Annotated in this window: 52 protein-coding genes (2 of these 52 running past the window's edge); 22 read left to right on the forward strand and 30 right to left on the reverse strand. The window is 74.6% G+C overall.

Annotated features, from left to right (window positions below):
* Nucleotides 1-454, reverse strand: the beginning of a protein-coding gene (locus ACIBPC_RS11355; RefSeq protein ID WP_398843135.1) for a PQQ-dependent sugar dehydrogenase. The gene continues 1,058 nt to the left of window position 1, outside the view; 454 of the gene's 1,512 nt are visible here — the first part of the coding sequence; the start codon lies at nucleotides 452-454; the stop codon falls past the left edge of the window.
* A gap of 739 nt (nucleotides 455-1,193) precedes the next feature.
* Here ACIBPC_RS11355 and ACIBPC_RS11360 point away from each other — a divergent pair.
* On the forward strand, nucleotides 1,194-3,032 hold the full coding sequence (locus ACIBPC_RS11360; RefSeq protein ID WP_398844335.1) for a ricin-type beta-trefoil lectin domain protein: 1,839 nt from the start codon (nucleotides 1,194-1,196) through the stop codon (nucleotides 3,030-3,032).
* A 243-nt stretch (nucleotides 3,033-3,275) separates the two neighbouring features.
* Complete coding sequence (locus ACIBPC_RS11365) at nucleotides 3,276-4,454, forward strand: glycerophosphodiester phosphodiesterase (protein ID WP_398843136.1); 1,179 nt, start codon at nucleotides 3,276-3,278, stop codon at nucleotides 4,452-4,454.
* A 32-nt stretch (nucleotides 4,455-4,486) separates the two neighbouring features.
* Here the strand turns inward: ACIBPC_RS11365 and ACIBPC_RS11370 are convergent, their stop codons facing one another.
* Both ACIBPC_RS11370 and ACIBPC_RS11375 read right to left on the reverse strand, forming a co-directional pair.
* Nucleotides 4,487-5,893 (reverse strand): oxygenase MpaB family protein, encoded by a 1,407-nt coding sequence (locus ACIBPC_RS11370; protein WP_398843140.1) that lies wholly within the window; start codon nucleotides 5,891-5,893, stop codon nucleotides 4,487-4,489.
* A gap of 150 nt (nucleotides 5,894-6,043) precedes the next feature.
* Nucleotides 6,044-6,646 carry a TetR family transcriptional regulator gene (locus tag ACIBPC_RS11375; RefSeq protein ID WP_362959323.1) on the reverse strand — a complete coding sequence of 201 codons (603 nt, stop codon included), beginning with the start codon at nucleotides 6,644-6,646 and terminating at the stop codon, nucleotides 6,044-6,046.
* Nucleotides 6,647-6,800: 154 nt separating this feature from the next.
* On the opposite strand from ACIBPC_RS11375, the gene ACIBPC_RS11380 reads away from it, so the two are divergent.
* Nucleotides 6,801-8,426: an MDR family MFS transporter gene (locus ACIBPC_RS11380; protein ID WP_398844338.1), complete on the forward strand. Its 1,626-nt coding sequence runs from the start codon at nucleotides 6,801-6,803 to the stop codon at nucleotides 8,424-8,426.
* 99 nt (nucleotides 8,427-8,525) lie between these two features.
* On the opposite strand, the gene ACIBPC_RS11385 is transcribed toward ACIBPC_RS11380, so the two are convergent.
* A complete protein-coding gene (locus ACIBPC_RS11385) occupies nucleotides 8,526-8,756 on the reverse strand; it encodes a DUF5133 domain-containing protein (RefSeq protein ID WP_362959320.1) in 231 nt (76 codons plus the stop codon).
* Between the two features lie 250 nt (nucleotides 8,757-9,006).
* Between ACIBPC_RS11385 and ACIBPC_RS11390 the strand changes: the two genes are divergently transcribed.
* Nucleotides 9,007-9,561: an AAA family ATPase gene (locus tag ACIBPC_RS11390; protein ID WP_398843143.1), complete on the forward strand. Its 555-nt coding sequence runs from the start codon at nucleotides 9,007-9,009 to the stop codon at nucleotides 9,559-9,561.
* A 495-nt stretch (nucleotides 9,562-10,056) separates the two neighbouring features.
* Here ACIBPC_RS11390 and ACIBPC_RS11395 read toward each other — a convergent pair whose 3' ends face one another.
* On the reverse strand, nucleotides 10,057-11,007 hold the full coding sequence (locus ACIBPC_RS11395) for a sugar kinase (RefSeq protein WP_398843146.1): 951 nt from the start codon (nucleotides 11,005-11,007) through the stop codon (nucleotides 10,057-10,059).
* Nucleotides 11,007-11,600, reverse strand: coding sequence for a bifunctional 4-hydroxy-2-oxoglutarate aldolase/2-dehydro-3-deoxy-phosphogluconate aldolase (locus tag ACIBPC_RS11400; protein ID WP_398843149.1), 594 nt, complete (start codon nucleotides 11,598-11,600; stop codon nucleotides 11,007-11,009). Before ACIBPC_RS11400 ends, ACIBPC_RS11395 begins: the two co-directional genes overlap by 1 nt.
* Nucleotides 11,601-11,675: 75 nt before the next feature.
* On the opposite strand from ACIBPC_RS11400, the gene ACIBPC_RS11405 reads away from it, so the two are divergent.
* Nucleotides 11,676-12,467: an IclR family transcriptional regulator gene (locus ACIBPC_RS11405; RefSeq protein WP_362959309.1), complete on the forward strand. Its 792-nt coding sequence runs from the start codon at nucleotides 11,676-11,678 to the stop codon at nucleotides 12,465-12,467.
* Nucleotides 12,468-12,501: 34 nt separating this feature from the next.
* Here the strand turns inward: ACIBPC_RS11405 and manD are convergent, their stop codons facing one another.
* From manD to ACIBPC_RS11445, 8 genes are all read right to left on the reverse strand, one after another.
* Entirely contained in the window at nucleotides 12,502-13,719 is a 1,218-nt protein-coding gene (gene manD, locus ACIBPC_RS11410) for a D-mannonate dehydratase ManD (RefSeq protein ID WP_362959306.1), read from the reverse strand.
* A 60-nt stretch (nucleotides 13,720-13,779) separates the two neighbouring features.
* Complete coding sequence (locus ACIBPC_RS11415) at nucleotides 13,780-14,673, reverse strand: carbohydrate ABC transporter permease (RefSeq protein ID WP_398843153.1); 894 nt, start codon at nucleotides 14,671-14,673, stop codon at nucleotides 13,780-13,782.
* A complete protein-coding gene (locus tag ACIBPC_RS11420) occupies nucleotides 14,670-15,623 on the reverse strand; it encodes a sugar ABC transporter permease (protein ID WP_362959300.1) in 954 nt (317 codons plus the stop codon). The genes ACIBPC_RS11415 and ACIBPC_RS11420 overlap by 4 nt, the downstream gene beginning before the upstream one ends.
* The gene (locus ACIBPC_RS11425; protein WP_362959297.1) at nucleotides 15,623-16,945 is read right to left on the reverse strand and encodes an extracellular solute-binding protein; all 1,323 of its coding nucleotides are present in this window, start codon (nucleotides 16,943-16,945) and stop codon (nucleotides 15,623-15,625) included. The genes ACIBPC_RS11420 and ACIBPC_RS11425 overlap by 1 nt, the downstream gene beginning before the upstream one ends.
* Before the next feature lie 186 nt (nucleotides 16,946-17,131).
* The gene (locus tag ACIBPC_RS11430) at nucleotides 17,132-17,917 is read right to left on the reverse strand and encodes a FadR/GntR family transcriptional regulator (protein WP_398843156.1); all 786 of its coding nucleotides are present in this window, start codon (nucleotides 17,915-17,917) and stop codon (nucleotides 17,132-17,134) included.
* 40 nt (nucleotides 17,918-17,957) lie between these two features.
* Nucleotides 17,958-18,884: a cytochrome c oxidase assembly protein gene (locus ACIBPC_RS11435; RefSeq protein WP_398843158.1), complete on the reverse strand. Its 927-nt coding sequence runs from the start codon at nucleotides 18,882-18,884 to the stop codon at nucleotides 17,958-17,960.
* Nucleotides 18,885-19,007: 123 nt separating this feature from the next.
* Entirely contained in the window at nucleotides 19,008-19,739 is a 732-nt protein-coding gene (locus ACIBPC_RS11440; protein WP_362959288.1) for a glutamine amidotransferase, read from the reverse strand.
* 49 nt (nucleotides 19,740-19,788) lie between these two features.
* Nucleotides 19,789-21,027, reverse strand: a complete 1,239-nt coding sequence (locus ACIBPC_RS11445) for a MurT ligase domain-containing protein (protein WP_362959285.1) — start codon at nucleotides 21,025-21,027, stop codon at nucleotides 19,789-19,791.
* A gap of 262 nt (nucleotides 21,028-21,289) precedes the next feature.
* Here ACIBPC_RS11445 and ACIBPC_RS11450 point away from each other — a divergent pair, with 262 nt between their 5' ends.
* Together ACIBPC_RS11450 and ACIBPC_RS11455 are read left to right on the forward strand one after the other, a co-directional pair.
* Entirely contained in the window at nucleotides 21,290-21,484 is a 195-nt protein-coding gene (locus ACIBPC_RS11450) for a hypothetical protein (protein WP_362959282.1), read from the forward strand.
* A gap of 2 nt (nucleotides 21,485-21,486) precedes the next feature.
* The gene (locus ACIBPC_RS11455) at nucleotides 21,487-22,932 is read left to right on the forward strand and encodes a hypothetical protein (RefSeq protein WP_398843162.1); all 1,446 of its coding nucleotides are present in this window, start codon (nucleotides 21,487-21,489) and stop codon (nucleotides 22,930-22,932) included.
* Between the two features lie 33 nt (nucleotides 22,933-22,965).
* On the opposite strand, the gene ACIBPC_RS11460 is transcribed toward ACIBPC_RS11455, so the two are convergent.
* Nucleotides 22,966-24,180 carry an ROK family protein gene (locus ACIBPC_RS11460; RefSeq protein WP_398843165.1) on the reverse strand — a complete coding sequence of 405 codons (1,215 nt, stop codon included), beginning with the start codon at nucleotides 24,178-24,180 and terminating at the stop codon, nucleotides 22,966-22,968.
* Between the two features lie 17 nt (nucleotides 24,181-24,197).
* On the opposite strand from ACIBPC_RS11460, the gene ACIBPC_RS11465 reads away from it, so the two are divergent.
* Together ACIBPC_RS11465 and ACIBPC_RS11470 are read left to right on the forward strand one after the other, a co-directional pair.
* Nucleotides 24,198-25,472: an MFS transporter gene (locus ACIBPC_RS11465; protein ID WP_398843167.1), complete on the forward strand. Its 1,275-nt coding sequence runs from the start codon at nucleotides 24,198-24,200 to the stop codon at nucleotides 25,470-25,472.
* A gap of 58 nt (nucleotides 25,473-25,530) precedes the next feature.
* The gene (locus ACIBPC_RS11470; RefSeq protein ID WP_398843168.1) at nucleotides 25,531-26,034 is read left to right on the forward strand and encodes a DUF4442 domain-containing protein; all 504 of its coding nucleotides are present in this window, start codon (nucleotides 25,531-25,533) and stop codon (nucleotides 26,032-26,034) included.
* A gap of 909 nt (nucleotides 26,035-26,943) precedes the next feature.
* Here the strand turns inward: ACIBPC_RS11470 and ACIBPC_RS11475 are convergent.
* Nucleotides 26,944-28,254, reverse strand: a complete 1,311-nt coding sequence (locus ACIBPC_RS11475; protein ID WP_398843171.1) for a geranylgeranyl reductase family protein — start codon at nucleotides 28,252-28,254, stop codon at nucleotides 26,944-26,946.
* A 119-nt stretch (nucleotides 28,255-28,373) separates the two neighbouring features.
* Here ACIBPC_RS11475 and ACIBPC_RS11480 point away from each other — a divergent pair, with 119 nt between their 5' ends.
* Nucleotides 28,374-29,750 (forward strand): dipeptidase, encoded by a 1,377-nt coding sequence (locus tag ACIBPC_RS11480; RefSeq protein WP_398843173.1) that lies wholly within the window; start codon nucleotides 28,374-28,376, stop codon nucleotides 29,748-29,750.
* Nucleotides 29,751-30,033: 283 nt separating this feature from the next.
* Here ACIBPC_RS11480 and ACIBPC_RS11485 read toward each other — a convergent pair whose 3' ends face one another.
* The 8 genes from ACIBPC_RS11485 to ACIBPC_RS11520 all read right to left on the reverse strand — a co-directional run bounded on the left by ACIBPC_RS11485 (nucleotide 30,034) and on the right by ACIBPC_RS11520 (nucleotide 37,279).
* A complete protein-coding gene (locus ACIBPC_RS11485; RefSeq protein ID WP_398843175.1) occupies nucleotides 30,034-30,618 on the reverse strand; it encodes a hypothetical protein in 585 nt (194 codons plus the stop codon).
* Between the two features lie 134 nt (nucleotides 30,619-30,752).
* On the reverse strand, nucleotides 30,753-31,421 hold the full coding sequence (locus tag ACIBPC_RS11490) for a class F sortase (protein WP_362959261.1): 669 nt from the start codon (nucleotides 31,419-31,421) through the stop codon (nucleotides 30,753-30,755).
* 95 nt (nucleotides 31,422-31,516) lie between these two features.
* The gene (locus ACIBPC_RS11495; RefSeq protein ID WP_362959258.1) at nucleotides 31,517-32,539 is read right to left on the reverse strand and encodes an NUDIX domain-containing protein; all 1,023 of its coding nucleotides are present in this window, start codon (nucleotides 32,537-32,539) and stop codon (nucleotides 31,517-31,519) included.
* A 27-nt stretch (nucleotides 32,540-32,566) separates the two neighbouring features.
* Complete coding sequence (locus ACIBPC_RS11500) at nucleotides 32,567-33,529, reverse strand: ROK family protein (RefSeq protein ID WP_398843178.1); 963 nt, start codon at nucleotides 33,527-33,529, stop codon at nucleotides 32,567-32,569.
* Nucleotides 33,526-34,866, reverse strand: coding sequence for a DUF6986 family protein (locus ACIBPC_RS11505; protein ID WP_398843180.1), 1,341 nt, complete (start codon nucleotides 34,864-34,866; stop codon nucleotides 33,526-33,528). Before ACIBPC_RS11505 ends, ACIBPC_RS11500 begins: the two co-directional genes overlap by 4 nt.
* 79 nt (nucleotides 34,867-34,945) lie before the next feature.
* Entirely contained in the window at nucleotides 34,946-35,908 is a 963-nt protein-coding gene (locus ACIBPC_RS11510; protein ID WP_362959250.1) for an electron transfer flavoprotein subunit alpha/FixB family protein, read from the reverse strand.
* An 86-nt stretch (nucleotides 35,909-35,994) separates the two neighbouring features.
* Nucleotides 35,995-36,780: an electron transfer flavoprotein subunit beta/FixA family protein gene (locus ACIBPC_RS11515; RefSeq protein ID WP_362959248.1), complete on the reverse strand. Its 786-nt coding sequence runs from the start codon at nucleotides 36,778-36,780 to the stop codon at nucleotides 35,995-35,997.
* 175 nt (nucleotides 36,781-36,955) lie between these two features.
* Nucleotides 36,956-37,279 (reverse strand): TlpA family protein disulfide reductase, encoded by a 324-nt coding sequence (locus ACIBPC_RS11520; protein WP_398843183.1) that lies wholly within the window; start codon nucleotides 37,277-37,279, stop codon nucleotides 36,956-36,958.
* Between the two features lie 258 nt (nucleotides 37,280-37,537).
* Here ACIBPC_RS11520 and ACIBPC_RS11525 point away from each other — a divergent pair, with 258 nt between their 5' ends.
* Nucleotides 37,538-38,254: a lysophospholipid acyltransferase family protein gene (locus ACIBPC_RS11525; RefSeq protein ID WP_362959242.1), complete on the forward strand. Its 717-nt coding sequence runs from the start codon at nucleotides 37,538-37,540 to the stop codon at nucleotides 38,252-38,254.
* 28 nt (nucleotides 38,255-38,282) lie between these two features.
* Here ACIBPC_RS11525 and ACIBPC_RS11530 read toward each other — a convergent pair whose 3' ends face one another.
* Genes ACIBPC_RS11530 through ACIBPC_RS11540 form a run of 3 tightly spaced genes read right to left on the reverse strand, consistent with a single transcriptional unit; the run spans nucleotide 38,283 to nucleotide 41,589 of the window.
* Nucleotides 38,283-39,362 (reverse strand): low specificity L-threonine aldolase, encoded by a 1,080-nt coding sequence (locus ACIBPC_RS11530; protein WP_362959239.1) that lies wholly within the window; start codon nucleotides 39,360-39,362, stop codon nucleotides 38,283-38,285.
* A complete protein-coding gene (locus ACIBPC_RS11535) occupies nucleotides 39,341-40,117 on the reverse strand; it encodes an SDR family NAD(P)-dependent oxidoreductase (protein ID WP_398844340.1) in 777 nt (258 codons plus the stop codon). The genes ACIBPC_RS11530 and ACIBPC_RS11535 overlap by 22 nt, the downstream gene beginning before the upstream one ends.
* Before the next feature lie 50 nt (nucleotides 40,118-40,167).
* A complete protein-coding gene (locus tag ACIBPC_RS11540; protein WP_398843186.1) occupies nucleotides 40,168-41,589 on the reverse strand; it encodes a DUF6421 family protein in 1,422 nt (473 codons plus the stop codon).
* Between the two features lie 129 nt (nucleotides 41,590-41,718).
* On the opposite strand from ACIBPC_RS11540, the gene ACIBPC_RS11545 reads away from it, so the two are divergent.
* A complete protein-coding gene (locus tag ACIBPC_RS11545; protein ID WP_398843188.1) occupies nucleotides 41,719-42,402 on the forward strand; it encodes a glycerophosphodiester phosphodiesterase in 684 nt (227 codons plus the stop codon).
* Here the strand turns inward: ACIBPC_RS11545 and ACIBPC_RS11550 are convergent.
* A complete protein-coding gene (locus ACIBPC_RS11550) occupies nucleotides 42,386-42,940 on the reverse strand; it encodes a GNAT family N-acetyltransferase (RefSeq protein WP_398843190.1) in 555 nt (184 codons plus the stop codon). The genes ACIBPC_RS11545 and ACIBPC_RS11550 overlap by 17 nt on opposite strands.
* A gap of 116 nt (nucleotides 42,941-43,056) precedes the next feature.
* On the opposite strand from ACIBPC_RS11550, the gene ACIBPC_RS11555 reads away from it, so the two are divergent.
* From ACIBPC_RS11555 to ACIBPC_RS11570, 4 genes are all read left to right on the forward strand, one after another.
* Nucleotides 43,057-43,596: a DUF5134 domain-containing protein gene (locus tag ACIBPC_RS11555; protein WP_398843193.1), complete on the forward strand. Its 540-nt coding sequence runs from the start codon at nucleotides 43,057-43,059 to the stop codon at nucleotides 43,594-43,596.
* A 147-nt stretch (nucleotides 43,597-43,743) separates the two neighbouring features.
* Entirely contained in the window at nucleotides 43,744-44,685 is a 942-nt protein-coding gene (locus tag ACIBPC_RS11560; RefSeq protein ID WP_398843196.1) for a M56 family metallopeptidase, read from the forward strand.
* A complete protein-coding gene (locus ACIBPC_RS11565; RefSeq protein ID WP_398843199.1) occupies nucleotides 44,678-45,403 on the forward strand; it encodes an HAD family hydrolase in 726 nt (241 codons plus the stop codon). Before ACIBPC_RS11560 ends, ACIBPC_RS11565 begins: the two co-directional genes overlap by 8 nt.
* Nucleotides 45,404-45,558: 155 nt before the next feature.
* Entirely contained in the window at nucleotides 45,559-46,209 is a 651-nt protein-coding gene (locus ACIBPC_RS11570) for a TetR/AcrR family transcriptional regulator (RefSeq protein WP_362959219.1), read from the forward strand.
* Nucleotides 46,210-46,212: 3 nt separating this feature from the next.
* Here the strand turns inward: ACIBPC_RS11570 and ACIBPC_RS11575 are convergent, their stop codons facing one another.
* On the reverse strand, nucleotides 46,213-47,661 hold the full coding sequence (locus tag ACIBPC_RS11575) for an LVIVD repeat-containing protein (RefSeq protein ID WP_398843202.1): 1,449 nt from the start codon (nucleotides 47,659-47,661) through the stop codon (nucleotides 46,213-46,215).
* Nucleotides 47,662-47,806: 145 nt separating this feature from the next.
* Between ACIBPC_RS11575 and ACIBPC_RS11580 the strand changes: the two genes are divergently transcribed.
* Nucleotides 47,807-48,496: a DUF305 domain-containing protein gene (locus ACIBPC_RS11580; protein WP_398843205.1), complete on the forward strand. Its 690-nt coding sequence runs from the start codon at nucleotides 47,807-47,809 to the stop codon at nucleotides 48,494-48,496.
* A 15-nt stretch (nucleotides 48,497-48,511) separates the two neighbouring features.
* Here ACIBPC_RS11580 and ACIBPC_RS11585 read toward each other — a convergent pair whose 3' ends face one another.
* The gene (locus tag ACIBPC_RS11585; protein ID WP_398843207.1) at nucleotides 48,512-48,895 is read right to left on the reverse strand and encodes an ArsR/SmtB family transcription factor; all 384 of its coding nucleotides are present in this window, start codon (nucleotides 48,893-48,895) and stop codon (nucleotides 48,512-48,514) included.
* A 99-nt stretch (nucleotides 48,896-48,994) separates the two neighbouring features.
* Between ACIBPC_RS11585 and ACIBPC_RS11590 the strand changes: the two genes are divergently transcribed.
* The 5 genes from ACIBPC_RS11590 to ACIBPC_RS11610 form a co-directional block, all read left to right on the forward strand.
* The gene (locus ACIBPC_RS11590) at nucleotides 48,995-50,077 is read left to right on the forward strand and encodes an NADH:flavin oxidoreductase/NADH oxidase (protein ID WP_398843209.1); all 1,083 of its coding nucleotides are present in this window, start codon (nucleotides 48,995-48,997) and stop codon (nucleotides 50,075-50,077) included.
* A gap of 50 nt (nucleotides 50,078-50,127) precedes the next feature.
* On the forward strand, nucleotides 50,128-50,805 hold the full coding sequence (locus ACIBPC_RS11595; RefSeq protein WP_362959205.1) for a uracil-DNA glycosylase: 678 nt from the start codon (nucleotides 50,128-50,130) through the stop codon (nucleotides 50,803-50,805).
* On the forward strand, nucleotides 50,802-51,845 hold the full coding sequence (locus ACIBPC_RS11600) for a BadF/BadG/BcrA/BcrD ATPase family protein (RefSeq protein WP_398843212.1): 1,044 nt from the start codon (nucleotides 50,802-50,804) through the stop codon (nucleotides 51,843-51,845). Before ACIBPC_RS11595 ends, ACIBPC_RS11600 begins: the two co-directional genes overlap by 4 nt.
* Nucleotides 51,846-51,970: 125 nt before the next feature.
* Nucleotides 51,971-52,879, forward strand: a complete 909-nt coding sequence (locus ACIBPC_RS11605; RefSeq protein ID WP_398843215.1) for a hypothetical protein — start codon at nucleotides 51,971-51,973, stop codon at nucleotides 52,877-52,879.
* A 760-nt stretch (nucleotides 52,880-53,639) separates the two neighbouring features.
* Nucleotides 53,640-55,170, forward strand: partial view of an amino acid adenylation domain-containing protein gene (locus tag ACIBPC_RS11610; RefSeq protein ID WP_398843218.1) — the 5' end (the start) only. 7,787 nt of this gene lie beyond the right edge of the window; the window shows 1,531 of its 9,318 coding nt (coding positions 1-1,531); its start codon is at nucleotides 53,640-53,642; its stop codon lies off the right edge, out of view.

The raw sequence follows: 55,170 nt of genomic DNA on the forward strand, positions 1-55,170 counted from the left end.
TCAGGATCACGTCGAGCGAGTCGTCCGCGAGGCTGTAGCGGGCGACGGTGACGGCGCCGTCGGGCAGGGCGGTGTACGCGAGGTACAGCTCCTGGCTGTCGGCGAAGTCGGGGTCGAGGGCGATGCCGAGGAGGCCGCGTTCGTTGCCCGAGATGTCCACGGCGTCGCTGATGTCGAGCAGCGGGGCCGCCGCGAGGCCGGTGTCCGGGTGGTAGACGCGGACGGTGCCGGGCTTCTCGGTGATGAACAGCCGGTCGGTGCCGTCGTCGGGGGCGGCGATCGCCGTGGGGCGGCGCAGCCCGAACGCGACCTGGGTGGTGGTCGCGGTGACGTTCTCCAGCGGCACGTCGGCGACGGCCGGCGCGGGGGTGGCGGTGTCGGCCGACGCGGACACGGGTGCCACCAGGGCCAGGGTCAGTACGAGGAGGAGTAAACCGGTCAAGTGACGTGACATGGCGGCTCCAGCGCGGAGGGAAGGTGCGGGGGGTGTACGGGGTCGTGCGGGGCCGGCGCGCCGGGGGCAGGTGCGGTCCCTCGGCGGCACGATGCGCCGACTTCGCCCGCGAGCAGGCGAGTTGATGACCCGGACCGGTCGTTCCCGTGCCCCGGCGGGTCTCACCGGACGGTATCGACTTCCCCTGCCGCCACACCAGACCCCGGGAGGCGCGACCGTGCGGCGGAGGCGGGCGGCCTGGGCTGCCAGATCCCACAAGAGTCGTCGCTATCGCGAATTGCCCGGCACGCGGCAGCGCACCGCGCCACGGGAGGAGACGACCGGGCACCCTGCCGCGCGATGGTCTGGACCTTTCCTCCCCAGGAGGCTAGAGCCCTGCGACAGGGGCGTCAAGGGAACGGACAGAGCCCCTTGTCCGCAGACAGTAAGCCCTTGTTCCGGCGCTCCCGGAGGGTTGACGCGGGTCTGCGCCGCCCCTTAAATCGCGTATCAAGGAAAGCGGCGGGGGCCGGACGCGTCCCCGCGTCCCGGCCTTCCGTCCTCCTCCACCGCTCCCCGGTCGATGCTTCGCGAACGCGTACGCACGCGTTCGCCGTCCGGGGCGCGCCGTGCCGCGCGCGGTCACGGGGAGAAGGGGCGGGAGACACCAGAGAGGCAGGACGCCTTGAGACCGGCCCCCACGTCCCTCCCCCGGCGGCATCCGCTCGCCGTCCTCGCAGCCGTGCTGCTGGCCACGGCCATGCTGCTGATCGCCCCGGGCATGGCGCCGACCGCCGCAGCCGCGGGGGAACGCGTCGACGTCTGGCTGACCACCACGTCCGACGCGGGCGGGCGCAACGTCACCCGCGGTCTCCAGCAGCAGGCGCCGATCGCCTTCGGCCCGGCGGGCGGCTCGGCGAACCACACGATCACGGTGGACGAGAACACCCGCTACCAGACCTTCGAGGGCGGCGGCGCGTCCATCACGGACACGACCGCGCACCTCCTGCGCGGCGGCGCCGTGAGCGCGGCGACGCGCGACGAGGTGATGCGCAGGCTGTTCTCGCCGACCGACGGCATCGGCCTGTCGTTCGTGCGCAACCCGATCGGCGCCTCGGACCTGTCGCGGCCGGGGCACGTGTCACTGGACGACACCTGCTGCGACCTGAACGACTTCGGCGCCAACGGCTACGACACCAACGTCCGGCTGCTCACCGGTCAGGCCAGGCAGTTGAACCCGGCGCTGCGCGTGAAGGGCGTGCCGTGGAGCGCGCCCGGCTGGATGAAGGACAACGGCCGGATGGACCAGATGGGCTGGCTGCGCTGGGAGTACTACCCGATGTACGCCCAGTACCTGGTCCGTTACGTGCAGAGCTACCAGGCCGCTGGTATCCCCATGAACTACGTCTCCGTGCAGAACGAGCCCAACTGCTGCCAGGCGGGCAACCCCACGGCGATGAACTACCCCGGCATGAGCTGGAACGCGTCCGGTCTCGCCGAGTTCACGAAGAACCACCTCTACCCGGCGTTCCGCGCGGCGGGGATCACCACCAAGGTCCTCATCCACGACTGGAACTACGGGGACTGGGGCCAGATCGGCCAGGCCATCCTCGCCGACCCCGCCGTCCGCAACGACCCGCTGTTCGGCGGCGTCGCCTGGCACGGGTACGGCGGCAGCCCGACGGTGGGCACGCAGGTCCACAACCAGTACCCGGACGTCCCGCAGTTCAGCACGGAGCACTCCGGCGGCACGTGGGTGGGCAACCAGCACAACGAGGACCTGAACGACATCGTCAACTACGCCCGCAACTGGAGCGGCAGCCTGGTCAAGTGGAGCCTGGCGCTCAACCAGAACATGGGCCCGCACAACGGCGGCTGCGGCACCTGCACCGGCCTGATCACCGTGCAGGAGGGCGGTGCGCGCGCCGGCCAGGTGGACTACACGGTCGAGTACTACACGACCGGTCACCTCACGAAGTTCGTGCAGCCGGGCGCGCAGCGCATCGACTCGACCGCCAACGGCACGGTGCAGAACGTCGCGTGGCGCAACAGCAACGGCACCAAGTCGCTGATCGCGCACAACGGCGGCACGTCGTCGCAGTCGGTCCGCGTCAACTGGGGCAACCAATCGTTCACCTACACCCTGCCCGCCCGCACCACGGCGACCTTCACCTGGTCCGGTACGCAGAGCGGTGGCGGCGGCGGCACGCCGGGCGCGGGGACGCTCACGGGCCTGGCCGGGAAGTGCCTCGACGTGGCCGGTGCCTCGTCGGCGGACGGCACCCCCGTCCAGCTCTACGCCTGCAACGGCACCGAGGCGCAGCGCTGGACGATCGGCGGGGACGGCAGCATCCGCGCGCTGGGCAAGTGCCTGGACGTGGCGGCCGGTTCGACGGCGAACGGCGCACAGCTGCAGCTCTACACGTGCAACGGCACGGGCGCGCAGCAGTGGACGTACAACGCGACCACGCATGACGTGGTCAACGTGGCGGCCGACAAGTGCCTGGACGTGACGGGCAATTCGTCGGCGGACGGGACACGCGCCCAGATCTGGACCTGCACCGGCGCGGCCAACCAGAAGTGGACGCACAACGTGTAGGCCCCTCGCCACGCATCCCTCCCCGAGGGGGAGCGGTCGAACGGAGTGTCCCGCCCCCGGCGCCATGTCGGGGGCGGGGCACTCGCCGTTCACCAGGGAGCGCCGCTCCCCCACCGGGCCGCACGGCAGCGCCCGGGTACGCCGAAGCGTCACCCGCACGTCATCGCGGGCACGCGCGGGGAGCCGCCGCCGTCCACCCGCCGCCCGCATAGTCGTGCGCGTCCTTCCGCAGAAAGGCGTCACATGCCCAGCTCATCAGGGGTCCCCCGCCCCAGCCGGCTCCCGCTGACCGGACAGATCCGCAGACTCCGCCGGACGTGGCTGCGGGCGCTCGCGGCGGCGCTGCTCGCCGTCGTCCCGCTGGCCGCCTCGGCCGTCGCGGCCCCGGCGTCCGCCGCCGCCCACGGTCACGGCCACGGGCACGGCCGGGCCGGTTTCGACCTCCAGGCGCACCGCGGCGGCATCGGCCTCACGGTGGAGTCCACCCTCGCGTCGTTCTCCCGCGCGCTCGAACTGGGCGTCTCCACCCTCGAACTCGACGTGCAGATCACCCGCGACCGGCAGGCGGTCGTCACGCACGACCGGCGCGTCTCCGGGGCCAAGTGCCGTGACACGCGCCCGGCGTTCCGGGGCGACCCGCAGTACCCGTACGTGGGCAAGTACATCGTCGATCTCTCGCTCGCGCAGGTGCGGACGCTGGACTGCGGGTCGCAGATGCTGCCGCAGTTCCCCGGCCAGCAGGCCAGCCCCGGCGCCCGGATGCCGCTGCTCACCGAGGTGTTCGCCCTCGTCCACCGCTACCGCGCGCACGGCGTGCGGCTGAACATCGAGACCAAGGTGGAGGCCGCCGCCCCGCAGGAGACGGCGCCGCGCGAGCAGTTCGTGCAGATCGTGGCGCGCGAGGTGCGGCGGGCGGGGCTGCTCGACCAGGTGACCGTCCAGAGCTTCGACTGGGGCGCGCTGATGCGCATGCGCGAGGTGGAGCCGCGCCTGCCGGTCGTGGCGCTGACCAACGGGCAGCAGTTCCTCCAGGTGGGGCAGCCCGGGGCGTCGCCGTGGCTGGGCGGCATCGACATCGACGACTTCGGCGGCAGCCTGGTGGCGGCGGCCGACTCGTTCGGCGCGTACGCCATCTCGCCGGTGCACGGCGACCCGCAGGGCGGCGCGGTGGGCGATCCCGGGTACGTCCCGTACGTCACGGCGGAGCTGGTGGACGACGCGCACGCCGCGGGCATGCTGGTGATCCCGTGGACCGTCGACGACCCGGCGACGATGGAGAAGCTGATCGACGACGGCGTGGACGGCATCATCACCGACTACCCGGACCGGCTGCGCGAGGTGCTGGCGGACCGCGGCTTCCGGCTGCCCCGGGCGTACCGCGACCCGTGGGAGGGGTTCCCGCACGGGGGTGCGCGCTCCTGACGTGTCCTGGCCTGACCGCCCGCCGCGGGGGGTCAGGCCCGGCCGAGCATCCTGGCGCCCGCGACGGTGTCCGCGCGGGCCGAGAAGTAGTCGGTGAACGCGCGGACGAACTCCGCCTCGGTGATCCGGCCGTCGCCGTCGGCGTCCAACTGGCGGAAGCCGTCGTTGAGTTCCGCCGGGGGCACGCGGGTGCCGCCGAAGAGGGCGCGGTACTCGTCCGCGCACAGATGGCCGCCGCCGTCCGTGTCGGCGGCGTGGAACATCGCGCGCACGGCGACGTGCAGCCCCCGTTCCAGACAGGCGGGGTCCCGGTCGATCCCGCTGAGCGTGGCGCGGACGAACTCGGCGCGGGAGACCCGTCCGTCCCCGCCCGTGTCCATGGTCTCCGCCATCTGCCGCCACCACGTGTCGAAGGCCGCGCGGACCTCCGCCTCACGCTCGGCGGTCAGGTCGAGCGGCCAGCACACGTTGTGCGCCATGGCGCGCAGGTCGGCGAGCCCGATGTACCCGTCGCCGGTCTGGTCGAGCACCTGCCGGAAGAACGTGTCGAGCCGCGCCGGACGGGTGTCGCGCCCGCGTGCGGGGCGGGCGCGGTGCCGGTGCCGGGGGGCGCGCGGGGCGGGGAACGCGCTCCCGGTGGGCGGCACGCGGTAGCGCCAGCGGTCCGGCAGCCGGGTCATGACGGTCCTGGCGCCGCGGTGCAGGGTCCAGGACAGGGCGGCGGCCCGTCGGCCGCGCCGCAGGCCGAGCCGCTCGCGTAAGGCGGGCGGCAGGTCGGCGGTGGTGAGCGTGGCCAGGGTGGCGGCGATGGCGACGCGCAGCGCGGGCCAGGCGGGCCGCAGCAGCCGCAGCCGGCTGGGCGGCGGTGCCTGGCGGAGGATGCCGGAGAGGAGGTGGCGTACCTCGGGGCCGTCCTCCAGGCGCTCGCGGATGGTGCGGTCGATGTAGCCGGGTACGTCGGCGGCGGTGGGCGGCCACAGCTCGTCGGGCAGCCCGAAAGCGGCGCACGCGGCACGGAACTCGCCGTAGAGCGCGTCGAGTTCGGCGGGGGCGAAGGGGCGCCCCGACAGCGCGCGCATGGCGGTCAGCGCCTCGTACAGGGTCATCAGGACCCATACGCGCACCTCGGGGTCCTCCGCCGTGTAGGAGCGCCCCGTGGTGTCGGTGCCGTGGACGCGCCGGTGGGCGCGGTCGAGGCGGGCCACCTCGCGGAGCAGCGCTTCGCGGTCGCCGAAGAAGAGCCTGCGGCCGCTGTCCATGGTGTGCTGCACGCGGCGCCAGGGGTGGGCGCGGTACGTGGACCAGTCCGCCATCCCGGCGGCGACCGCCGGGTGCGCGACCTGGAGGACGAGCAGCCGCCACGCCACCAGGGCGATGCGGCGTTCGCCCAGACTGCTGCGGAACGAGGACCGGTCACCCGCCGGGGCACTGGTCGCCATGGGCACCTCCACGAGACGGACGCGGCGCCCCCGCGGGGCGCGCGCCCCTCACCCAAGCGCGCGGGGGCGCGGCCCGGTCGCGGCATCGCGCGCAAACCACCCGTTCGAGGGACCCGCGACGCGGCTCCCGCACATCCGTGCGCCCGGGGGTCAGCGCATGGGGCGGGCGGCCTCGTCGAGCAGCTCGGTGAAGATCTCCATGACCGGCCGGCTGCCCTCGTCCTGGATCCATTCGGCGGTGGCCAGCCTGAGCATCGAGAGGAAGACGGCGGCGATCACCCGGGGCCGCACCTCCTCCGTGCCCGGCCGCCCGGCGACGGCGTCGGCCAGGTCGTTCTCCAGGGCGACCCGCCCGGCGAGCTGCCGGGCCAGCAGGGACGGGTGGCGCATGGCGAGCCGCGTCCTGACGGCCCACTGCCGTTCGAGCGGGAGGTGCTCCTGCCGGAGGAACGTGGCGACGGCCCCGGCGCGCAGCGCCGTCCAGGCCGACTCCTCCCGCGGGCGCGCCCTGACGGCGGCGAGCAGCAGGCCGGTGAGGTACTCGTCGCCGAAGAGGAGGGCGTCCTCCTTGTTGGCGAAGTAGTTCGAGAAGGTGCGGCGCGAGATGCCGGCGGCGTCGGCGATGGCCTCGACCGTCACGTTCTCGATCCCGTGCTCCACGGTCAGACGCAGCGCGGCCTCGTGGACGGCCTGCCGGGTGGCGGCCTTCTTGCGTTCACGCAGGCCCGTGGGGCCGTCTGGTCGGTGCTGCATGGCTCCATGATGCTACAGATCACAAATTTTTGCCCTGTGCGCAAAGATGCCCAGTGTGCAGTTATGCTGGACCGAGTCCCCCTTTCTCCGTCTTCGTACGTCACAGGAGGTGCGCGTGAGCGCACACACGGCCGTACCGCCAGCGGCCGGGCCCATGGACCACCGCCACGTCCTGCGCGCGATGAGCGGCCTGCTCATCGTGCTGTTCATGGCGATGATCAGCTCCACGATCGTCTCGGTGGCCCTGCCCCAGATCATCGGCTCGCTCAACGGCACGCAGTCCCAGTACACGTGGGTGGTCACCGCCACCCTGCTGGCCTCGACGGCCTCCACCCCGATCTGGGGGAAGCTCGCCGACCTCTTCAGCAAGAAGCTGCTGCTGCAGATCGCCATCGTGATCTTCACGGTGTCGGCGCTGGCCTGCGGCTTCGCGCAGAACACCGCCCAGCTCATCGCCTTCCGCGCCGTCCAGGGCCTGGGCCTCGGCGCCCTCCAGGTGCTGGTCCAGGTGATCATCGCGGCGATGATCAGCCCCAAGGAGCGCGGCCGGTACAACGGCTACCTCGGCGGCGTCATGGCCGTGGCCACCGTCGGCGGCCCGCTGCTCGGCGGCGCCATCACGGACATCTCCTGGCTCGGCTGGCGCTGGTGCTTCTTCATCGCGGTCCCGTTCACCGCGATCGCGCTGGTGATGCTGTCGCGCACCCTGCACCTCGTCGAGACGCGCCGCCCGGAGACGCGCGTGGACTACGTGGGCGCCGTCCTCATCGCCGCCGGTGTGAGCCTGCTGCTGCTGTGGGTGACCTTCGTCGACAACAACTTCGGCTGGCTCTCGTGGCAGACCGCGGTCATGGTCGGCGGCAGCGTCGTCCTGCTGGGCGCGGCAGTGCTGGTCGAGTCCCGGGTCCGCGAGCCGGTCGTGCCGATGCACGTGGTGAAGCGCCGCGACCCGGCGCTGGCGATCGTCGGGAGCCTGGCCGTGGGCATGGCCATGTTCGGCGGCGCGGTGTTCCTCGGGCAGTACTTCCAAATCGGGCGCGGCTACTCGCCGACCGAGGCGGGCCTGCTGACCATCCCGCTGATGGCCGGTGTCATGCTCTCCTCCGCCGTCGCGGGCCGCATGGTCTCCCGCACGGGCAAGGTCAAGCCGTACATCCTGGCCGGGGTGATCGTCCTGACGCTGGGCTTCCTCGGCCTGTCCACCATCGACCACGAGACGTCCCTGGTCCTGGTCGGGACCGGCATGTTCGCGGTCGGCGTCGGTGTCGGCATGTCGATGCAGAACCTCGTGCTCGTGGTGCAGAACACGGTGCCGCTGAACGAGATCGGCGCGGCCAGCGGCGCGATCACGTTCTTCCGTTCGCTGGGCGGCACCATGGGCGTCTCGATCCTCGGCGCGGTGCTGGCCAACCAGGTCGCGACGAAGATCGCGAACGGGCTGCGCGAGCTGGGCATCGACCCGGCGGCGGGCGGCTCGGACGCGGGGTCCACGCTGAACGTCGCGGCGATGCCCCCGGCCGTCCAGGGCGTGATCCGCGCGGCCTACGGCGACGCGACCGGCCACATCTTCCTGATCTCGGCGGGCATCGCGCTGATCGGTGTGGTCGCCGTGCTGTTCCTCACCCCGGCGACGCTCCGCGACAGCCTGGACATGCCGGCCGCCGCACCCGCGGTGCCGGGCGCGGACGGCGCGGCCCGGGAGAACGCGGCGGACACGGCGGTCCCCGCGGCCGTCACCTCCGCCGGACACGGGTCCGACGGCCGGGCGCCGGGCGCCTGACCGGGGCCGGGTCCCGGCAGGGAGAAGGCCGGCCCGCCGTGGGGGAGGCGGGCCGGCCCTGTGGGGGGACGCACGCGGGTGCGTGCGGGGACGGCGCGGTCAGGCGCCGCTGAGCACCGGGGAGCCGGAGGGCTCGGTGCCCGCGAGCTGGCGGTGGGCCACGGCGAGGGCGTCCTCGGCGGTACGGGTCCCGGTGGACACGCACAGTGTGTACGTGACGTCTTCCAGGCGCCTGGTCACGTCCGGGCTGGACGCGTCGTCCCGCAGTATGACGAGCGCTTCGTACTCTTCCACGAGGTTCCGCAGGACCGCGGGGTGGGCCATCATCACGGGGGGTCTCTCCTTCCGCACCACCAGTTCTTGGGGCAGCGATCCTTCGGATACCCCCGCTTTTCTTGAGCACTCCTGGTGTTTTCCCGCCATTTCCGCGGCGGGAGCCGCGATGGGCGCGTGAGGGGGAAACCGCAGGTCGGCGGGGGCGGGCCGTGGCCCGGGAGCCGGGCGGGGCGCTTCCGCCGCCGTCCGGATCCTTCCGCCCGGGGGCGCCCTGACCCCGTACGGGCGCGTCTATCGTCGCTCCATGACGCATCGGATGGTCTGGGTGAACGGCGCCTTCGGCAGCGGGAAGACCACGCTCGTCGGCGAGTTGAGCCGGAGGTGGCCCGAGGCGCTGGTCTACGACCCGGAGTCGACCGGTTACCTCCTGCGGGAGATCGTCCCTGTCACCGGTGGCAACTTCCAGCACCTGCCGCTGTGGCGCAGGCAGGTCGTCTCGCTCACCCTCGGGCTCTTCGAGGAGTACGGGCGGCCGGTGCTGTCGGCGCAGACGCTGGTGGACGCCGCGTACGCCCGGGAGATCTTCGGCGCGCTGCGGACGGCGGGCGTGGACGTCCTGCACGTCTGCCTGCGGGTGCCGCCCGCCGAGCTCGGCAGGCGCATCGACGGCCGGAGCGTCGCCCCGGGCGACCCGGCGCGGGACGCGGAGATCCGCCGCTGGTGCCGCGAGCAGAACGTGGCGTGGACCGCCGCCGCGGACGAGCTGCGCGCGGAGGGCGTCCATCTCGACGCCGGGCGCCCGGTAGCCGAGCTGGCGGACGAGGTGCTGGCCCTGGCGACGGGTGTCGCGACGTCGTGACACCGGCGTGGACGCCGCCACCGGCCGGAGGGTGACGTCCGTCCGCCTCGCACCGGCGGCGAGCCCGCGGGCACCCGCACGCACAGCGGTCCCCGGACCCAGCCGCTGTCCGCCTGTGTCTGCCGGACCGCCCGGGGCTCCCCCGGCCTGACGGGCTGGGGGCACACCGGACCGTCCTCGTACCGGGCGTACCCGACGATGCGGCAACGCGGACAGCGCCGTCTCCGGGACCCCTCCCAGCCGCCAGGCCCGGAGCGCGGGGCGCGCTGGACGGTCCCCGGGCCCGGGAGGTCTCCGTCCCCCGGCGTCCACACACGTCGGCCGTGCACCCGCGACGCCGCCCCGGGTGCTGCTCACGCAGGTGGCGGCGGGAAACGGCTTCGGCGGGGCCGGCACGCCTGGCGGGTCATCCGGACACCGCCGTACGCGCCGCACCCGGCACGGCTGTCTCAGCGATCAGCGCGGGACCGGGCGAACGGCGGGCCCCGCCCGGGGTCAGGTGGCGGGCGGTGTGGGGGCGGCGGCCCGGGTGTCGGCCAGGGTGGGGATGAGGCCGGTGCCGCCCTGCCCCGCCACCGACAGGGAGGCGGCCCCGATGCCCAGGCTCACGGCCGTGCGCAGCGGGTCGCCGAGCGCCAGGCGCGCGGCGGTGGTGCCCGCCAGGACGTCCCCCGCGCCGGTGGCGTCCACGGCTTCCGCGACGCGCGGCACGGGGAAGGCGACCAGGCCGTCGGCGTCGGCGACGACCACGCGGTCCGCGCCCATGGTGACGGCCGCCGCCGCCGCGCCGAGCGCCCGTGCCTCGCGGGCCGCCGTCTCCGGGTCGCCGGTGCCGAGCAGCGCGCGGGCGTCGGACGGGCAGGAGGGGGTGACGAGGGCGCAGTGCGGGGCGATCTCGGCGAGGGCGGCGCGTGCCCGTTCCGCGGTGGTGAGGCGGGCGCGGAAGTTGGGGTCGTAGACGACGGCGGCGCCGCCCGCCGACGCGATCCGCGCGGCGGTGAGGACGGCCTGGCGGCTGGTGTCGGACAGCGCGCTGCCGATGCCGGTGACGACGAGGGCGCCCGCCTCCGCGAGGACGGCCGCGTGCCGCTCGATGTCGGTGGCGTCCAGGCGGGAGGCGACGCTGCCGGTGCGCCAGTAGGTGAACTCGCGCTCGCCGGTGAGGTCGCCGTGCAGCATGTAGGCGCCGTTGCTGCCGGGCACGCGCTGGATGAGCGAGGTGTCCACGCCGAGGCCGGCGACGCGGCGGACCAGGGCGTCGCCGAGCTGGTCGTCGGCGACGGCGGTCAGCACGGCCGTGCGGGCCCCCGCGGCGGCCGAGGCGGCGGCCGCGTTCAGGGTGTCCCCGGAGAAGCCCAGCCGGACGGGTGTGCCGTCGCCGAGGGGGCCCTCGCAGTACAGCTCGACGAGGATCTCGCCGATGAGGACGACGTCGAAGCGTGCCATCACGCGCCCCCGAAGACGCGGGCGAGCGCGGCGTGGTCGTCGGGCAGTCCGGAGCCGATGCCGACGGCGAGCGCCCCGGCGGCGAGGTAGGCGGGCGCCTCGTCCACGGCGATGCCGCCGGTCGGGATGAGGACGGCGTGCGGCAGGACGGCGCGCAGGGAGGAGAGGAAGCGGGGGCCGCCGACGTGGGCGGGGAACACCTTCGCGGGGCCGCGGCTCGCGGCGTCGGCGACCTCGGCGGGGGTGAAGCCGCCCTCGATGAAGACGGTCCCGCGCTCGGCGGCGACCGCGCGGACGGCGGGGGCCGGGTAGGGCGAGACGAGGAACGCGGCCCCGGCGTCGATCGCGGCGACGGCCTGGTCGGCGGTGGTGACGGTGCCGACACCGAGCAGCGGGCCGTCGCCGAGCGCGTCGCGGCAGGCGGCGAGGGCGAGGTGCCAGTCGGGGGTCGAGGTGGTCAGCTCGACCGCCCGGCAGCCCGCCTCGACCAGGCCCGTGACGCGGGCGACGGCGGCCGGGACGTCCGGTGAGCGCAGCACCGGGAGGAGGCGTTGGGCGCCGAGGGCGGCGAGGAGGGGGCTCGTTGCTGACATGCCGTTCCGTTACGTAGAATGCTGTTCTGTTGAATGAAACGCCACTGACGCTAACGAGCCCACGGGGAGCTGTCAATGCCGGACACGAGCACGGCCACGGGCGCGCGGGCGGGCCGTTCGTCGGACGCGGGCAACGCCACCGCCAAGGCGCTGCGCCTGCTGGAGGCCGCCGCCGCGCCGGGCGGCCCCCACCGCCTCGGCGCCATCGCCGCGGCAGCCGGGGTGCCCAAGGCCAGCGCGCACCGCATCCTGCGCAGCCTGGTGGACGACGCGTTCCTCGTCCCCGACGGCGAGGGCGGCTACGCGACCGGTCCCCGCCTGCGGGCACTGGCGGCGCAGGTGCACGCGGACGGCGCGGGCGACGAGCTGGTCCAGTCCGAGCTGACGGCGCTGCGCGACCGTACGGGCCACACGGTGCACGCGGCGCTGCGCAGCGGCGACGGGGCGGCGTACACCCACAAGGTCTCGGGCCCGCACGCCGTGCAGATGGCTTCGCATGTAGGCATGCGCATGCCGCTGCACTCGACGGCGATCGGCAAGTGCGTCCTCGCGGCGCTCCCCGGGGACGAGCTGGCCGCGCTGATCGGCCGCGCCGGGCTGCCCGCCAGGACGCCGCGCACGCTGACGGACGGCGACGCGCTGCGCCGGGAGCTGGCGCGGGTGCGGGCGGACGGTTTCGCGCTGGACGACGAGGAGAACGAGACGACGATCCGCTGCCTCGGGGCGCCGCTGCGCGACGCGGCCGGGGCGGTCATCGGCGGCGTGAGCGTCTCGACGGTGACCTTCCTCGTGCCGCGCGACGAGCTGCTGGCGCTGGCGGACACCGTACGCGCGACCGCCGCGGCCATCTCGGCGCGCCTGCGCTGAGACGGCCGCGGCGGAACCGCGGCGAGGGGACGCGTCACCAGTCGTGGACGGTGCCGTCCTGGAGGCGGTTCACGGGCAGGTAGCCCTGCGCGTACGGGTGGGCGGCGGCGAGTTCCTCGTCCAGCTCGACGCCGATGCCCGGGGCCTCGCCGGGGTGGAGGTGTCCGTCGCTGAACGTGTACGCGTGCCGGAAGACCTCGTTCGTCAGGTCGGTGTGGCCCGAGTACTCCTGGATGCCGAAGTTGTGGATCGCCAGGTCCAGGTGGACGGCGGCGGCCATGCCGACCGGCGAGATGTCCTCGGGGCCGTGGATCGCGCTCTTGATCTGGTACTGCGCCGCGTAGTCGAACAGCTTGCGCAGCGGCGTGACGCCGCCGAAGTGGGTGACGGCGGAGCGCACGTAGTCGATCAGCTGCTCCTGCACGAGCGTCTGGTAGTCGAAGACGGTGTTGAACACCTCGCCGATCGCCAGGGGCGTGGTGGTGTGGCGGCGCACGACGCGCAGCCCCTCCTGGTTCTCGGCGGGGGTGCAGTCCTCCAGCCAGAAGAGCTTGTACGGTTCGAGTTCCTTGCCGAGCCTGGCCGCCTGGAGGGGGGTGAGGCGGTGGTGGGCGTCGTGCAGCAGGGGCAGTTCGGGGCCGAACTCGTTGCGCACCGCCTCGAAGACGCCCGGGATGTGGCGCAGGTACGCGTCGGTGTCCCAGTCCTCGACGTGCGGGCGGACGCGCTGGTCGAGCCGCGTGGGGTTGGCGGCGTCCGGCGCGCTGTGGACCCCGTAGACGGCCTTCAGGCCCGGGATGCCGGTCTGGACGCGTATCGACTTGTAGCCTTCGGCGAGCCGGGCGCGTATGGAGTCGAACAGCTCGGGGAGGTCGCGGCCGTTGGCGTGCCCGTAGGTGCGCACCCGCTCGCGGCTCGCGCCGCCGAGCAGCTGGTAGAGGGGCAGCCCGGCGACCTTCGCCTTGATGTCCCACAGCGCGACGTCCACGGCGGCGATGGCGGCCATCGTCACGGGGCCGCGCCGCCAGTACGCGCCCCGGTAGAGGAACTGCCAGGTGTCCTCGATGCGGTGCGGGTCGCTGCCGATCAGCAGGGGCGCGACGTGGTCGGTGAGGTAGCTGACGACGGCGAGTTCGCGGCCGTTGAGCGTCGCGTCGCCGAGGCCCGTGACGCCCTCGTCGGTCGTGATCTTGAGGGTCACGAAGTTGCGCCCCGGGCTGGTGACGACGACCTTCGCGTCGGTGATCTTCATGGTGGAAAGGATCTTCCCTTGGGTGGGGATGGGGGTGAGGCGGGGTGCGGGAGCGGGCGGTCAGCCCTTGGTCGCACCCGCGGTGAGACCGGCGACGAGGTATTTCTGCCCGAGGACGGCGACGATCACGACCGGCACGGTGATCAGGGTGGCCGCCGCCATGAGGCCGCCCCAGTCGGTGCTGGCGTAGGAGATGAAGTTGAACAGCGTCACCGGCACGGTCTGCGTGTCCTCGTCGGCGAAGATCAGCGCGAACATGAAGTTGTTCCAGCTGAAGACGAACGCGAGCAGCGCGGCCGTCGCGGTGCCGGGCGCGGCCAGCGGCAGGGATATGCGCCAGAACGCGCCGAACGCCGACAGCCCGTCGGTGCGCGCGGCCTCCTCCAGCTCGACCGGCAGGCGCTCGAAGAAGCCGATCATGATCCACAGGATCAGCGGCACCGAGACGAACATGTGGCTGAGCACCAGGACGGTGTAGCTGCCGACCAGCCCCGCCTGCGCGAACAGGTAGTACCAGGGCACGAGCAGCGAGATCGCCGGGATGATGCGCGCGACGAGGATCAGCGAGCCCGTGCGGTGCATCCGGAAGCGGCCCACCGCCCAGGCGGCCGGGACGGCGATGACCGCCGACAGGACCGTGGAGATCACGCCGACGATCAGGGAGTTCTTCATCGAGCTGAAGACGGCGCCGTCGTCGATGATGCCGCGGAAGTTGTCCAGCGTCGGCTTGAAGATCAGGCCGACGTCCGGGTTCGTCACCTGCACGTTGGTCTTGAACGCGGCGGCGAACATCCAGATCAGCGGCAGCGCGAAGACCAGCGACACGACGATCACGGCGGCCACGCGGACCCCGCCCAGGATCCGGCGGCGGCGTTCGCGCGGCGACGGGACGCGGCGCACGGGTGCCGCCGGCGCGGTGGAGGGCGCGGGGGTGGAGGGGGCTGCGGCACTCATGCGGACTTCCTTCCGCGGCGCCGGAGGAGGATCACGACACCGATGATGAAGAGCGTGAACAGGACGAGGACGGCGGAGGCCAGCCCGTACTCCTGGTAGTCGAAGGTGAGTCCGTACGAGTAGACGTTGAGCGTCTCGACCTCGAAGTTCGAGCCGCCGCCTGGACCCTTGGTGGCGTAGAGGATGTCGAACGTCTTGAGCGCGTCGACGGACCGCAGGACCAGCGCGGTGACGAGCGTCGTGCTCAGCATCGGCAGGATCACGTAGCGGAACCGCTGCCAGCCGTTGGCGCCGTCGACGAGCGCCGCCTCCTCCGGCTCGTCCGGCAGGGTGGACAGGCCGGCGAGCAGCAGCAGCGTCATCATCGGGGTCCACTGCCAGATGTCGATGAACATCAGCGTCGGCAGGGACTGGCCGACCGAGCCGAGGAACTCCTGGCGGGGCAGGCCGACCGACTCCAGCAGGTGGTTGGCGATGCCGTTGGTCGGGTCGAGGATCAGCAGCCACAGGATGCCGATGGCGACCGGGGTGGTGAGCAGCGGGATGATCAGGATCGTGCGGACCCAGCGCATGCCGCGGAACGCCTTGCGCATCAGCATGGCCAGGCCGAGGCCGAGGACGGTCTCGACGAGCACGGCGCCGATGGTGAACACGACGGTGCGGCGGACCGCGGGCCAGAAGCGGCGCGAGTCCTCCAGGGCGTCGACGAAGTTCTGGAGGCCGACGTAGCCCTTCTTCGCGTTCACGGCGCCGAAGGCGTCGGTGAGGCTGAGGTTCAGCGTGAAGAGCAGCGGAAAGACGATCATGGCGCCGACGAAGATCAGCGCGGGGGCCAGCATGGCCCACTTGAGGCGGCGGTTGGCCTGCTCGAACGTGCGCTGCCGCCGTCCGGCGCGGCGGGGGCCGGCCGTGCCGGTCCGCTCGGCCGGGGGGACCTGGGTGGTGGACATCAGCTCTCCCGGTGGCGGTTGTCACGGACGAGGAAGTCGGCGAACTCGGCGTCGGCGTCGCGCGCCACACCGGGCACGGACTGGCCGAGGATGCCCGCGACCAGGGGGCGGCCCACGATGTCGCGGGCGCGGCCGACCTGGAGGACGTCGGGCCGGTCGGCGCCGATCCCGTTCTGCGTGCCCTGCCGCATGGCGTCGGCGAGGTCGGAGGGGAAGGTGGCCAGGGTCTCGCGGTCGGACCAGGCGGACTCGCGGGCGCCGGGGATGCCGAGGGCCTGGATCTCGGCGGACATCTCGGGACCCGCGGCCCAGCGGATGAACTCCCACGCGTCGTCGCGCAGCCGGGAGAACTCGTTGATGCCGAGGCTCCAGGAGGGGACGTTGCTCGGCTTGGACCCGGCGGGCCCGGCGGGGAAGGGCGCGAAGCCGACGGTCTCCTGGACGGTGGAGACGGCCGGGTCGAGGAAGCTCGTGTAGATGGCGTCCGCGTCGATGTAGAACGCGGCCTTGCCCTGGGCGAAGATCGGCATGGCCTGTTCGAGGCTCATGTTGGTGGCGCCGGGCGGGCCCGCCTCGTGAAGGAGCCTGCCGTAGTACTCGTACGCGGTGACGGCCTCGCGCTCGGCGATCGCGGACCGGCCGTCGCGGGTGAAGGCGCCGCCGAAGGAGAACAGGAAGCTGGACCAGGTGCTGACCGCGCCGTTGCGCTGGCCGCGGCCGACGTAGCCGAAGAAGCCGTTGCCCCGGTCGGACAGGTCGAGCGCCATGTCCATCATCGCGTCGAGCGTGGCGGGCGGGCCGCCGAGCGGCTCGACGATGTCGCGCCGGTAGTACAGCGCGGGGCGCTCGGTGACCACCGGGACGCTGAGGACCTTGCCCGCCGTGACGGACCGGCCGCGCGGGGCCTCCTGGAAGTCGTCCCACCGGAAGCCGGTGTCGCCCTCGACGTAGCCCGTCAGGTCGGCGAGCCAGCCGTTGTGGGCGAAGAGCAGCTGCTCCTGGAGGGCGCGGACCATCATGACGTCCACGTCGGTCCCGGACGCGTTGAGCTTGACGTTGTAGCTGTTGGAGAGCTGGTCGGCGGTGAGCATCGTGATGCTGACCCGGCGCTTGATGCGGTCCTCGAACTCCTCGATCCGGTCCGCGATCGCCTGTGACCAGACGTGGTTGATCGCCATGACGCGCAGCGGGGTGTCCGCGGACGGCTTGCCGCCTCCGGGCCCGCACGCGCTGAGCAGGCTCGCTCCCCCGGCGGCTATCGCCGTGGCGGCGGCCAGCCGGCCGAACGAGCGGCGGCTGACGGACTGGCTGCTCGTGGACATCCGCGTCCTCGACTTTCTTGGTGCATACGCCCGTTTTGTTCTGTTTCGGCTCTACGGGTCACCCGGCGTGACGGGCCGGGCCGATCCGCTGGTCCAACTGGTAGGACCAGTCGGACCATAACAGGGGGAAGCGTGACATGACCACCCCCGGATCCTGACGCCCTGTCGGGCCGGGGAGGCGCCCGGTCAGCCGTGGGGGTGCGACTGGCGCAGCAGCGCGTCGATGTGCTGCCTGGCCATGAGGTCCACGCTGAGGTCGAGATCGGCGCCGTACGTCCGCAGGCCGAGCATCAGGTGCTCGCGCATCCGCCGCCTGGCCTCGGGGACGTCACGGGCGAGGACGGCTTCCAGGATCTCGGGGTGGTGCGGGACGCCGGGCTCGCCGATGGACGGGTCCGAGTTGGAGCGCAGCATCATCTCGAACATCATGCCGCTGATCGACGAGAGCATGATGCGCAGCACCGGGTTGCCGCTCGCCTCGGCGATGGCGTCGTGGAAGGCCAGGTCGGCGTTGGCCTTGGAGACGACGTCGGTGGCGTGCAGGAGCCCGTCGTTGGCCCGGCGCATCGCGGCGAGGTGCGCGTCGGTGGCGCGCTCGGTGGCGAGGCCGACGATCTCGACCTCCAGCGGGATGCGCGCCTCGATGAGCTGGCGCACGGTGGGCCGCCCGGCGCGGTAGAGGGCGTCGTAGCTGCGGGCCTGGCCGGACGACTGCTCGGCGACGAACGAGCCGCGGCCGGGCGCGACCTCGATCAGGTGCTGTGCCTCCAGCCGCCGCAGGACCTCGCGGACGACGTTGCGGCTCGCGCCGAACTGGCCGGCCAGCTCGCGTTCGGACGGCAGCTTGGTGCCGACGGCGATCTGCCCGGACCTGATGTCGTGCTCCAGCTGGCGCGCGATGCGCTCGGTGAGGAGCCCTCTCTGCTGGGGTGCGGCGCGGCCCGGTGACGAGGACGGGGCGACGGCGGGCATGCTCTGGAGAATACAGGAGGGGCCGTGCGGCGGGCGCCGGTCAGCGGGTGCGCAGCGACGCGAGGTAGGCGTTGTACGCCTCCAGGTCGCGGTCGCCGTCGCGGTCCGCCGTGCGGTCGAGGCGCTTGGCGGTGCGCTGCTCGGACACGTACCACTGGATGACGAGCGCGATCAGCACGATCACGGTGGGGATCTCGCTGAACGCCCAGGCCATCCCGCCGGCGGCGGACTGGTCGGAGACCGCGTCGGTGCCCAGCGAGGCGGGCGGGTCGGCGAAGGTGTCGACCATCGGGCCGCTCGCCATCATGAGGGCGATGCCGAAGAAGGCATGGAACGGCATGGTGGCGAAGAGTTCCAGCATCCGCATGAGGTGTCCCGGGCGGTGCGGTCCCGGGTCGACGCCCATGATGGGCCAGAAGAAGACGAGGCCCACCGCGACGAAATGCAGCATCATGCCGAGGTGGCCGATGCGCGATTCCATCAGGAAATCGAAAAGCGGTGTGAAATACAGCGCATAGAGGCTGGCGATGAAAAGCGTGATGGTGAACAGCGGGCTGGTGACCACGCGCGTCCAGCGGCTGTGCAGCAGCCGGACGACGGCCCGGCGGCTGGTGCCGCCCGCCGGGAGGGCGCGCAGCAGGAGGGTGACCGGGGCGCCGAGGAGCAGCAGGATCGGCGACACCATGCTGATCACCATGTGCTGCAGCATGTGGGCGCTGAACAGCGCCATCCCGTAGTCGTTCAGCGCGGTGCAGGTGACGGCGGCGATGCTCAGGACGCCGAGGACGAACGAGATCGTGCGCCCGGCGGCCCACCGGTCGCCCCTGCGGTGGAGGCGGACGGCGCCCCACAGGTAGAGGGCGAGGACGACGGCGCAGCCGACCAGGAAGACGGTGTCGCCGCCGGGGGCGAGGGCCCGCGCCACCGTGAGCGGCGGCAGGTCCGTGCCGTGGCCGTCGTGTTCCATCGCGTCCTCGCTGTCCTGGCGGCCCGGACGCCGGTTTTCCGGCGCGCCGGGAAAGGCATTCCGTGACCACGATAGGGAGGGCCCCTGACAGCGGTGCGGTCAGGGGCCCTTTCCCGTGTGTCCTCAGGCCGCGGAGTTGAGTGCGGCGGAAATGCGCTCGTTCCGCAGCGCCTCGAACCAGCGCTCGTCCACCGGCGGGAGCGCGCCGACGTCCAGGGTCAGCTTGATCATGTGGTCGGCGATGCGCGGGTTGCGGGCGAGGACCGGCCCGTGCATGTACGTGCCGAAGACGGTGTCGCGCCAGGCGCCCTCCGTGCCGTCCCCGGTGCCGTTGCCCCGGCCGACGCTGACCCGGGCGAACGGCCGCACGCCGGGGCCGAGGTGGGTGACGCCCTGGTGGTTCTCGAAGCCGGTGAGCTGGGGCAGGCCGAGTCCGGGGTCCACGTCGGCGAGGACGTCGCCGACGCAGCGCGCGCCCTCGCCGCGCGTGCTGACGACGTCGAGCAGGCCGAGGCCCGGCTCGCGCTGGCCGAGGTCGTTGATGAACTCGTGGCCGAGGATCTGGTAGCCGGCGCACACGGAGAAGATGATGGCGCCGTTGTCGGCGGCGCGCTGGAGGCCGCCGTCGCGCCGCAGCCGCTCCGCCGCGAGGCGCTGGGGGCGGTCCTCGCCGCCGCCGATCAGGTAGATGTCGGCCGAGGTGGGGATGGGCTGGTCCGACCGGATGTCCGTCCGCTCGACGTGCAGGCCGCGCTGGCGCGCGCGCCGCTCCATCACCAGGACGTTCCCCTGGTCGCCGTAGGTGCTGAGCAGGTCGGGGTAGACCCACACCAGCCGGAGGGCAGAGGCAGTCATGTGGCGGTCGCTTTCCTCTCGGGGCGGTTCAAGTGGCGGGCGGGCCGGGTCAGTTGCCGACGACGCGGCGCAGGTCCTGGAACGCGGTGTAGTTCGCGATGGCCTCGATGCGCCCCGGCGGGAGGGTGGCGACGGCCTCGGCCGCGTCCGCGCAGACCCGGAAGTCGACCCCGGCCACGTCGAGGCGGACGGCGAGGTCGAGCTTGCGGTCGCCGATGACGGCGACGGGGTGGCCGAGGAGGCGGGTGTAGTCCACGTCCCACAGCCAGGAGGTGTCCGTGCCGTCGGCGCCCCGCGCGTTGACGGACAGGATGACGGGGGCGGGCGGCGGGTCGATCAGGGAGAACGTCTCCAGCCAGCCCGCCGGGTTCTTCGCCAGCAGGAGCCGCACGTCCCGTCCCTGGTAGGACACGATGTCGTAGCGCCCGGCGACGGCCGTGACGGCCTGCATCCGCTCCAGCGAGACGTGCGGCGGGATGCCGAAGACGGCGGCGACGGCGGCGGACGAGGCGGCGTTGGCCTTGTTGGCGCGGCCGGGCAGCTGGAGCCTGATGGGCCAGGCGGAGCCGTGCGGGTCGAGGACGTGGTCGCCCGACAGGACCCAGGTGGGCGTGGGGCGGCCGAAGCCGCAGCCGGCGCAGCGCCAGTCGTCGCCGTTGCGGTGGAGCACGCCGCCGCAGGACGGGCAGGACCAGGCGTCGTCCTTCCACTCCTGTCCCGCCGCGACCCAGACGACGTCGCCGGACGAGGAGGCCGCCCAGACGACGAGGGGGTCGTCGGCGTTGGCGACGACGGTGGCCTTCACGCCCTGGAGGCCCTCGCGCCAGTGCTCGGCGAGCATGCGGGTCTCGGCCGCGCGGTCGAGCTGGTCGCGGGAGAGGTTGAGCAGCGCGATGACCTTGGGGGACACGTCGCGCGCGACCCCGGCGAGGTACTTCTCGTCCACCTCGATGACCCCGTAGCGGGCGGTGGCGCCGCCGGAGAGCGCGGAGGTGATGCCCGCGGGCATGTTGGCGCCGAGCGCGTTCGAGACGACCTCGCCGCCCGCGCGCAGGGCCTCGGCGATCAGGCGCGTCGTGGTGGTCTTGCCGTTCGTCGCCGAGACGAGGACCACGTCGAGGTGCCCGGCGAGCCGGGACAGCAACTCGGGGTCGAGCCGCAGCGCGACCTTGCCGCCGATCACCGATCCGCTGCCGCGGCCCGCGGCCCGGGACACGGCCGCCGCCGCCCGTCCCGCCGTCACCGCCAGCTTGGCCCGCGCCGACAACGGCTGGGTGCTTTCTGCCATCGTCCTCGCTCCTCCTCGCGCTTGCGCGTCGTCGCCCGTTGTCGCCCAGGGCGTGTCCTGCACCTGTCCCTCGACCGTGGCCACCCTATCCAGATCCACGGCGGACACCGCACCGCATCGCCCCTCGTACGGCGCCCGTTGGCCGCGGCGGGCGCCGTGCCGACACTTTCACCCTTATGCACCGGCGGGCAGCCTGTCACCGATTGTGAGCTTTACAGTGCTCACAGTGAAGGCCGTCGCCGCCGGTACATCGGGAGTGCACATGATTCTGTCCGTCTCGGGGGTCGTCCTGCTGGGCGTCATCGTGGTCCTCTTCTTCCGCAAGGACGGGCTGAAGGTCTCGCACGCGGTGGTGTGCGGACTGTTCGGCTTCTACCTGTCGAGCACGGCGGTCGCGCCGAGCATCGCGGCGGGCGGACAGAGCCTGGCCGAGCTGCTGGGCGGGATCTCGTTCTAATCGTGTACGGATGGGAAGTCGTGGGGCGCGGCCTCATGCGTCTCGTGCTGGTGGCCCGCGCGCGGTGGGCCCGTACGCCCAGGGAGCGGCGCGTGCCGCTGGCGCTGGGCGCGTTCGCGCTGGTGACGGCCGTGGCGCTCGTACCGTACGGCGGGTGGCTGGCGGCCGGGCTGCTGCTGGCGGCGGCGCTGGTCGCCGGGCGGCGGGCCGACTCGGCTGCGCGGGCGTCCGCAGCGGCGGCCGACGCGCGGCTGACGCTGCTGTACGAGGCGCTGGTTCCGTACTTCTCGGTGCCCGCCGACCCCTCCCCCGAGCCGCTGTACACGCCGGGCGGCGGCTGGGAGCGGTGCTTCCCCGCCTACGAGTTCGGCGGCGACGGGCGGCTGGCCAGGCTGCGGCTCGTCTACCCGGCGTTCTTCCCCGACGGGGACCCGGAGGCCCGCGCGCGGGTGGAGCGCGTGCTGGCGGGCAAGGCGGGGCGGGACCGGGAGGTCCGCTTCCGGTGGGCGGAGGAGCGCAACGAGCTGGAGACCGTCGTGCTCCAGCCGCTGCCGTCGGGGATCGGGGCGCAGCGGTTCGTGACGGGGCCGGGCGAGATCGTGCTCGGCTTCACGGACGAGTGGGCCGTGGACCGGACGGTGCCGGTGCACGGCGGGGTGGACTACGGCGAGCGGCTGGACGCGGCGCCGGTGGTGTGGCGTACGGGCCCGCGCGCGGCGGAACCGCACCTGCTGGTGGTGTCGGCGCCGGGGGCGGGGGCGTCGTCGCTGCTGCGGTCGGTGGCGCTCCAGGCGCTCGAACAGGGCGACGAGGTCCTGCTCGTGGACGGCGCGGGCGGCGGGGAGTTCGCGTGCTTCGCGGGCCGGTCGGGAGTCGTGGCCGTCGAGTCGACGGCGAACGGCGCGGTGACGGCGCTGGAGTGGGCCATGCGGGAGACGGAGCGGCGGCTGCTGGCGGCGGGGCGGACGGAGCGTACGCTCTGGCTCGTCGTCGACCGGCCCGCGCTCATCGGGCACCTGGCGCGGGTGCGCGGGGCCGGGGATCCGCTGGCGCTGCTCGAAGTGCCGCTGCGCTACGGGCGGGCGGGGCGGGTGACCGTCGTGGTGGGCGAGCAGGCGGAGTCGGTGGAGCGGCTGGGGCCGCTGGTGCCCGGCTGCGCGCGGGCAAGGGTGGTCCTGGGCACCGTGAACGGGGCGCAGGCGGGGGCCGTGCTGGGTGTGGCGGCGCCGGGGCGGGCCGCGCCGCCGATGGCGCCGGGGCGGGGGCTGGCACGGCTGGGCGCCGGGCCGGTGTACCGCCTGCAGGTCCCGGCGACGCCCGACCCGTACGACGAGGCGGCGGACGAGTCGGCGCGCCGGGCCGTGCTGGCGCTGCTGCCGGAGCGGCGGGGGGCGGTGTACGGCCCGTCCCCGGCGGTGGAGGGCCCGCCCGCGGTCGGAGGGGTGTGACGGCGCCGGGGGACGCCCGTACGGCGGCGGGGGTCAGGCGGTGGCGGTGAGGGCCGTGAGGGGGTCGTCGAGGACGTGCTGCCAGGCGAGTTCGCCCGCGCCGACGAGGCCGCCGTGGTGCAGGCTGGTCGGCAGGACGGGGACGCTGCCGCTGCGGCCCCACAGGCTGCGTTCCTCGACGACGGCGCGCAGCCGTTCCGCGTCGGCCTCCAGCAGGACGCGGTGCAGGCCGCCGAGGAGGATGCGGTCGGGGTTCAGGATGTTGACTAGACCGGCCAGGCCGAGTCCGAGGCGGTCGATGACGGTCCTGGTCGCGTCGCGGACGGTGGGGTCGGCCGGGTAGCCGGAGCGTACGAGGTCCCCCGCCTGGTCGAGGAGGATGCCTTCGGGGCCGGGCTCGCGGCCCGCGGCGGCGAGGAGCGCGCGGGGGTCGGTCTCGATGTCGAGGCAGCCGCGGCTGCCGCAGTGGCAGGGCCTGCCGTCCGGATCGACCGTCAGGTGGCCGACCTCCAGGGCGAGTCCGGCGCTGCCGCTGTGCAGCCTGCCGTCCACGACGAGCGCGCCGCCGACGCCGTGGTGGCCGGTGGCGACGCACAGCAGGTGGCGGGCGCCCTGCCCGGCGCCGTGGCGGTGTTCGGCGAGGGCGGTGAGGTTCATGTCGTTGCCGCAGTAGCCGGGCGCGGTGATGCCCGCCTCGGCGAGGCACTCGGTGAAGATCCGGCGGACGGGGGCGCCGACGGGCCAGGCGAGGTGCAGCGGGTTGAGGGCGGTGCCGTCCGGCTCGGCGACGGCGGAGGGCACGGCGAGGGCGGCGCCGATGCACGTCCTGCCGCTGTCCCGCAGCAGCGCGGCGCCCGTCGCGACGACCGCGCGCAGCACCTCGGCGGGGTCGGCGTCCACGGTCGGGGACGGCGGGGCGGTCGCGACGAGGCGGCCGCCGAGGCCGACGAGGGCGGCGCGGTACCCGTCGGCGTGCACCTGGGCGGCGAGGGCCACGGGCCCGTCGTCCGCGATGGACAGGCGGTGGGAGGGGCGTCCCTGGCCGCCGGTGGCGGCGCCGGGGCCGGCGTCCACGGTGATGAGGCCGAGCGTCTGCAGTTCGGCGGCGACGGCACCGGCCGTGGCGCGGGTGACGCCCAGCTCGGTGGTGAGGACCGAGCGGGTGGGCGCCCGGCCGGTGTGGACGAGTTCGAGTGCCGGACCAAGGGCGTTCCGGCCTCTGTCGAGCCTGGTGCGAGGGGAGGTCACGTGCCTATTGTGGCTTTGTGCCTCCGATAAACAAACGCCGGTCGGCGCTGACCGGACCGGCCCCGCGCGCCGTCGCGCCGTCCGGCTCGGCGGAGGCCGCGCTGCGCCGCCTGCGGATCGCCCTCACCGTCTTCTTCGCGCTCGACGGCTTCCTCTTCGCCGGGTGGGTCGTCCGCATCCCCGATGTGAAGGAGCAGACGGGGGCGTCGGCCAGCGCGCTCGGCCTGGCGCTGCTCGGCACGTCCGCCGGGGCGGTGGTGACGATGACGCTCACCGGGCGGCTGTGCCAGCGGTTCGGCAGCCGGGTGGTCACGGTGGCGGGTCTCGTCCTGCTCGCCCTGACGGTCGCGCTGCCGCCGCACACGCATTCGGCGCTGCTGCTGGGCGGCGTGCTGCTGCTCTTCGGGGCGGCGTTCGGGGCGGTCAACGTCGCGGCCAACAGCGTGGCGGTCGATCTGGTGACGGCGACGCGGCAGCCGATCATGCCGGGCTTCCACGCGGCGTACTCGCTGGGGGGCATGGTGGGCGCCGGTCTTGGCGGACTGGTGGCGGGGAGCCTCACGGCGTCCGTGCACCTGGGGTCGCTGGCCGCGATCGGGGTGGTCGTCGCCCTCGCGACCGGACGCGTCCTGGTCGGCGGGACGCTGCCCGTCGTGGGCGGGGACACCGGGGACGCCGGGGACGGACCGGCGGCGGACGGGCCCGCGGTGCGGCGGAACGAACCGGGTTCCGCCGGGAGTCACGCGCGGCGCCTCGTCGTGGTGCTCGGCTTCATCGCGCTGTGCTCGGCGTACGGGGAGGGCGCGCTCGCCGACTGGAGCGCGCTGCACCTGAAGGAGTCGCTGGACGCGAGCGCGGGCGTCGCGGCCGTCGCGTACTCGGTGTTCGCCGGGGCGATGACCGTGGGCCGGCTGACGGGATCGGCGATGCTGCGGCGCCTCGGGCAGAGCACCAGCCTGGTCCTCGGCGGGGCGACGGCGGCGGTGGGGATGCTCGTCGGGGCGCTGGCGCCGACGGTGTGGCTCGCGCTGGCGGGCTTCGTGCTCACCGGTCTCGGGCTGGCCAACATCTTCCCGATAGCGCTCGGCCAGGCCGGGGCGGTGGCGGGGCCGCGGGGGGTCGCGGCCGCCTCGACGCTGGGGTACGGCGGGATGCTGCTGGGGCCGGTCGCGATCGGCTTCCTGGCCGACTGGTTCTCGATGCCGGTGGCGCTGACGACGGTCGCGGCGCTGGCCGGGGCGTCGGCCGTCATCGCCTGGGCGACGCGGGACGCGGTGCGGCCGGTCGGCTGACGGGGAGGCGCCGCGGGCGGGTTACCGGCCGGTAATGCCGCGTGGTAGCTTCGCCGGTATGGCACGTTCCGTCAGTCCGAGGACGCTGCGCCGTCTCATGCGCTGGTGGCCGCCGTACCGGTCGGCGGGCATCCGGGTCCTGCACATCGCGGACGACTGGAGCAGCGCGCGCGTGACGCTGCGCTTCGGGCGGCTCAACCGCAACTGGTTCGGCACCGCTTTCGGCGGCTCGCTGTACTCGATGTGCGATCCCTTCTGGGCGCTGCTGGTCCTGCACCGGCTCGGCGGCGGCTACGTCGTGTGGGACAAGGCCGCCGAGATCGAGTACGTCTCTCCCGGGCGGGCGGCGGTGTTCGCCGAGTTCCGGCTGACGGAGGACCGGGTCGCGCGGATACGGGAGGAGACGGCGGACGGCGGCAAGGCGCTGCCGTGGTTCGACTGCGTGGTGACGGCGGCGGACGGGACGGTCGTGGCGCGCGTGCGGAAGCAGTTGTACGTACGGCGGGCGGTGGAGCCCGCCGCACGGCCGGAGCGGTCGGAGCGGACGAGCCCCACCGCGTAGACCGGCGCGACCGGCGGACCGCCAGGGCACGCGGCGGCGGCGATCGCCCGCACGCGGGATGGATGCCGCGACCGGGCCGGGGCCGGGGACTCGTACGACGGCCGCCCGCGCGCGGGACGCACGGCCATGACCGGATCCGTCCCCCGGACCGGCACGACGGGCCCGATCGCCGATCAGCTCGGCGGCCTCGCGCGGACCGGCCCGCGACGGCCGTCGACCGGCAAACCCCGGCGGATATCCGGAACCCGGAACGGACGCGCTCCGGCTCGCGGACCGGCACGACCGCCTCGGCGGGGCCTGGCTTCTTCGGGCGGCAGCACGAGCCGCGCGCGGGGACCACGGCACCCTCTTCCGCGAAGCGGCCCGGCGTGCCCCGCCTACCGGCCTGCGACAGCCATCGGTGCTGATGAACTCCGCTGAGGACGGTGGTAGTTCACCAGCACCGGACCGCACGGCCGAGCCGGGCGGAGCGGACGCGTTCCGGCTCGCGGACCGGTACGGCCGCCATGGCGGGGAGCGGCTGTCGGCGACGTGCGCCCGTATCCCTCGAAGCAGACGACCCGCGTTGTGGACCGTGGCATCCGCGTCCGCCCGGCCGGCTCCGCTCACCGACCCGCAACGGCCATCGGCCTGCGAATCCCGGCACGCGCCCGGGAGTTGTGCCGGCCGCTCGGCGCAAGGCGGTGGGAACCGCCCGGCGAGACGCGCAGCGGGGAGCACCCGACGGCGACGAGATGACGGGCTCCGGACCCGCCTGCGGCGGCCATCGTCCGGTCCCCCATCAGCGCCCCCGGCCGCCCGGAGCCGGGCGGTCCGAACAGGCGGCCCGGCCGGACCGGTAGGGCTGCGGCGGCGCACGACCGGCCGCAGGCGGGCCGTGGGCGCCGACCGCCGGGCGGACAGCGGGCGTCAGGCGCGGCCCGGTTCCGTCGCCGGTGCGTCGTCGCCCGGCGCCGCCGTCTCCTCCGGTGCCCGGTCCAGCGTCGAGAGCGCCCGCCGCGCCACCGGGTGCGTCCGCACGATGCCCGCCAGCGTCGTCGACCCCCGCGTGATCTGGGCGAACGCCGTCCACGCCGGGCGGAAGCCGACGAGCGCCGTGTGCAGCAGCCTCGGCCGCCGCGAGAAGACGTCGAGCAGCCGCCGCCCCACGCCCATCTCGACGCCGAGGCCGCTCTTGATGGCGAACGTGTAGTTGAGCGCCTGGCGCCGCGCGTCCACGGCGTCTCCCGCCTCGGCGATCCTGACCGCCCACTGGCCGGCCAGCCTGCCCGACCGCAGCGCGAACGAGATGCCCTCCCGCGTCCACGGCTCCAGCAGCCCGGCGGCGTCCCCGCAGACGAGGACCCGCCCGCGCGACAGCGGCGAGTCGTCCGTACGGCAGCGGGTGAGGTGTCCCGACGAGATCGACGGCTCGAAGCCGGACAGCCCGCACCGCGCCGTCAGGTCCTCCAGATAGCGCTTGGTCGCCGCGCCCTCGCCGCGCGCGGAGATGACGCCGACGGTCAGCGTGTCCCCTTTCGGGAAGACCCAGCCGTACGAGCCGGGCAGCGGTCCCCAGTCGATGAGGACCCGACCGCTCCAGTCCCTGGCCACCTCGGGCGGCACCGGGATCTCGGACTCGAGACCCAGGTCCACCTGCCCGAGGCGCACCCCGACATGGGCTCCTATGCGGCTGGCGCTGCCGTCCGCGCCGACCACCGCGCGGGCCAGGAGGATCTCGCCGCCGGACAGGACGACCGCGACCGTGCGCCGGTCGGGCACGGCGGGCCCGTGCTGTTCGACCCGGGACACGGCGGCGCCGGTGCGCAGTTCGGCGCCCGCCTTGACGGCGGCCTCGACGAGGCGCTGGTCGAACTCGGGCCGGTTCACCAGCCCGAAGAGCATCCGCTTGGAGCGGCGGGTGCGCGACAGCTTGCCGTTCAGCGAGAACGTGACCGCGTGCACCCGGTCGCGCAGCGGCAGTTCGAAGCCGGGCGGCAGCGCGTCCCGCGACGGGCCGATGATGCCGCCGCCGCACGTCTTGTAGCGCGGCAGTTCCGCCTTCTCCAGCAGCAGGACCCGCCGTCCCGCCTCGGCGGCGGCCCGTGCGGCGGACGCTCCGGCGGGTCCGGCGCCCACGACGACGACGTCCCACACCTCGCCGGTCCCGGCTCCCTCTTCACTGCTCACGATGCGCTGTAGCTCCCCGCTGCGTTCCGTCCGTCGGTCACCGCTGGGCATCCTACGCAGCCTCGGGCACGGAACACGGCTGTGGGATCATCGGACGCATTCCCGTTCGAAGGCACGCGCTGTCCTGCCGATCGCCGTGGCCGCCGGCGTGCCCGCACAAGGAGCGTCTCATGGAGCACAGTGCCCAGCATGCCGCGATCGCTGCCGCCGTCGCCGCGCTGATGCCGCAGGCCAAGGAGGAGTTGGCGGAGCTGGTGGCCTACCGGTCGGTCGCCGACCCGGCGCAGTTCCCGGCGAGCGAGTGCCTCGGCGCGGCCGAGTGGATCGCCGCCGCGCTGCGGGCCGAGGGGTTCGGGGACGTGGCACTGCTGGAGACGCCGGACGGCACGTCGTCCGTCTACGGTCACCTGCCCGGCCCCGCGGGTGCGCCGACCGTGCTGCTGTACGCGCACTACGACGTGCAGCCGCCGCTCGACGAGGCCGCGTGGACCACTCCCCCGTTCCAGCTCACCGAGCGCGACGGGCGCTGGTACGGGCGCGGCGCCGCCGACTGCAAGGGCGGTGTCCTGATGCACCTGCTGGCGCTGCGGGCGCTGCGCGCGGACGGCGGCGTGCCGGTGGGCGTGAAGGTGATCGTCGAGGGGTCGGAGGAGCAGGGGACCGGCGGCCTGGAGCGGTACGCCGAGAAGCACCCGGACCTGCTGGCGGCCGACGCGATCGTGGTCGGCGACACGGGCAACTTCCGCGTCGGCGTCCCCACCGTGACGGCGATGCTGCGCGGCATGGCCATGGTGCGCGTCCGCGTGGACACGCTGGCGGGCAACCTGCACTCCGGCGCGTTCGGCGGCGCCGCGCCCGACGCGCTGGCGGCGCTGATCCGGATGCTGGACTCGCTGCGCGCCGAGGACGGTTCGACGACCGTCGACGGGCTGGCCGCCGACGCGGTGTGGGAGGGCACGCAGTATCCGGAGGAGACGTTCCGCGCGGACGCCAAGGTGCTCGACGGGGTGCGGCTGACCGGCTCGGGCACGGTGGCCGACCGCGTGTGGGCGCGGCCCGCCGTGACGGTGCTGGGCATCGACTGCCCGCCGGTCGTCGGCGCGACGCCGTCCGTGCAGGCGCGCGCCGAGGCGCTGGTGAGCCTGCGGGTGCCGCCGGGCGTGGCGGCGGGTGCGGCGAGCGAGCTGCTGGCCGCGCACCTCACGTCCCGCGCGCCGTGGGGCGCGCGGGTGGAGGTGCGGCCGACCGGTGAGGGCGAGGCGTTCAGCGCGGACACCACCAGCCCCGCCTACGCGTCGATGGCCGCCGCGATGCGCGAGGCGTACGACGGGGCGGAGATGGCGGTGGTGGGGCAGGGCGGCTCGATCCCGCTGACGAGCACGCTGCGCGGCCTCTACCCGGACGCGGAGATCCTGCTGACCGGGCTGAGCGACCCCGCCGCGCAGATCCACGCGGTGGACGAGAGCGTGTCCCCGGCGGAGCTGGAGCGGATGGCGGTGGCGGAGGCGCTGTTCCTCCAGCGGTACGCGGTGAGCGCCGCCGTCTGACGCGAGGTGCGGGACCGGCGGCCAGGGCCCGTGCGCACGCGGGGGTGTCCGGCCGCCGGGCCGGGAGCGGCGTGAGCGGGGCGGCCCCCGCCGGGGGCCAGGCTGGGGTCTGTCCGGCGGATCCTGCCCGTCTCACGACGCCCGGCGTGAGGGGGGACCTCCCGCGCATTTCGGGCCTGGGGGAACCTCGCCGCGTTGCCGCATCGCGCGCGTACGGCCGGGCATGAGCTGCGATCCGGCGCCTTGCGATGCACCGGCCGCGACAGGACCCGCCGGGCGGACCCTAGTGGCCGCGACCGGTCCTGCCCCGGAAGGCGAACGCGGCGCCCGCCGCCGCCAGCGCGGTCACGCCCGCCCCCGCCAGCAGGACGAGGGTGCCGCTCCCGTCGCCGCCGCCCGGCTGCGTGCCGCCGACACCGGCCTGGGCGCCGCGCGTCGGGAGGGTCGTGGCGCTGGTGGTCGCCGTGGGGGTGGGCGTGGCGGACGCGCTCGCGGTGGCGGTCGGCGACGCCGACGCCGAGGCGATGGTCAGGGTGGCGGTGCCCGTCTCCGTACCGCAGGTGAACACCACGTCGTACTGCGCGCCGACGCGGGCGTCGGAGTCGACCGCCGTACGGGCCGTCTGGGTCTGGCCCGCCGCGCCGAGGCTGACGCGGTCGAAGACGGCCGACTCGGCGTAGGCGCCGGAGCCGGTGCAGCCGGTGACGGTCAGGGTGACCGTGCCGCCGGGCCGGACGCTCGCCGGGGAGACGCTGAAGCCGAACGCGGTGGCCTGCGCGGGTATCGGCGCCGCGGTCGCGGGCGCGGCGGCGCCCAGCAGGATCGCTCCGAGACCGGCGCCGGCCAGGGCGGTACGCAGTGTGCTCATCGGATGGCTCCCTCTGTCGGGGTCTGTCGGGGCCTGTGGGGGTGGGGCCGCCCCGCACCGCGACCCTAGGCCGACAGAAGCACCCGTACCCGCCGGAGTGTGACAAACGGGTTGTTTCGCGGGGCCATTCGGGGTCAGGTCGCGTCCGACATGCGTGCGAAGACCACGACGTTCCCCGTGTAGCCGCTGTCCTCGTCGAAGCCGCCGCCGCAGGTGAGCAGGCGCAGTTCGGCCTGGCCCGTGGCGCGGAAGACGTGCGCGGGGAGGTCGGCCTTGTCGTAGACGGCGATGTCGTAGACCGTGAAGCCCACGGCGCGGCCGTCCTCGCGGACGACCTCGACGCGGTCGCCCGGGTTCAGCGCGCCGAGCCCGTAGAAGACGGCGGGGCCCGCCGCGTTGTCCACGTGGCCGACGACGACCGCCGTCCCGTCCGCGCCGGGCGCCGCGCCGTCCCGGTACCAGCCGGCGAGGCCGGGGACGTCCTCGGGCGGCGACTCGATCCAGCCGTCCGGTTCGAGCCCCACGGGCGTCAGGGGCGCGTCGACGCCGATCGCCGGGACGGACACCCAGGTCGGCACGGCGGGCGGCAGCGGCTCCAGCACCGCGCCGGGTACGTCGGCGCCGCGCCCGGCGGCGCCGGACGGCTGGGGCGGCGGGCCGGCCGCCGCTCCCCCGCCGCCGCCGGGGGCCAGCACGAGGGAGACGCCGAGGACGAGCGCGGCGCCCGTGGTGCCGAGGACGGCGTGGACGGTCCAGCCGCGCCGTTCGTCGGCGGGGTCCGGTACGTACTCCGGTATGCGCATCGCGGTCACCGCTCACGGAAGGGGGCCTTCCCCGGTCCGGGGCCATCACCGGCCACGCTAGATCGGGACCCGGCGCTCCGCGATCCGGCGGCGCGTCAGACGCCGACCGGCACGCCCGCCTGGAGGTTGAGCGCGCGGCCCTCGGCGCGGGCCCGCAGCGCCCAGCGCAGCCGGGCGAACCGGCCGGGCGACAGCATCCGTTCGGCCTCGTCCTCGGCCGCGAACCGCCAGCCGCGCAGTTCCTCGCCCGGCAGCAGCAGGTCGCCCACCCTGTCGGCGTCGAGCCTGCCGCCGTCGAACAGCAGCCGCAGCCCGCCGAACCGGGGCGGCCGGGGCGGTTCCCAGTCGACGACGAGCAGCGGCGGTTCCTGCGCGAGGTGCAGCCCCAGCTCCTCGGCGACCTCGCGGACGGCGGCGCGGGCCGGGGGCTCCCCCGGCTCCACGACGCCGCCGGGGAACTCCCAGCCGGGCTTGTAGGTCGGGTCGACCAGCAGGACGCGGTCCTGGTCGTCGAAGAAGAGCACCCCGGCCGCCAGGGTCTCGGCGCGGGGCGGCGGCGTCTGCACGATGGGGCACATGCCGTCGCCGCGGCCGACGGCCTCGGCGAGGCGTTCGGCGGTCTCCCGGGGGGTGAGTCCGGAGGTGTCGAGGCGGTGGGTGTCCCCCGCGAGCCAGGACAGGGCCGCCGTGTAGCCGGGCAGCAGGCCGAGGCGGCGGCTGCGGGCCGCCTCGCCGTCCACGGCGGCGCACTGGTCGATCCGGGCGCGCAGGAACGTTTCCTCCGCGTCGAGCAGGAAGTGCTGCACGGCGATCCTGCGGGTGGCGAGGCCGCCGAAGATCTCGTCGCGGTACTCCTGGCGCAGGAGCGTCATCGGGGTGACGAGGGGGCCGGGCAGCTCCGCGAGCAGGGCCACCGCCGTGTCCACCACGAGGCGGCGCCACGCCGGGAGGTCCTGCACGTCGTCCACCTCGGCGAGCCGCTGCTTGGGCAGCAGGGCGCGCAGCCCCTCGCCGACCACGGCGGGGTCGAACAGCGTGCTCCCCGGCAGCAGGTGGACCAGCTCCGCCGCCGCCGCGGTCTTGCCCGCGCCGGAGGCGCCGTTCAGCCAGATGATCACGTGGCCCCCTCCTTCGTGCCCCTGGAATCAGTTGCCCACTTGGGCCCGCTCCGAAAACGTGTCCGAGTGCCAGCAGGCCGCGGCGGCGCCGACCAGACCCGCGTCCGTGCCGAGCTGAGCGGGGACGACCTCCAGGTTCCGGACGAACGGGAGGGTCGCGTACGCGGACAGCGCCCGGCGCAGCGGGGCGAACAGGATGTCCCCCGCCTGGCTGACGCCGCCGCCGATGACCACGGTCTCGATCTCGATCAGCGTGGCGGTCGCGGCGATGCCGGCGGCGAGGGCGCGCGCCGACCGCTCGTACGCCTCCAGGGCGATCACGTCGCCCCTGGCCGCCGCCGCCGCGACGCCCGCCGCCGTGACGTCGCCGTCCGGGTCGTCGGGGCGCCAGCCGGAGGCGTAGGCGTAGCGGGCGATGTTGGTGCCGCTGGCGATGCGTTCGACGCAGCCGCGCCCGCCGCAGGGGCACAGCTCGCCGTCGAAGTCGACGCTGATGTGGCCGATGTGCCCGGCGTTGCCGCTCGGGCCGGGGCGGAGCCTGCCGTCGAGGATGAGGCCGCCGCCGACGCCGGTCGAGACGACCATGCACAGCACGTTGCTCCGGCCGCGCGCGGCGCCGCGCCAGTGCTCGCCCGCGCCGATGGCGACGCCGTCGCCGACGAGGGTCACGGGCAGCGGCCCCGCGACCGCGGTGATGCTGTCGACGAGGGGGAAGTCGCGCCAGGCGGGGATGTTCACCGGGCTGACGGTGCCGGTGCGGGCGTCCACGGGCCCGGCGCTGCCGACGCCGACGGCGGCGACGCGCGGCCACAGTTCGTGCGCGGTCAGCGCGGTGACCACCTCGGTGAGGGAGCCCTGGACGCTCCCGGCCGACTCCCCGGCCCTGGTCGGGCGCTGGACGCGGTGGAGCAGTTCCCCGGTCCCGTCCACGAGCGCGCCGGCGATTTTCGTACCGCCGATGTCCACGGCGGCGACAAGATCAGTGGTCATGACCAGGAAGCCTGGTCCGTCGTGCCCTGAGTTGTCCAGTCCGGTGGTGGTGAGGTGCGCGACGCGCGGCCCGCGAGGGCGTGCAGGTGGGTGCGGTCGAGCCCGGAGGCGGCCGTCACCTCGGCGGTGTCGAGGGCGCCGCAGTCGAGGCCGCGCAGGAGGAAGCCGCTGAGCGCGCGGGCGGTCGCGGGTTCGTCGAGGACGCCGCCGGAGCCGTCCGCGCCCCCGGCCCAGGCCGCCAGGCGGGCGGCGGCGTCGGGCAGCCCCTCGCGGTAGAAGGCGTAGACGGCGGCGTAGCGGGTGGGGAGGTGGCCCGGGTGCATGTCCCAGCCCTGGTGGTAGGCGCGGGCGAGGGCGCGGCGTACGAGGTCGTGGTGCAGGCGCCAGGCGTGGTGCACGCGGTCGGTGGGACCGACCGGGAGGACGTTGGTGGAGCCGTCGCTGAGCCGTACGCCGGTGCCCGCCGCGGCGGCCTGCATGACGGCCTTGGCGTGGTCGGCGGCGGGGTGGTCGGCGGACTGGTGGGCGGCGCTGACCTGGCAGGCGGCGCTGTAGTCGAACGTGCCGTAGTGCAGGCCGGTGACGCGGCCCCCCGCGGCGTCGATCATGCGGGCGACCGTGGCGCGGCCGTCCGCGCCGAGCACGGCCTGGGTGGTCTCGATCTGGATCTCGAAGCGCAGGCGGCCCGCGGGCAGTCCTGCCGCCTCCTCGAAGCGTGCGCACAGCCCGGCCATGGCGGCGGCCTGCTCGGCGTACGAGGTCTTGGGCAGCGTCAGGCACAGTCCGGCGGGCAGCGGTCCCGCTTCGAGGAGCGTGGTGAGGAAGATGTCGAGGGTGCGGACGCCGCGGTCGCGGACCGGCGCCTCCATGCTCTTGAGGCGGATCCCGGCGTACGGCGGGGCGCTGCCGTCGGCGACGGCGCGGGCCAGCAGCCGGGCGGCGCGGGCGGCGTCGGCGTCCTCCTCGGCGTCGGGCCGGTGGCCGTAGCCGTCCTCGAAGTCGATGCGCAGGTCCTCGACGGGCTCGCGGGCGAGCTTGGCGCGGACCCGTTCGTGCACGGGCGCGGCGAGGTGGTCCGGCAGGCCGAGGACGGCGGCGAACGCGGCGGCGCCAGGGGCGTGCCGGTCGAGCAGGGCGAGTGCCTCGTCGCCCCAGGCGCGGGGGGTGTCGGGGGCGTACCGGTCGGCGGGGACGTAGACGGTGTGGACCGGCTGGCGGGTGCCGGGGTCGCCCGGGTAGCGGCGGGCGAGGTCGGCGTCGACCGCGGCGAGTTCGGCCGCGAGGGCGGCGGGCACGGACGGCGGCAGGGTGGTCGCGACACGTTCGGGCTGCGGCATGCGGCTTCGCTCCCGTTCGGCGGGCAGGGGTGCGCCGGACGGGCCCGTCCACGCTGACGGGCCCGTCCGGTGGCCTCGGTCAGCCCTTGCGGGCCTTGACCTCCTCGGTCAGCGCGGGGACGACCTCGAACAGGTCGCCCACCACGCCGTAGTCCACCAGCTCGAAGATCGGCGCCTCGGCGTCCTTGTTCACGGCGACGATGGTCTTCGAGGTCTGCATGCCGGCCCGGTGCTGGATCGCGCCGGAGATGCCCGCGGCGACGTACAGCTGCGGGGAGACCGTCTTGCCGGTCTGGCCGACCTGGTGCGAGTGCGGGTACCAGCCGGCGTCCACGGCGGCGCGGGAGGCGCCGACGGCGGCGCCGAGCGCGTCGGCGAGCGCCTCGACCACGGCGAAGTTCTCCTTGCCGCCCACGCCGCGGCCGCCGGAGACGACGATGGCGGCCTCGGACAGCTCGGGGCGGCCGCTGGCCTCGCGCGGGGTGCGGGAGACGACGGAGGTGCCGGTGGCGAGCGGGCCGAACGTGACGGCGAGTTCCTCGACGGTCCCGGCGGCCGGGGCGGGCTCGGGGGCCGCGGAGTTGGGCTTGACGGTGATGACCGGCGTGCCCTTCGTGACGCGGGAGGCCGTGCTGTAGGCGGCGGCGAACGCGGACTGGGTGGTGACCGGGCCCTCGTCGCCCGGCTCGATGTCCACGGCGTCGGTGATGAGGCCGGAGCCGGTGCGCAGGGCGAGCCGGGCGGCGATCTCCTTGCCCTCGGCGGACGAGGCGACGAGTACGGCGGCCGGGGACACGGCGTCGTACGCGGCCTGGAGCGCGTCCACCTTCGGCACGAGGTGGTAGTCGGCGAACTCGGGCGCGTCGGCGGCGAGTACGCGCGTCGCGCCGTGCTCGGCGAGGACGGGCGCGGCGGTGTCGGCGCCGGGGCCGAGGTGGACGGCGACGGGGTCGCCGAGGCGGCGGGCGAGGGTGAGGAGTTCGAGCGTGGGCTTGCGGACGGTGCCGTCCTGGTGGTCGACGAGGACGAGGACTTCGGTCATGGGTATCGGTCACTTCCTGGAATCGAGGGGGCCCTGAAGCGAGGGGGCCCGGGTCGTGCGGGCCGGTGGGCGGGGCGGGCGCGTGCTCAGACGAACTTGCGCTCGGCGAGGAAGGCGGCGAGCTTCTTGCCGCCCTCACCCTCGTCGGTGACGATCTCGCCCGCCGTGCGCGCCGGGCGCTCGGTGGCCGACAGCACGGTGGTCCACGCGCCGCCGAGGCCGACCTGCTCCGCCTCGATGTCCAGGTCCTCCAGGTCGAGCGTCTCGACCGGCTTCTTCTTGGCCGCCATGATCCCCTTGAAGGACGGGTAGCGGACCTCGCCCGACTGGTCGGTGACGGAGACGACGGCGGGCAGCGGCGCCTGGAGGCGCTCGGTGGCCGCGTCGCCGTCGCGGCGGCCGGTGACCTTGCCGTCGGCGACGGAGAGTTCGGACAGCAGCGTCACCTGCGGGACCTGGAGGCGCTCGGCGAGGAGCGCGGGCAGGACGCCCATGCCGCCGTCCGTGGAGGCCATGCCGCAGAGCACCAGGTCGTACCCGATGTGCTCGGCGGCCTTGGCGAGGACGAGCGAGGTGCCGATGACGTCGGTGCCGTGCAGGTCGTCGTCCTCGATGTGGACGGCCTTGTCGGCACCCATCGACAGGGCCTTGCGCAGCGCGTCGGTGGCGTCCTCGGGGCCCGCGGTGACGACGGTGACCTCCGCGTCGTCCGCCTCCTCCGCGATCCGGAGCGCCTGCTCGACGGCGTACTCGTCCAGCTCCGAGAGCAGTCCGTCCACGGACTCCCGGTCGGTGGTCAGGTCCTCGGCGAAGGACCGGTCACCGGTGGCGTCGGGCACGTACTTCACACAGACAACGATCCTCAGACTCACGCCGGCTCCTCCTGCTTTCGATCCGCACTTCCGGTCCGCGTACCCGGTCCGCGATCGAGGCACCGCGAAGATCGGCCCGGATTGTTACTCGCCAGTACATACAAGGGTACGCCCCGCGCGCAAGCATGCCGCACTGTGACGTGGCTCTCCGGGCACGCCCCGGGGCCCGGCCGCGTCAGCCGGGTATCGCCGCGCCGAGGGCGGCGATGACGTCCGCCCTGCGCGGCTGCCCCGCGGCGCGGCGCACGACGCGGCCCCCGGCGTCGAGGACGAGGACGGTGGGGGTGGCGGTCACCCCGAGGCCGCGGACGAGCGCGAGGTGGGACTCGGCGTCGACCTCGGCGTGGACGACCCCGTCCACCATGGCGGCCACCTCGCCGAGCACCCGGCGGGTGGCATGGCAGGGGCGGCAGAAGGCGGAGGAGAACTGGACGAGGGTCGCGCGGCGGCCGAGGCCGTCCAGGCCGAGGTCCGCCGCGGTGAGCCGCTGTCCGTCCATGGCCGTCCTCCTGTCGCCGTGCCGTCGTCGCTGTCCTGCCCGCGCGGCGCCGGGGTCATTCGGGGAACGGGCGGCGGGGCGGGCGCGTTCCTCCCCTGGTCAAGCGCGTCCGCCGGGCGTTCATTCCCGGTTCCGGGGCGGCGGCGGGCCCTGTCCCGGCGGGAGGGCTGGTGCTCCGGGCGGCTTTCGGGCACGATCCTGCGGTGCCGCAAGTTACGGTTGCGTAGGTCCACCGCATGGAAGAAGGGCACCCCCCGCATGGCAGAGTTCGTGTACCCGCCGGTCATCGCCGTCGCGCGGACCATGTTCAAGGCACTGGACCTGCGCCTCGACGTGGACGGCAGCGACCACGTACCGCGCCGGGGCGGCGCCGTGCTGGTGAGCAACCACATCGGCTACCTCGACTTCGTCTTCGCCGGTTTCGCGGCGCGGCCGGCGAAGCGGCTCGTGCGCTTCATGGCGAAGGAGTCGGTGTTCCGCCACCGCGTCTCCGGGCCGCTGATGCGCGGCATGAAGCACATACCCGTGGACCGGGCGCAGGGCGAAGGGGCGTTCGACCAGGCGGTGAAGGCGCTGCGGGACGGGCAGATCGTGGGGGTCTTCCCCGAGGCGACGATCTCGCCGTCGTTCACGCTGCAGAAGTTCAAGTCGGGCGCGGCGCGCATGGCGCAGGAGGCCGGTGTGCCGCTGCTGCCGATGGCGCTGTGGGGGACGCAGCGGCTGTGGACCAAGGGCCGCAAGCGGGACTTCGGGCGGAACCACTTCCCGGTGACGATCCGCGTCGGCGAGCCGATCGAGGCGGACTCCGAGGAGTACGCGATGCGCCTCACGCGGCGGCTGCGGGAGCGCATGGAGGAGCTGCTCGACGCGGCGCAGCGCGCGTATCCGGCCAAGCCGAGCGGGCCGGAGGACACCTGGTGGCTCCCGGCGCACCTGGGCGGGAGCGCGCCGCCCCCGGCGCGCGCCGCCGGGTGACGGCGGGGCCGGGGACGGGGGCGGCCCCTCAGCGGGCCAGCTCCTCCCCGAGGGCGGCGAGGAAGCCGTCGACGTCCTCCTCCGTGGTGTCGAAGGAGCAGACCCAGCGGACGTGGCCCGCCGGTTCGTCCCAGAAGTAGAAGCGGTACCGCTTCATGAGCCGCTCGGCCGCGTCGTGGGGCATCCGCGCGAACACGGCGTTGGCCTCGGCCGCCTGGAGGACCTCCACGCCGTCCACCGCGCGGGCGCCCTCGGCGAGCCGGGCGGCCATGGCGTTGGCGCGGGCCGCGGAGCGCAGCCACAGGTCGCCCGCGAGCAGCGCCTCGAACTGCACGGAGACAAAGCGCATCTTGGACGCGAGCTGCATCGACAGCTTGCGCAGGTGCGGCATGGCGCGCACGGCGTCCGGGGTGAGGACGACGACGGCCTCGCCGAAGAGGAGGCCGTTCTTGGTGCCGCCGAAGGAGAGGACGTCCACGCCCGCGTCGGTGGTCAGGGCGGCGAGCGGGACGCCGAGGGAGGCGGCGGCGTTGGCGAGGCGCGCGCCGTCCATGTGGACGGTGAGGCCGCGCTCGTGCGCGGCGTCGGTGACGGCGCGGATCTCGTCGGGCGTGTAGACGGTGCCCAGTTCGGTGGACTGGGTGAGCGAGACGACCTGCGGCATCGCCCGGTGCTCGTCGTCGAAGCCCCACGCCTCGCGGGCGACCAGGTCCGGCGTGAGCTTGCCGTCGGGCGCGGGGACGGTGAGGAGCTTGAGGCCGCCGACGCGTTCGGGGGCGCCGCACTCGTCCGTGTTGATGTGGGCGCCGGCGGGTGCGATCACGGCGCCCCAGCGGTCGGTCACCGCCTGGAGCGCGACGACGTTGGCGCCCGTCCCGTTGAACACGGGGAAGACCTCGGCGCGCGGCCCGAAGTGGCGGCGGAAGACGTCCTGGAGGTGGGCGGTGTAGTCGTCGGCGCCGTACGCGGGCTGGTGGCCGCCGTTGGCGAGGGCGAGCGCGGCGAGGACCTCGGGGTGGACACCCGCGTAGTTGTCGCTGGCGAAGCCGCGCCGCTCCGGGTCGTGGTGGCGGCGGGCGTCGGTCGTCACGGTCGGGGGGTGAGCCACTGGCGGGTTCCGTTCACGTCGGGGGTGGGCTTCGACCACTGCGCGGTGAGGGCGTCGGCGAGGTCGGTGACATGCGTGTGGCCGGGGAACGCGCGGTCCGGGCGCTCGGCGCGCATCGCGTCCGTCAGCAGCGCCTTGACGACGAGGACGGTCGCCGCCGCCGGGGGCGGGCCGTCCTGCGGCGCCGCCCGGCGGAAGCTGTCGGCGAGGGCGAGGGTCCACGCCTCGGCGGCGGCCTTCGCGGCGGCGTAGGCGGCGTTGCCCGCGGTGGGGTGGGTGGCGCCCGCGGCGCTGACGAGGACGAAGCGGCCGTTGCCCGAGCGGACGAGGGGCTCCTCGAAGGCGAGGGAGGTGTGCTGGACGGTGCGGATCAGCAGGCCGTGCAGGAGGTCCCAGTCGGCGAGGTCGGTCTGCCCGAACGTCCGGGAGCCGCGCCAGCCGCCGACGAGGTGGACCAGGCCGTCGATCCGGCCGTGCTCGCGTTCGGCGCGCTCCGCCCAGTCGCGGGTCGCGGCGGGGTCGAGGAGGTCGACGACCGTGTGGGTCACGCGGGCGTCCGGCCGTGCCTCGCGGGCGCCGTGCACCGCGTCGGCGAGCCGTACGGCGTCCGCGTCGGCGGCGGCGACGGTGGCCCCCGCGGCGGCCAGCGCCCGCAGGGCCGCCGCTCCGGCGGGGCCGCCCGCGCCCGCCACGGCGACGACGGTCCCGCCGAGGGGTCCCGCCTGCTCCTCGCCGTCCTGCCTGGTCACGTCCATGATCGCCGCCTTCCCGTCCGCGTCCATGATGCCGTGCGTGTCCGAGGGCGTCACGCCGCCTGTGCCTCCTGGGCCTGCGCGGTGATGCCGCGGGTGGACTCGACGACGCCGCGCAGCTTCTTGGCCAGGGCCTCGTAGAAGAGGCTGAGGGGGAACTCGTCGGGCAGCACGGCGTCCACCAGCTTGCGCGGCGGCAGGGTGAGGTCGAGCGCGTCGGGGCCCTTGGCCCAGGTGGAGCCCGGGTGCGGCGCGAGGTAGGTGGACACCAGCTCGTACGCCTTCAGCCAGTGGACGAGCTTGGGGCGGTCGATGCCGAGGCGGTAGAGCGTCTCGATCTCCTCGCGCAGCCGCGCGGTGACCTCGCGGGCGCGGTCCCAGTCGATGGACAGGCGGTTGTCCGTCCAGCGCAGCGCGTCGTGCCGGTGGAGGTAGGCGAAGAGCAGCTGGCCGCCGAGCCCGTCGTAGTTGCGGACGCGGGCGCCGGTGACCGGGAAGCGGAAGATGCGGTCGAGGATGACGGCGTACTGGACGTCGCGGCCCTGCGGGCGGCCCTCGGCGGCGAGCCGGTCGGCCTCGTGGAAGGCGGTGAGGTCGCAGCGCAGCTCCTCCAGGCCGTACATCCAGAACGGCTGGCGCTGTTTGATCATGAACGGGTCGAACGGCAGGTCGCCGTGGCTGTGCGTGCGGTCGTGGACCATGTCCCACAGGACGAAGGTCTCCTGGCACCGCTGCTGGTCGGTGAGCAGGCCCTCGGCCTCCTCCGGCAGCCGCAGGCCGGTGACGTCGCGGGCCGCCCCGGCGACGCGGCGGAAGCGGGCGGCCTCGCGGTCGCAGAAGATGCCGCCCCAGGTGAAGCGTTCCGGCGCCTCGCGCACGGCGATGGTCTCGGGGAAGAGGACGGCGGAGTTGGTGTCGTACCCGGCCGTGAAGTCCTCGAAGGTGATGCCGAGGAACAGCGGGTTGTCGTAGCGGGTGCGCTCCAGCTCGGCCAGCCAGCCGGGCCAGACGACGCGCAGGACGAGCGCCTCCAGGTTGCGGTCCGGGTTGCCGTTCTGCGTGTACATGGGGAAGACGACGAGGTGCTGGCGCCCGTCCGTGCGGTCGGCCGCCGGGTGGAAGGCGAGCAGGGAGTCGAGGAAGTCGGGGACGCCGAAGCCGTCGCCGGCCCAGCGCCGCAGGTCGGCGGCGAGGGCGCGGTGGTAGGCCGCGTCGTGCGGCAGCAGGGGGGACAGCTCGTCGAGCGCCGCGACGATCCGGCCGGTGAGCGCGGCGGCCTCCGCGCGGGTGGGGGCGCCGTCGGCGGAGAAGTCGACGGAGCCGTCCTTCGCCTGGGCGGGGCGCAGCTCCTCGACCGCGCGCTTCAGGACGGTCCAGGCGGGGTGGTCCACCACACGGCCGGACCCCTCGCCGGCGGCCCGGGGGACCGCCGTCCTGCCGCCGCCCGAGGCGATCGACGCCAAGTTTTCCGCCATGACCCACCCTCCACAGAAGATTTTTCGGTATGGCCTCACGGTATCCGGAGGGGATCGCCCGTTCAACCGGTGTGTCGCGGCGTTCCCCCGGCGGCCGGGCGCGCGCGGGCGCCGGTCTACGCTGGCCGCATGCCGCTGCTGACCGTCGGACACCGGGGCCTGATGGCCGTCGAGCCGGAGAACACGCTGCGTTCCTTCCGCCGCGCCGAGGAGGCGGGCGTGGACGAGGTCGAGCTGGACGTGCACCTGAGCAAGGACGGCGCGCTGGTCGTGATGCACGACGCCGCCGTGGACCGCACCACGGACGGCACGGGGCTGATCGCCGACCTGACGCTCGCGGAGCTGCGGGCCCTGGACGCGGGCGGCGGCGAGCGGGTCCCCGTCTTCGCCGAGGCGGCGGGCGCGGTCGCGGGGCCGATCCAGGCGGAGATCAAGGACGCGGCGGCGGCGCGGGTGCTGGCGGGCGAGATCGAGCGGCTGCGGCTGTGCGGCAGGATCACCGTCATCTCGTTCCACGACGCGGCGCTGCGCGAGACGCGCGCGCTGCTGCCGGACGTGCCGCTGGCCCTGGTGACGGGGCGCTCCACGCCCGGCGCGCCCGAGCGGGCGGTGGAGATCGGCGCCTCGATGATCTCCTGCGAGCTGGCCCACCTGGACACCGGCGTGGTGGCGCGGGCGCACGCGGCGGGGCTGCGCGTCATCAGCTGGACGGTGAACACCCCCGCCGACCTGGCGCGCGTGCGGGAGCTGGGGCTCGACGGCGTGGTGACGGACACGCCGGAGATCGTGCGGGCGGTCAGTCCAGCGGCTTGACCAGCAGCTCGAACTCCAGGTCGGCGCGCAGCGGCAGGCCGAAGCGCTCGTCGCCGTAGGGGAACGGGCTGGTGCGGCCGGTGCGGACGTAGCCCCGCCGCTCGTACCACGCGATGAGGTCGTCGCGGACCGAGATCACCTGCATCTCCATGCGCCCGGCGCCCCAGTCGGCCGCCGCCCTGCGCTCCGCCTCGGCGAGCACGGCCCGGCCGAGCCCGGCGCCCTGGAGGCCCGGCCTGACGGCGAACATGCCGAAGTACGCGGCGGCCGCCTCCCCCGGGCCGCCCGCCGCGCGGCGCTGGATGTGGCAGCAGGCGGTGAGCGCGCCGCCCTCCTCCACGGCCAGCACGAGGCTGTCCGGGTCGCGCAGGATCTCCCGCACGCCCTCGGGGTCGGTGCGCTGCCCTTCGAGGATGTCCGCCTCCGTGGTCCAGCCGGCGCGGCTCGCGTCGCCCCGGTAGGCGGACTCGACGAGGACCACGAGCGCGGGGACGTCGGACTCGGTGGCGTCGCGGAAGGTCAGTGGGCGTGTCGTCATGTCCCGGATGGTAACGGCCGTGCTCCCCCGCGCCCCCGTGCGCTGTGCGGGCCGTCCTCCCGCACGGGGGAGGTACCGGGCGGGCGACGGGGCTCGGCGGCGCGGGAGGTGCGGCGGTGCATGGACCGGTGCTGGTCGGCTGGCTGCTGGTGGCGCTGTGCGGCGGCACGGGCGCGTACTGCCTGCTGCGGCTGCACGGGACGGCCGGGGCGGCGCGGCGCTCGGCGGGCGTGGAGGGGGCGATGGGTGTGGTGATGGCGGTGATGGCCCTGCCGGGGCTGCCCGCGTCCGCCGCCGTGGCGCTCGCCCTGGGGGCGGTCTCGGGCGGCGTCGCGCTGTGGGCGGGCGTGCCGGGGCCGTCGGCCCCGCCCCACCGGGCGCATCACGTGGCGGAGGGCGCGGCGATGGCGTACATGGCGGTCGCCATGGCCGCGGGCGGCGGGCACGGCGGGGCGCACGGCCCCTCGGGGGTGCCCGCGCTGACGGGCGGGCTGCTGCTCTACTTCGGCCTGTACGCGCTGCGCTGCGGGCCGCTGCTGGTACCGGCGCGGGCGGGTGGCGGCGGGCACAGGCCCGCGGTGGCGGAGCCCGAGCTGTCGGCGGCCTGCCGGGGCGCGCTCGCGGCGGGGATGTTCGTGATGCTGCTGTCGCTGTGAGCGGCCGGCGGGGGCGGGCCGGTGCGGGGCGAGGCGCCGGATCGCCCTGGTATCGGGCGTACTTGGGCGCTTCGGCGGCACCGCGGAGTGCCGTGCCGCCCGTGGCGGCGGGGCACGCGTCGACCGGCGTGGCACTAGGCTGGCGGTATGGGGATCGCCATCGCGCTGTTGGTGCTGGGCGCGCTCACCGCGGCGACGGCGCCGCGCCTGCTGGCCCGCTGGTCGTGGCCCGACCGGGAACCGGTGCTCGCGCTGTGGGTGTGGCAGTGCGTCGTCGCGGCCGTGCTGATGTGCTGCGTGCTGGCCATGGCGCTGTCGGCGGCCGCTGCCTGGCACGCGGTGCGCGGGCAGGTGTTCGCGCCGGCCCCGGCGGGCGTCATCGACGCGTACGCCCTGCACTCGGAGGACCGCTGGTGGGCCGCCGTGACGGCCGTGCTGCTGGCGGCGGGGGGCGCGTGGACCGCCGTCATGCTGACCCGCGAGGTGCGGCTGGCGCGGCTGCGCCGCCGCCGGGCGCGGGCGGAGCTGCTGGAGCGGTCCCCCACCCTGCCGGGCGAGGAAGCGGAGCCCGGCGACCGGCTGGTGGTGCTGGAGGACGACAGACCCGACGCGTGGCTGCTGCCGGGGACGCCGCTGCGGCTGGTCATCACCTCGGGGGCGCTGCGGCGGCTGAAGGGGCGGCAGCTCGACGCCGTCGTCGCCCATGAGCAGGGCCATTTGCGGGCCAGGCACCACTGGCTGCTGAACTGCGCGGGGGCGCTGGCGAACGGCTTCCCGCGGGTGCCGGTCTTCGCCGCGTTCGAGCAGCAGGTGCACCGGCTGGTGGAGCTGGCCGCCGACGACGTGGCGTCGCGCCGCTTCGGGCGGCTGACGACGGCGCTCGCGCTCGTCGGGCTGAACGAGGACCGGGGCGCCTTCGCGCCGACCTCGCACCACGCGCACGTGCCGCACCGGGTGCACCGGCTGCTGAGCCCGGCGGGACGGCTGCCCGTGTCGCGCAGGGCGCGGCTGACGGCGGTGGCGACGCTGCTGCCGTTCGTGCCGCTGGTGGTCGCCTTCTTCCCGGGACTGCGGGCGCTGGGTGGGTGACGCGGCGGCGGAGGCCGTCCTCTTCGACTTCTCCGGGACGCTGATGCGCGTCGAGCCGGCCGCCTCGTGGCTGCGCGCGGGGCTCGAACGGGTCGGCGTCCGCCTGCCCGCCGGGGAGACCGGGCGGCTGGCGGCGGCGCTGGACGCGGCGGGCGCGCTGCCCGGCGGGCGGGCGCCGGACGTGGTGCCGCCCGGGCTGGCCGGGCTGTGGGCGGTGCGGGACCGCGACGCGGACAGCCACCGTGCGGTGTACACGGCGCTCGCGCGGCGCGTTCCCCTGCCGCAGCCGCAGACGGGCCCGGACGTGTACGACGTGCTGTACGACCGGCACAGGGAACCGGCGGCGTGGCAGCCGTACCCGGACGCGTCGGATGTGCTGCGCGGGCTGCGGGAACGGGGCGTGCCGGTCGCGGTCGTCAGCAACATCGGGTGGGATGTGCGCCCGGTGTTCCGCGCCCATGGGCTGGACGAATTCGTGGACGCCTATGTGCTGTCCTTCGAGCACGGCGTGCAGAAACCGGCACCGGGGATCTTCGCCATGGCGTGCGACGCGCTGGGGGTGCCGCCCGTGCGGGCGCTGATGGTGGGCGACGACAGGCGGGCCGACGGCGGGGCTGCGGCGCTCGGGTGCGCCGTTCATTTCGTCGAGCATCTGCCCGTGGAACGGCGGCCGGACGGGCTGCGGCCGGTGCTGTCGCCGGCGCGCGGCGGCCGGTGAGGACGCGGGCCGTGCGGCGGCCGTACGGGGACGGCGGTATCGGGCGGTCCCCCGCGCCGCCCGATACCGCACACCGGAGCACCCCCCGCCGGTCGAGCGGAGGTCCGGTTGCCCGCTGAGTATATTGACTGTGAGCCAGTCAACGGGAGTCCAGCATGTCGCCTCGACGCGCATCGGTCAATGAAGAAATGCGTCGGCGCTCGCGGGAGCGGCTGCTCCAGGCGACGGTCGACCTGGTCTCCGAACGCGGCTACGAGGCCACGACCTTGGGAGACATCGCCGAACGCGCCGGTTCGGCGCGCGGCCTGATCTCGTACTACTTCTCCGGGAAACACCAGCTGCTCCAGTCCGCCGTCCACCGGATGATGCATCTGACGCTCGACGAGGCGCTCGGCCGGGAACCCGAGCCGTCGGGGCCCTCCGAGGGGCGCGAACGGCTGGCGCGCGCCGTCGACGCGATCCTGGGGCTGGCGCAGAGCCGCCCGGTGCTGATGCGGGCGCACATGGCGGGGCTGCTGCAGCAGACGGGCTTCATCCAGTGCGTGGAGCAGCAGCGGCTCGCGTTCCTGCTCCGGGACACGGTGGAGCGCTACGGGTCGGCGGACGCGGAGACCGACTACCGGCTGCTGCGCGCGCTGTTGATGGGCGCGGTGGTCGCCCAGCTGCTGCCCGGGGCGCCGATGCCGCTGGCGCGGCTGCGGGCCGAACTGTTCACGCGGTACGGGCTGGACTGGGAGATGGGCGCCCCGCCGGGCGGCAAGCCGTCCGGCGGGGCGCAGGAGCCGTACCTGCTGCCGCAGCGGTAGGGGTCAGCGGTACTGCGGCTGTGACTGGGCGTTCAGCTCGTCGATCCGTACGCGGGCGGCGCTGTCGGTGCGCCGGTCGTCGATGCGGAGGACGTCGAGGCCCGCCTGGTCGTTGGAGTAGATGTAGCCGTTGTAGTAGTAGGCGGACCAGGAGCCGCCGAAGGACAGGACGTCGTCGGTGATCGGGCCGCGTTCGAAGTAGCCGATCTCCACGGGGCGCCGCGAGTTGGTGAAGTCCCAGACGGAGACGCCGCCCTGGTACCACGCCTGGACCATGATGTCGCGCCCGCGGACGGGGATCAGGGACCCGTTGTGCGCGACGCAGTTCTCGGTGTCGGCCTGGTGGCGGGGGATCTTGAAGTAGCTCTGGAACTCCAGGCGCCGGTGGTCGCCGCGCCCGGTGACGTGGTAGATGCCGTCGGCGCCGAACTCGTCGCCCGTCGCCTCGTTGCACATCGCGCCGCCACCGCCGCCGAGTTCGTCGGTGAAGACGACCTTGCGGCCGTCCTGGCTGAACGTGGCGGAGTGCCAGAACGCGAAGTGCTCGGCGTCCTCGACCTGGTCGATGACCTCGGGGCGCGCCCGGTCGGAGATGTCGAACAGGACGCCGTCGCCCATGCAGGCGCCGGCGGCGAGGTCGAGCGCCGGGTAGGCGGTGATGTCGTGGCAGCCGGTGGTGGCGGAGCTGTTGGAGTCACCGGGGAAGCCGCCGTCGGGGAAGACGACCTCGAAGCTGGTCAGCGCCGCGCGCTCCGGGTGGCTGCGCGGGACCCGGACGACGGAGATGCCGTCGTGCGGGGGCTGGCAGTCGGGGAACGCCGCGTTGGGCGAGTAGGAGGAGACGTACACCCACACGTCGCGGCGCTCCGGGACGATGGTGTGGGTGTGGGAGCCGCAGGAGGTCTCGACGGAGGCGACGTACTCCGGGTTGCGCACGTCGCTGATGTCGAAGACGCGGATGCCCTCCCAGGCGGCCTTCTCGGTCGCGGGGAGCGCCGTGCTGGAGCACGAGTCGTCGCTGCGCGAGGAGTCGACCGACAGGAACAGCAGGTCGCCCGAGACGGAGATGTCGTTCTGGGCTCCCGGGCACAGGACCTGGCTGACGATGCGCGGCGACGAGGGGCGGCGGATGTCGTAGACGACGAAGCCGTCGTAGTTGCCGGCGAAGGCGTAGTCGTCCTGGAACGCGATGTCGGAGTTGGTGCCGGTGAGGGCGGCGCTCCGCGGGATGTTGGCCAGCGGCGTGATGTTGTCGCTGTGCGCGATCTCGCCGACGCCGGGGATCTCGGCGCTCCCGGCGGCGGCCTCGGTCGCGGCCCGCTCCGGGGTGTCCCCGGGGCCGGGGACGGCGGCGGCCGGGCCGGCGAGGCAGAGGGCGGCGAGCAGGCCGGCCAGGGCCGCCGTCACGCCGAGTCGTCTGCGGGGCACGGGGTGCCTGCGCAACGTGGTCACGCGTCCTCCCTGTCATCCGCCCGGTGGCCGGGCGGAATTGATCGGAACAGATCTGGAAAGAAAGAGATCCTCCGATACCTGCCCATCGCATGTACATATCAAAAGGGTCGCCGGAACCGGCAACACCCCGTTCACAGGAGGACCGTTGACGCAGCGCCGCACCACCAGGATCCGGATCGCCGCCCTGTCCGCCGCCGCGCTGGCACTCGCGGTCACCGCCGCCTGCTCCGGCGGCTCGCCGGACGGCGGCGGCTCCGCCGGGGGCTCGGGCGAGGGGGGCACCCCGGGCGTCATCGCGCCGGAGGGACCGGGCGACCCGGCGCGGACGCTCTCGCCCGAGGAGGCGCGGTCGGAGGCCGAGGAGGGCACCGAGCCGAACGCGGCGGACTTCGCGTTCATGCGCATGATGCCCGTCCACCACCAGCAGGCCCTCGACATGGCGGCGCTGGCGGCGGAGAACGCGCAGGACGAGGCGGTACGGCGGATAGCCGCGCGCGTCGAGGCGGCGCAGGGCCCCGAGATCGACGTGATGAACGCCTGGGTGACGCGGAACGCGGGCACCGGCGCGGACGACGGCAGCGGCGGGGACGACGCGCACGCGGATCACGCCATGCCCGGGATGGCCGGGGAGGAGGAGCTGGCGGAGCTGGCGGCGGCGCGCGGTGCGGAGTTCGACGCGCTCTTCCTCGACCTGATGGTCGCGCACCACGAGGGCGCGGTGGCGATGGCGACCGATCTGCTGTCGGCGGGCAACGACGTGGAGGTCGCCCAGCTGGCCACCGACATGATCGCCGACCAGTCGGTGGAGATCGACCGGATGCGCGGCCTCGGCTGAGCGGGGCGGCGGGGGTCAGGCGGTCGCGGCGCCCTGCCGTCCGCGTTCGCCCTCGCGGGCGGCGGCGGTGAGGACCGCGTCGAGCAGGCCGGGGAAGAGGCCGGCCAGCTCGGCGCGGCGCAGCTCGTTGAGCTTGGCCGTGCCGCGGTAGCACTGGCGGATCACGCCGCTCTCGCGCAGCACGCGGAAGTGGTGCGTGGCGGTGGACTTGGTGACCGGCACGGGCAGCGCGGAGCACGGCAGGGCCTCGCCGGGGTCCGCCGCCAGCGCGGCGACGATGGCGAGCCGCACCGGGTCGGCGAGGGCGTGGAGCACCTGGTCGAGCCGGATGGCGTCGCCCGGCGGATGGGGGAGGTCCCGTCCGGTCGTCGCGGTGCCGGCGCCGGGGGAGGTCGTCATGCGGCCAAGTGTACGAGGGCCGGGGCGGCTGCCCGCCAGGTAGTACGATAGATGTCGTACAAGCCCGCGCTCCCGCTCCCTCTTCCGGAGGAACGCCGCATGACCACGCTGTTCGAGCCCCTCACCCTGCGCTCGCTGACCCTTCCCAACCGCGTGTGGATGGCCCCCATGTGCCAGTACTCGTCGCCCGCGTCGGGCGAGGACGCGGGCGTGGCGACCGACTGGCACCACACCCACTACGCGACCCGGGCGGTCGGCGGCAGCGGCCTCGTCCTCACGGAGGCGACGGCGGTCAGCGCCGAGGGCCGGATCAGCCCGTACGACCTGGGGCTGTGGAACGGGCGGCAGACCGAGGCCCTGCGCCGCGTCACCCGCGCGATCACGGAGCACGGCGCGGTCCCCGGGATCCAGCTCGCGCACGCGGGGCGCAAGGCGTCCACGGGACGCCCCTGGGACGGCGGCGGGCCGCTGCGGCAGGACGAGGGCGGCTGGCCGGTCGTCGGGCCGAGCCCCGTGCCGTTCGCCGAGGGGCACCTCCTGCCCGAGGAGCTGACCACCGGCCGCATGGGCGAGATCGCGCAGCAGTTCGCGGACGCCGCGCGCCGCGCGCTGGACGCGGGCTTCCGCGTCGCGGAGGTGCACGGCGCGCACGGGTACCTGCTGGCGCAGTTCCTCTCCCCCGTGAGCAACCGCCGCACCGACGCGTACGGCGGCGACTACGCGGGCCGCACCCGTTTCCCGCTGGAGGTCGTGGACGCCGTGCGCGCGGTGTGGCCCGACGAACTGCCGCTGTTCTTCCGGATCTCCGCGACCGAGTGGCTGGAGGAGGGCGGCTGGACGCCGGACGACACCGTGCGGTTCGCGGCCGACCTGCTCGCACACGGCGTGGACCTGCTCGACGTCTCGACGGGCGGCAACGTGCCCGGCGTCGCCGTCCCGTCGGACCCGGGCTACCAGGTGCCGTTCGCGGCGCGCGTGCGGGCCGAGACCGACATGCCCGTGGCCGCCGTCGGGCTCATCACCGAACCGGCGCAGGCCGCGAAGATCCTCGCCGCGGGCGAGGCCGACGCGGTGCTGCTCGGCCGCCAGCTGCTGCGCGACCCGTACTGGCCGCTGCGCGCCGCCCGCGAGCTGGGGCACACGGGCGAGGTGCTGCCGCTCCAGTACCGCAGGGCGGCCTGACGGGCGGCCGGGAGGACGGGGCACGTGCTGCGCCAGTAGGGTGACCGACCGTGGCAGCACGACCCTTGAACGAGATCCTCGAGCCTGGCTGGGCCACGGCTCTCACCCCGGTGGCCGACCGCATCGCCGCCATGGGGGACTTCCTGCGCGCGGAGATCGCGGCCGGGCGCACATACCTCCCGGCCGGGGCGAACGTCCTGCGCGCCTTCCAGCAACCCTTCGACGAGGTACGGGTCCTGATCGTCGGTCAGGACCCGTACCCCACACCGGGGCACGCGGTGGGGCTGAGCTTCTCGGTGGCGCCCGAGACCCGGCCCCTGCCCGGCTCCCTGGAGAACATCTTCCTCGAACTGCACCGCGACCTCGGCCTCCCCCGCCCCTCGACGGGCGACCTGACGCCCTGGACCGAGCAGGGCGTCCTCCTCCTCAACCGCGCCCTCACCACCGCCCCGAGGCGGCCGGGCGCGCACCGCGGCAAGGGCTGGGAGGAGGTCACCGAGCAGGCCATCCGGGCGCTCGTCGCGCGCGGCGGGCCGCTGGTCGCGATCCTGTGGGGGCGCGACGCCCGTAACCTGCGTCCCATGCTGGGCGCCGTACCGAGCGTGGAATCCGCGCACCCCTCCCCCATGTCCGCCGACCGCGGCTTCTTCGGCTCACGCCCCTTCAGCCGGGCGAACGCGCTGCTGGAGGAGCAGGGCGCGGCCGCCGTGGACTGGAAACTGCCGTGACCGCCGCGCCGCCCGGGGCGGGCACCTGGGTCGCCGGGGTGGACTCCGGCGGCTCCGGGCTCCGGGTGGCGCTCGCCCGCGTCGGCCCGGACGGCGCGCCCGTCCCGGCCGGTGAGCCGGTGACCGCGCCGCCGGTGCGCACCGGTGAGGCGGGGATCGACGCCGGGCACCTGCTCGACCTGCTGCTGCCCGCGCTCGGCGCGCTGCGCGCGGCCGCCGGTGCCGTGCCGCGGGTGGCCGCCGTGTGCGTGGGGGCGGCGGGGATGGCCACGCTGGGCGGTGAGCTGCGGGAACGGCTGCCGGGCGCGCTGCGGGACGCCGTGGGCGCCGCGGCAGTCGCGCTGGCGGCCGACGCCGTGACGGGCTACGCGGGCGCGGTCGGCGAACGGCCCGGCGCGGTCGTCGCGGCGGGCACCGGACTGATCGCCCTGGGCACGGACCTGACGGCCTGGCGGCGCGCGGACGGCTGGGGTCACCTCCTCGGCGACTGCGGCGGTGGCGCGTGGATCGGCCGGGCGGGTCTCGATGCGGCGCTGCGGGCGCACGACGGCAGGGACGGCGGCTCGGCGCCGCTGCTGGCGCGGGCCGAGGCCGTGTTCGGCCCGGCGGCGGGCCTGCCGGGGAGGCTGTACCCGCGGAGCGACCGGCCCGCCGTGCTCGCCTCCTTCGCGCCGGAGGTGGCGCGCTGCGCCGCCGCCGCGGCGCCCGATCCCGTCGCGCGCGGCATCCTGCGGGCGGCGGCGCGGGAGATCGCGGGAACGGCGGCTGCCGTCAGCCCGGCGGCGGACGGCGGCGGAAGCGAGAGCGAGGGTGGAGGCGGGGGTGAAGTCGCTCTGACGGGCGGGCTGCAGGGTCTCGGCGAGCCGCTTCTCGGGCCGCTGCGCGAGGAGTTGGCGCGCCGCCTGCCGGGCGCGGCGGTGCGGGAGGCGGCCGGGCAGCCGCTGGCGGGCGCCCTGCTGATCGCCGCGCGGCTCGCCGCGGGACGGCTGCGGCTGCCCCGCGACCCGGCGCTGCTCCGCGTCACCGGCGCGGGCCCGTGACCAGGGAGCGCGTAAACACGCCGCCGGGGACGCCCACACCGACGCGCGGGATATTTCCGGACAGAACTCCCCCGTGTCCCCCCGGAAGAACAGCCAAGCACATCAAGGCATTAACATGCGGCGGCATGAGCTCCCCCTCTGCGCCGTCCCACGGCCTTCCCGTACGCATGCCGCGTCCCCGACAGTCCGGACGCCACCGCCGGCCGGAGCCCGTGTCCGCGCCCGAGGACGCGCCCGCGCTGGTGCTCGCCGTGCCCGGCGGGCCGTCGGCGGAGGCCCGTTCCCTCGCGGACGAGGTGCTGAGCATCGCGCGCTCGGAGCTGCCGGGCCTGGACGCCAGGCTGGGCTTCACCGAGGGCGGGGCCGCCGGTGAGGGCGGCGCGGACGGCGAGGCCGGGGAGTTCCCCACGCTCGCCGGGGTCCTCTCGCGGGTGGCGGCGGAGCGCGGCGAGTCCGCCGAGCAGCAGCCGTCGGCGGTCGTGGTGCCGCTGCTCGCCGGGCCGGACGGCGCCCGGCTGCGCGTGCTGCGGCAGGAGGTGCTCGGCAGCGGCTCGGGAGCGGTGCTGACCGACGTGCTGGGACCGCACCCGCTGCTGGCCGAGGCCGTGCACGTGCGGCTGTCCGAGGCGGGGCTCGCGCGCGCCGACCGGGCGCGGCTGTTCACCGTCGCGACGGCGGCGGACGGCATCGTGCTCGCGACGGCGGGCGGTGACGAGGCGGTGCAGGCGGCCGGGATCACCGGCATGCTGCTGTCGGCGCGGCTGGCGGTGCCTGTGCTGGCCGCCGCGCTCGACCAGGAGGGCGCGGTCACGGAGACCGCGCGCAAGCTCACGGAGGCCGGGTCGCAGCAACTGGCGCTCGCGCCCTGCCTGATCGGCCCCGAGATCCCCGAGGGGCTGCTGGAGGCCGCCGCCGAGGAGGCCGGCTGCCCCACCGCGCAGCCGCTGGGCGCCTACCCGGCGATCGGCAGGCTGGTGCTGTCGGCCTACATGTCCGAGGTCGGGATCACGCCGCAGAGCGCCCAGACGCGCTGACCGGGGCGCCAGGCGCGGCCCACGGGGCCGCGCCCGCGCTCCTCCCCCACCCCCAGGCTCCGCCGCGCCCCCGGGACGCCGCGGCTTCCGCAGGCGCGCTCCGGGGCGCCCTGGTGTGAGCGGCCGCGCATCGTCCGCATACCGCTCGCGCGGCACGGCGCGCACGCCGTACGCCCTCCCCGTGCCCGCGCAACGAGCGCCGCCGGGGTGGCACCCGCGCCGTCACCGCGCCCTTTCCCGGCCCTCCCCCGGCCGTCTCCCGGCTTTCTCCGCCCGTCCGGCGCCATACCGGACCGCGCCGCCGCGCCTTTCCTCCGGCGCGGCCTTTTCCCTTTCCCGGCGCGGCAGTTGCCGTCCGTCCCCTTTCACTTTTCACCATTCGGAAAATCGCACAGACATCTGAACCATCACCCGTTGGTATGACAGTGAGACGAAGAGCCGCACACGCGCCCCTCACATGAGTCAATCAACGGGCAAAGTCATTCCCAGTGCGCATGGAAAGTGCGGGGGGAGCACACAATCCCAACGACCGATCAACGGCGATTCGGTCGCACATATGCATGATTCATGCCGCCCGCCACCCCGTCCCCCGCGGAACCGGGGCGGTGCGGCCGTCGGACATGCATGGGTAAGGCAATCGGAATTACTGATTACCCCGTTCCGGCATCGTCACCCCGGGCCGTCCGCCCGGCACCGGAGAACGCCGGAGAAGGGGACCGCTCTCCCCAGCATTTCCCAGCGCCTTCACGCGAGGTAATTGATGACGGACCGTTCACGTGTCCCCCAGCCCATACCCGGCAAGTTCGCCATCGTCGGTATCGGTTGCCGTTTCCCCGGCGGCGCCAACGACCACCGCTCCTTCTGGCGCAATCTGATCGAGGGCAGGGACTGCCTGACCCCGACCCCGCCCGACCGCTACGACGTCGCCACCCTCGGCAGCCGCGACAAGGCCAAGCCCGGCCGGCTGGTGGGCGGACGCGGCGGCTACATCGACGGCTTCGACGAGTTCGACCCCGCGTTCTTCGGCATCAGCCCCCGCGAGGCCGAGCACATGGACCCCCAGCAGCGGAAACTGCTGGAGGTCGCCTGGGAGGCGCTGGAGGACGGCGGGCAGCGGCCCGCCGCGCTGGCCGGGACCGATGTCGGCGTCTTCGTCGGCGCGTTCACCCTCGACTGGAAGATCCTCCAGTTCTCCGACCTGAGCTTCGAGACGCTCGCCGCGCACACGGCGACCGGCACCATGATGACGATGGTGTCGAACCGCATCTCGTACTGCTTCGACTTCCGCGGCCCCAGCGTCTCCCTGGACACGGCGTGCAGTTCGTCCCTCGTGGCGGTGCACCTCGCGTGCCGCAGCCTGCGCGACGGCGAGACGGACCTCGCGCTCGCGGGCGGCACGCTCCTGCACATGACGCCGCAGTACACCATCGCCGAGACCAAGGGCGGCTTCCTCTCCCCCGACGGGCGCTCGCGCCCGCTCGACGCCTCGGCCAACGGGTACGTGCGCGCCGAGGGCGTCGGCATGGTCGCCCTCAAGCGCCTGGAGGACGCGCTGCGCGACGGCGACCCGATCCACGCGGTGGTCATCGGCAGCGGCGTCAACCAGGACGGCCGCACCAACGGCATCACCGTGCCGAGCGCGGACGCCCAGGTCCGGCTGATCGAGCAGGTCTGCGCCGAGGCGGGCATCGAACCCGGCGGGCTCCAGTACGTGGAGGCGCACAGCACCTCCACCCCGGTCGGCGACCCCATCGAGGCCGGGGCGCTCGGCCGCGCGCTGGCCATCGGGCGCAAGCCGGGCAGCACGCCGTACGTCGGCTCGGTCAAGTCGAACATCGGGCACACCGAGTCCGCCGCCGGGATCGCCGGCCTCATCAAGACGGCGCTGAGCCTGCGGCACGGCGTGATCCCGCCGCACATCAACCTGGAGACGCTCAACCCGGCGCTCGACCCCGACGAACTCGGCTACGCCGTCCCGCGTGAGGCGACGCCGTGGCCCGCGCACGAGGGACCGGCCCGCGCGGGCGTCAACTCCTTCGGCTTCGGCGGCACCAACGCGCACGTCCTGCTGGAGGAGCCGCCCGCCCGCGAGGCCCCGGACGGAAACGCCCCCGACCGGCCCGCGTACAGCGTCCTGCCGCTGACCGCCCGCGCCCCCGAGGCGCTGCCCGAGATCGCCGCCGGTGTGCGCCGCGAACTGCCGGACGTCACGCTGGAGGACCTCGGCCACACCCTGGCGCACCGCCGCCAGCACCTGGAGTCCCGCCTGTCGGTGGTCTACACGGACCGCG

The sequence above is a fragment of the Streptomyces sp. NPDC049879 genome (assembly GCF_044461265.1).
Lineage (GTDB): Bacteria > Actinomycetota > Actinomycetes > Streptomycetales > Streptomycetaceae > Streptomyces.

Bases quoted from the DNA above. Each gene is read 5' to 3' on its own strand.
- ACIBPC_RS11590 (WP_398843209.1), top strand. From the start codon at position 48,995: ATGACCACGCTGTTCGAGCCCCTCACCCTGCGCTCGCTGACCCTTCCC.
- ACIBPC_RS11525 (WP_362959242.1), top strand. From the start codon at position 37,538: ATGGCAGAGTTCGTGTACCCGCCGGTCATCGCCGTCGCGCGGACCATG.
- ACIBPC_RS11490 (WP_362959261.1), bottom strand. From the start codon at position 31,421: ATGCGCATACCGGAGTACGTACCGGACCCCGCCGACGAACGGCGCGGC.
- ACIBPC_RS11540 (WP_398843186.1), bottom strand. From the start codon at position 41,589: ATGGCGGAAAACTTGGCGTCGATCGCCTCGGGCGGCGGCAGGACGGCG.
- ACIBPC_RS11550 (WP_398843190.1), bottom strand. From the start codon at position 42,940: ATGACGACACGCCCACTGACCTTCCGCGACGCCACCGAGTCCGACGTC.
- ACIBPC_RS11395 (WP_398843146.1), bottom strand. From the start codon at position 11,007: ATGGCACGCTTCGACGTCGTCCTCATCGGCGAGATCCTCGTCGAGCTG.
- ACIBPC_RS11370 (WP_398843140.1), bottom strand. From the start codon at position 5,893: ATGGCGACCAGTGCCCCGGCGGGTGACCGGTCCTCGTTCCGCAGCAGT.
- ACIBPC_RS11505 (WP_398843180.1), bottom strand. From the start codon at position 34,866: ATGCCGCAGCCCGAACGTGTCGCGACCACCCTGCCGCCGTCCGTGCCC.
- ACIBPC_RS11535 (WP_398844340.1), bottom strand. From the start codon at position 40,117: ATGGACGTGACCAGGCAGGACGGCGAGGAGCAGGCGGGACCCCTCGGC.
- ACIBPC_RS11510 (WP_362959250.1), bottom strand. From the start codon at position 35,908: ATGACCGAAGTCCTCGTCCTCGTCGACCACCAGGACGGCACCGTCCGC.
- ACIBPC_RS11435 (WP_398843158.1), bottom strand. From the start codon at position 18,884: ATGGAACACGACGGCCACGGCACGGACCTGCCGCCGCTCACGGTGGCG.
- ACIBPC_RS11480 (WP_398843173.1), top strand. From the start codon at position 28,374: ATGGAGCACAGTGCCCAGCATGCCGCGATCGCTGCCGCCGTCGCCGCG.
- ACIBPC_RS11375 (WP_362959323.1), bottom strand. From the start codon at position 6,646: ATGCAGCACCGACCAGACGGCCCCACGGGCCTGCGTGAACGCAAGAAG.
- ACIBPC_RS11450 (WP_362959282.1), top strand. From the start codon at position 21,290: ATGATTCTGTCCGTCTCGGGGGTCGTCCTGCTGGGCGTCATCGTGGTC.
- ACIBPC_RS11440 (WP_362959288.1), bottom strand. From the start codon at position 19,739: ATGACTGCCTCTGCCCTCCGGCTGGTGTGGGTCTACCCCGACCTGCTC.
- ACIBPC_RS11585 (WP_398843207.1), bottom strand. From the start codon at position 48,895: ATGACGACCTCCCCCGGCGCCGGCACCGCGACGACCGGACGGGACCTC.
- ACIBPC_RS11520 (WP_398843183.1), bottom strand. From the start codon at position 37,279: ATGGACGGACAGCGGCTCACCGCGGCGGACCTCGGCCTGGACGGCCTC.
- ACIBPC_RS11485 (WP_398843175.1), bottom strand. From the start codon at position 30,618: ATGAGCACACTGCGTACCGCCCTGGCCGGCGCCGGTCTCGGAGCGATC.
- ACIBPC_RS11470 (WP_398843168.1), top strand. From the start codon at position 25,531: ATGGCACGTTCCGTCAGTCCGAGGACGCTGCGCCGTCTCATGCGCTGG.
- ACIBPC_RS11545 (WP_398843188.1), top strand. From the start codon at position 41,719: ATGCCGCTGCTGACCGTCGGACACCGGGGCCTGATGGCCGTCGAGCCG.
- ACIBPC_RS11405 (WP_362959309.1), top strand. From the start codon at position 11,676: ATGCCGGACACGAGCACGGCCACGGGCGCGCGGGCGGGCCGTTCGTCG.
- ACIBPC_RS11420 (WP_362959300.1), bottom strand. From the start codon at position 15,623: ATGTCCACCACCCAGGTCCCCCCGGCCGAGCGGACCGGCACGGCCGGC.
- ACIBPC_RS11430 (WP_398843156.1), bottom strand. From the start codon at position 17,917: ATGCCCGCCGTCGCCCCGTCCTCGTCACCGGGCCGCGCCGCACCCCAG.
- ACIBPC_RS11500 (WP_398843178.1), bottom strand. From the start codon at position 33,529: ATGACCACTGATCTTGTCGCCGCCGTGGACATCGGCGGTACGAAAATC.
- ACIBPC_RS11415 (WP_398843153.1), bottom strand. From the start codon at position 14,673: ATGAGTGCCGCAGCCCCCTCCACCCCCGCGCCCTCCACCGCGCCGGCG.
- ACIBPC_RS11605 (WP_398843215.1), top strand. From the start codon at position 51,971: ATGAGCTCCCCCTCTGCGCCGTCCCACGGCCTTCCCGTACGCATGCCG.
- ACIBPC_RS11425 (WP_362959297.1), bottom strand. From the start codon at position 16,945: ATGTCCACGAGCAGCCAGTCCGTCAGCCGCCGCTCGTTCGGCCGGCTG.
- ACIBPC_RS11560 (WP_398843196.1), top strand. From the start codon at position 43,744: ATGGGGATCGCCATCGCGCTGTTGGTGCTGGGCGCGCTCACCGCGGCG.
- ACIBPC_RS11390 (WP_398843143.1), top strand. From the start codon at position 9,007: ATGACGCATCGGATGGTCTGGGTGAACGGCGCCTTCGGCAGCGGGAAG.
- manD (WP_362959306.1), bottom strand. From the start codon at position 13,719: ATGAAGATCACCGACGCGAAGGTCGTCGTCACCAGCCCGGGGCGCAAC.
- ACIBPC_RS11475 (WP_398843171.1), bottom strand. From the start codon at position 28,254: ATGCCCAGCGGTGACCGACGGACGGAACGCAGCGGGGAGCTACAGCGC.
- ACIBPC_RS11445 (WP_362959285.1), bottom strand. From the start codon at position 21,027: ATGGCAGAAAGCACCCAGCCGTTGTCGGCGCGGGCCAAGCTGGCGGTG.
- ACIBPC_RS11380 (WP_398844338.1), top strand. From the start codon at position 6,801: ATGGACCACCGCCACGTCCTGCGCGCGATGAGCGGCCTGCTCATCGTG.
- ACIBPC_RS11365 (WP_398843136.1), top strand. From the start codon at position 3,276: ATGCCCAGCTCATCAGGGGTCCCCCGCCCCAGCCGGCTCCCGCTGACC.
- ACIBPC_RS11360 (WP_398844335.1), top strand. From the start codon at position 1,194: ATGCTGCTGATCGCCCCGGGCATGGCGCCGACCGCCGCAGCCGCGGGG.
- ACIBPC_RS11570 (WP_362959219.1), top strand. From the start codon at position 45,559: ATGTCGCCTCGACGCGCATCGGTCAATGAAGAAATGCGTCGGCGCTCG.
- ACIBPC_RS11400 (WP_398843149.1), bottom strand. From the start codon at position 11,600: ATGTCAGCAACGAGCCCCCTCCTCGCCGCCCTCGGCGCCCAACGCCTC.